This is a genomic window from Enterobacter sp. H2G27 (assembly GCF_054403075.1).
Window position 1 is genome coordinate 2,757,723 of sequence record NZ_JBSVSI010000001.1, and the last position, 57,671, is coordinate 2,815,393.

Annotated in this window: 50 protein-coding genes and 1 pseudogene (2 of these 51 cut by a window edge); 23 read left to right on the forward strand and 28 right to left on the reverse strand. The window is 55.9% G+C overall.

Features of this window, described 5'->3' with window-relative positions; all coding sequences use genetic code 11:
• The 3 genes from ACW9E7_RS13065 to bglX all read right to left on the reverse strand — a co-directional run.
• Nucleotides 1–148: the beginning of an ABC transporter permease gene (locus ACW9E7_RS13065; RefSeq protein ID WP_458727890.1), read on the reverse strand. Its footprint begins 1,010 nt before the window's first position; only the first 148 of its 1,158 coding nucleotides appear in the window; its start codon is at nucleotides 146–148; its stop codon lies off the left edge, out of view.
• 12 nt (nucleotides 149–160) lie between these two features.
• Complete coding sequence (gene osmF / locus ACW9E7_RS13070; RefSeq protein WP_115875831.1) at nucleotides 161–1,078, reverse strand: glycine betaine ABC transporter substrate-binding protein OsmF; 918 nt, start codon at nucleotides 1,076–1,078, stop codon at nucleotides 161–163.
• A gap of 147 nt (nucleotides 1,079–1,225) precedes the next feature.
• Nucleotides 1,226–3,523 carry a beta-glucosidase BglX gene (gene bglX, locus ACW9E7_RS13075; RefSeq protein ID WP_248174698.1) on the reverse strand — a complete coding sequence of 766 codons (2,298 nt, stop codon included), beginning with the start codon at nucleotides 3,521–3,523 and terminating at the stop codon, nucleotides 1,226–1,228.
• A gap of 189 nt (nucleotides 3,524–3,712) precedes the next feature.
• Here bglX and dld point away from each other — a divergent pair, with 189 nt between their 5' ends.
• A complete protein-coding gene (dld, locus tag ACW9E7_RS13080) occupies nucleotides 3,713–5,461 on the forward strand; it encodes a D-lactate dehydrogenase (RefSeq protein ID WP_458727891.1) in 1,749 nt (582 codons plus the stop codon).
• A gap of 112 nt (nucleotides 5,462–5,573) precedes the next feature.
• Nucleotides 5,574–6,128 (forward strand): GNAT family N-acetyltransferase, encoded by a 555-nt coding sequence (locus ACW9E7_RS13085; protein ID WP_115875833.1) that lies wholly within the window; start codon nucleotides 5,574–5,576, stop codon nucleotides 6,126–6,128.
• A gap of 96 nt (nucleotides 6,129–6,224) precedes the next feature.
• On the opposite strand, the gene pbpG is transcribed toward ACW9E7_RS13085, so the two are convergent.
• Together pbpG and ACW9E7_RS13095 are read right to left on the reverse strand one after the other, a co-directional pair.
• Entirely contained in the window at nucleotides 6,225–7,148 is a 924-nt protein-coding gene (gene pbpG / locus ACW9E7_RS13090) for a D-alanyl-D-alanine endopeptidase (protein ID WP_111965977.1), read from the reverse strand.
• Between the two features lie 167 nt (nucleotides 7,149–7,315).
• Nucleotides 7,316–7,903 carry a Yip1 family protein gene (locus ACW9E7_RS13095; RefSeq protein ID WP_458727892.1) on the reverse strand — a complete coding sequence of 196 codons (588 nt, stop codon included), beginning with the start codon at nucleotides 7,901–7,903 and terminating at the stop codon, nucleotides 7,316–7,318.
• A 157-nt stretch (nucleotides 7,904–8,060) separates the two neighbouring features.
• Here ACW9E7_RS13095 and ACW9E7_RS13100 point away from each other — a divergent pair, with 157 nt between their 5' ends.
• The gene (locus ACW9E7_RS13100) at nucleotides 8,061–8,633 is read left to right on the forward strand and encodes a DedA family protein (RefSeq protein WP_458727893.1); all 573 of its coding nucleotides are present in this window, start codon (nucleotides 8,061–8,063) and stop codon (nucleotides 8,631–8,633) included.
• 87 nt (nucleotides 8,634–8,720) lie between these two features.
• Here ACW9E7_RS13100 and ACW9E7_RS13105 read toward each other — a convergent pair whose 3' ends face one another.
• A complete protein-coding gene (locus ACW9E7_RS13105) occupies nucleotides 8,721–9,485 on the reverse strand; it encodes an SDR family oxidoreductase (protein ID WP_455508448.1) in 765 nt (254 codons plus the stop codon).
• 49 nt (nucleotides 9,486–9,534) lie between these two features.
• The gene (mdtQ, locus tag ACW9E7_RS13110) at nucleotides 9,535–10,953 is read right to left on the reverse strand and encodes a multidrug resistance outer membrane protein MdtQ (RefSeq protein WP_149366484.1); all 1,419 of its coding nucleotides are present in this window, start codon (nucleotides 10,951–10,953) and stop codon (nucleotides 9,535–9,537) included.
• Between the two features lie 203 nt (nucleotides 10,954–11,156).
• On the opposite strand from mdtQ, the gene yohP reads away from it, so the two are divergent.
• Nucleotides 11,157–11,240, forward strand: coding sequence for a small membrane protein YohP (gene yohP / locus ACW9E7_RS13115; RefSeq protein WP_015572324.1), 84 nt, complete (start codon nucleotides 11,157–11,159; stop codon nucleotides 11,238–11,240).
• Between the two features lie 39 nt (nucleotides 11,241–11,279).
• Here yohP and ACW9E7_RS13120 read toward each other — a convergent pair whose 3' ends face one another.
• From ACW9E7_RS13120 to ACW9E7_RS13145, 6 genes and pseudogenes are all read right to left on the reverse strand, one after another.
• Complete coding sequence (locus ACW9E7_RS13120) at nucleotides 11,280–12,674, reverse strand: glycoside hydrolase family 1 protein (protein WP_458727894.1); 1,395 nt, start codon at nucleotides 12,672–12,674, stop codon at nucleotides 11,280–11,282.
• A gap of 12 nt (nucleotides 12,675–12,686) precedes the next feature.
• Nucleotides 12,687–14,652 (reverse strand): annotated as a pseudogene (gene bglF / locus ACW9E7_RS13125) (PTS beta-glucoside transporter subunit IIABC).
• A 24-nt stretch (nucleotides 14,653–14,676) separates the two neighbouring features.
• Nucleotides 14,677–15,510: a BglG family transcription antiterminator LicT gene (gene licT / locus ACW9E7_RS13130; protein ID WP_115875840.1), complete on the reverse strand. Its 834-nt coding sequence runs from the start codon at nucleotides 15,508–15,510 to the stop codon at nucleotides 14,677–14,679.
• A gap of 166 nt (nucleotides 15,511–15,676) precedes the next feature.
• On the reverse strand, nucleotides 15,677–16,966 hold the full coding sequence (locus ACW9E7_RS13135; RefSeq protein WP_252093315.1) for a carbohydrate porin: 1,290 nt from the start codon (nucleotides 16,964–16,966) through the stop codon (nucleotides 15,677–15,679).
• A 358-nt stretch (nucleotides 16,967–17,324) separates the two neighbouring features.
• Entirely contained in the window at nucleotides 17,325–18,257 is a 933-nt protein-coding gene (gene dusC, locus ACW9E7_RS13140; RefSeq protein WP_133294811.1) for a tRNA dihydrouridine(16) synthase DusC, read from the reverse strand.
• Between the two features lie 41 nt (nucleotides 18,258–18,298).
• Nucleotides 18,299–19,096 (reverse strand): AraC family transcriptional regulator, encoded by a 798-nt coding sequence (locus ACW9E7_RS13145; protein WP_133294812.1) that lies wholly within the window; start codon nucleotides 19,094–19,096, stop codon nucleotides 18,299–18,301.
• A 59-nt stretch (nucleotides 19,097–19,155) separates the two neighbouring features.
• Between ACW9E7_RS13145 and ACW9E7_RS13150 the strand changes: the two genes are divergently transcribed.
• From ACW9E7_RS13150 to ACW9E7_RS13175, 6 genes are all read left to right on the forward strand, one after another.
• Nucleotides 19,156–19,860, forward strand: a complete 705-nt coding sequence (locus tag ACW9E7_RS13150; RefSeq protein WP_133294813.1) for a type 1 glutamine amidotransferase — start codon at nucleotides 19,156–19,158, stop codon at nucleotides 19,858–19,860.
• 190 nt (nucleotides 19,861–20,050) lie between these two features.
• Nucleotides 20,051–20,446 carry a CidA/LrgA family protein gene (locus tag ACW9E7_RS13155; RefSeq protein ID WP_111965323.1) on the forward strand — a complete coding sequence of 132 codons (396 nt, stop codon included), beginning with the start codon at nucleotides 20,051–20,053 and terminating at the stop codon, nucleotides 20,444–20,446.
• Nucleotides 20,443–21,138, forward strand: a complete 696-nt coding sequence (locus ACW9E7_RS13160; RefSeq protein WP_111965322.1) for a CidB/LrgB family autolysis modulator — start codon at nucleotides 20,443–20,445, stop codon at nucleotides 21,136–21,138. Before ACW9E7_RS13155 ends, ACW9E7_RS13160 begins: the two co-directional genes overlap by 4 nt.
• Nucleotides 21,139–21,267: 129 nt before the next feature.
• Nucleotides 21,268–22,152, forward strand: coding sequence for a cytidine deaminase (cdd, locus tag ACW9E7_RS13165; protein ID WP_348942956.1), 885 nt, complete (start codon nucleotides 21,268–21,270; stop codon nucleotides 22,150–22,152).
• Nucleotides 22,153–22,279: 127 nt separating this feature from the next.
• Nucleotides 22,280–22,996 (forward strand): outer membrane permeability protein SanA, encoded by a 717-nt coding sequence (gene sanA, locus ACW9E7_RS13170; protein WP_008500918.1) that lies wholly within the window; start codon nucleotides 22,280–22,282, stop codon nucleotides 22,994–22,996.
• A gap of 124 nt (nucleotides 22,997–23,120) precedes the next feature.
• Nucleotides 23,121–24,509, forward strand: coding sequence for a glutamine synthetase family protein (locus tag ACW9E7_RS13175; protein WP_271368678.1), 1,389 nt, complete (start codon nucleotides 23,121–23,123; stop codon nucleotides 24,507–24,509).
• A 50-nt stretch (nucleotides 24,510–24,559) separates the two neighbouring features.
• On the opposite strand, the gene mglC is transcribed toward ACW9E7_RS13175, so the two are convergent.
• From mglC to ACW9E7_RS13210, 7 genes are all read right to left on the reverse strand, one after another.
• Nucleotides 24,560–25,570, reverse strand: coding sequence for a galactose/methyl galactoside ABC transporter permease MglC (gene mglC, locus ACW9E7_RS13180; protein ID WP_008500921.1), 1,011 nt, complete (start codon nucleotides 25,568–25,570; stop codon nucleotides 24,560–24,562).
• A gap of 15 nt (nucleotides 25,571–25,585) precedes the next feature.
• A complete protein-coding gene (gene mglA, locus ACW9E7_RS13185) occupies nucleotides 25,586–27,106 on the reverse strand; it encodes a galactose/methyl galactoside ABC transporter ATP-binding protein MglA (protein WP_047174129.1) in 1,521 nt (506 codons plus the stop codon).
• A gap of 79 nt (nucleotides 27,107–27,185) precedes the next feature.
• Nucleotides 27,186–28,184: a galactose/glucose ABC transporter substrate-binding protein MglB gene (gene mglB / locus ACW9E7_RS13190; protein ID WP_008500923.1), complete on the reverse strand. Its 999-nt coding sequence runs from the start codon at nucleotides 28,182–28,184 to the stop codon at nucleotides 27,186–27,188.
• Between the two features lie 294 nt (nucleotides 28,185–28,478).
• Nucleotides 28,479–29,501: an HTH-type transcriptional regulator GalS gene (gene galS / locus ACW9E7_RS13195; protein WP_458727895.1), complete on the reverse strand. Its 1,023-nt coding sequence runs from the start codon at nucleotides 29,499–29,501 to the stop codon at nucleotides 28,479–28,481.
• 155 nt (nucleotides 29,502–29,656) lie between these two features.
• Entirely contained in the window at nucleotides 29,657–30,814 is a 1,158-nt protein-coding gene (yeiB, locus tag ACW9E7_RS13200) for a DUF418 domain-containing protein YeiB (RefSeq protein ID WP_458727896.1), read from the reverse strand.
• 19 nt (nucleotides 30,815–30,833) lie between these two features.
• A complete protein-coding gene (folE, locus tag ACW9E7_RS13205) occupies nucleotides 30,834–31,502 on the reverse strand; it encodes a GTP cyclohydrolase I FolE (RefSeq protein WP_023312471.1) in 669 nt (222 codons plus the stop codon).
• Nucleotides 31,503–31,604: 102 nt separating this feature from the next.
• Nucleotides 31,605–32,753, reverse strand: coding sequence for a YbfB/YjiJ family MFS transporter (locus tag ACW9E7_RS13210; RefSeq protein WP_458727897.1), 1,149 nt, complete (start codon nucleotides 32,751–32,753; stop codon nucleotides 31,605–31,607).
• 138 nt (nucleotides 32,754–32,891) lie between these two features.
• Here ACW9E7_RS13210 and fghA point away from each other — a divergent pair, with 138 nt between their 5' ends.
• Entirely contained in the window at nucleotides 32,892–33,719 is an 828-nt protein-coding gene (fghA, locus tag ACW9E7_RS13215) for an S-formylglutathione hydrolase (protein ID WP_111965316.1), read from the forward strand.
• Between the two features lie 99 nt (nucleotides 33,720–33,818).
• Here fghA and cirA read toward each other — a convergent pair whose 3' ends face one another.
• The 3 genes from cirA to yieE all read right to left on the reverse strand — a co-directional run bounded on the left by cirA (nucleotide 33,819) and on the right by yieE (nucleotide 38,507).
• Complete coding sequence (gene cirA, locus ACW9E7_RS13220) at nucleotides 33,819–35,789, reverse strand: catecholate siderophore receptor CirA (protein ID WP_115875854.1); 1,971 nt, start codon at nucleotides 35,787–35,789, stop codon at nucleotides 33,819–33,821.
• A 224-nt stretch (nucleotides 35,790–36,013) separates the two neighbouring features.
• Entirely contained in the window at nucleotides 36,014–37,483 is a 1,470-nt protein-coding gene (locus ACW9E7_RS13225) for an amino acid permease (protein WP_133294820.1), read from the reverse strand.
• Nucleotides 37,484–37,640: 157 nt separating this feature from the next.
• A complete protein-coding gene (yieE, locus tag ACW9E7_RS13230) occupies nucleotides 37,641–38,507 on the reverse strand; it encodes a DNA-binding transcriptional regulator YeiE (protein WP_047346566.1) in 867 nt (288 codons plus the stop codon).
• A 97-nt stretch (nucleotides 38,508–38,604) separates the two neighbouring features.
• On the opposite strand from yieE, the gene ACW9E7_RS13235 reads away from it, so the two are divergent.
• Nucleotides 38,605–39,651, forward strand: a complete 1,047-nt coding sequence (locus ACW9E7_RS13235; RefSeq protein WP_458727898.1) for a YeiH family protein — start codon at nucleotides 38,605–38,607, stop codon at nucleotides 39,649–39,651.
• Nucleotides 39,652–39,715: 64 nt separating this feature from the next.
• Nucleotides 39,716–40,573 carry a deoxyribonuclease IV gene (nfo, locus tag ACW9E7_RS13240; RefSeq protein WP_104950504.1) on the forward strand — a complete coding sequence of 286 codons (858 nt, stop codon included), beginning with the start codon at nucleotides 39,716–39,718 and terminating at the stop codon, nucleotides 40,571–40,573.
• Between the two features lie 47 nt (nucleotides 40,574–40,620).
• Here nfo and fruA read toward each other — a convergent pair whose 3' ends face one another.
• From fruA to fruB, 3 genes are read right to left on the reverse strand one after another with little or no spacing between them, the layout of a single operon-like run.
• Entirely contained in the window at nucleotides 40,621–42,306 is a 1,686-nt protein-coding gene (gene fruA, locus ACW9E7_RS13245) for a PTS fructose transporter subunit IIBC (RefSeq protein ID WP_127731692.1), read from the reverse strand.
• Between the two features lie 16 nt (nucleotides 42,307–42,322).
• Nucleotides 42,323–43,261: a 1-phosphofructokinase gene (fruK, locus tag ACW9E7_RS13250; protein ID WP_008500936.1), complete on the reverse strand. Its 939-nt coding sequence runs from the start codon at nucleotides 43,259–43,261 to the stop codon at nucleotides 42,323–42,325.
• Nucleotides 43,261–44,391, reverse strand: coding sequence for a fused PTS fructose transporter subunit IIA/HPr protein (gene fruB / locus ACW9E7_RS13255; RefSeq protein WP_271368643.1), 1,131 nt, complete (start codon nucleotides 44,389–44,391; stop codon nucleotides 43,261–43,263). Before fruB ends, fruK begins: the two co-directional genes overlap by 1 nt.
• Nucleotides 44,392–44,752: 361 nt before the next feature.
• Here fruB and setB point away from each other — a divergent pair, with 361 nt between their 5' ends.
• The gene (setB, locus tag ACW9E7_RS13260) at nucleotides 44,753–45,934 is read left to right on the forward strand and encodes a sugar efflux transporter SetB (RefSeq protein ID WP_458727899.1); all 1,182 of its coding nucleotides are present in this window, start codon (nucleotides 44,753–44,755) and stop codon (nucleotides 45,932–45,934) included.
• Here setB and ACW9E7_RS13265 read toward each other — a convergent pair.
• Nucleotides 45,931–46,185, reverse strand: coding sequence for a YkgJ family cysteine cluster protein (locus tag ACW9E7_RS13265; RefSeq protein WP_136195582.1), 255 nt, complete (start codon nucleotides 46,183–46,185; stop codon nucleotides 45,931–45,933). The two genes, setB and ACW9E7_RS13265, sit on opposite strands and share 4 nt — an antisense overlap.
• Before the next feature lie 164 nt (nucleotides 46,186–46,349).
• On the opposite strand from ACW9E7_RS13265, the gene yeiP reads away from it, so the two are divergent.
• Nucleotides 46,350–46,922, forward strand: a complete 573-nt coding sequence (yeiP, locus tag ACW9E7_RS13270; RefSeq protein WP_008500940.1) for an elongation factor P-like protein YeiP — start codon at nucleotides 46,350–46,352, stop codon at nucleotides 46,920–46,922.
• A 116-nt stretch (nucleotides 46,923–47,038) separates the two neighbouring features.
• On the opposite strand, the gene uxuA is transcribed toward yeiP, so the two are convergent.
• Entirely contained in the window at nucleotides 47,039–48,229 is a 1,191-nt protein-coding gene (uxuA, locus tag ACW9E7_RS13275) for a mannonate dehydratase (protein WP_458727900.1), read from the reverse strand.
• Between the two features lie 205 nt (nucleotides 48,230–48,434).
• Between uxuA and ACW9E7_RS13280 the strand changes: the two genes are divergently transcribed.
• From ACW9E7_RS13280 to ACW9E7_RS13315, 8 genes are all read left to right on the forward strand, one after another.
• A complete protein-coding gene (locus ACW9E7_RS13280) occupies nucleotides 48,435–49,901 on the forward strand; it encodes a mannitol dehydrogenase family protein (RefSeq protein ID WP_458727901.1) in 1,467 nt (488 codons plus the stop codon).
• Nucleotides 49,902–50,025: 124 nt separating this feature from the next.
• A complete protein-coding gene (locus ACW9E7_RS13285; protein ID WP_458727902.1) occupies nucleotides 50,026–51,012 on the forward strand; it encodes a CobW family GTP-binding protein in 987 nt (328 codons plus the stop codon).
• 33 nt (nucleotides 51,013–51,045) lie between these two features.
• Nucleotides 51,046–51,759: a phosphatase PAP2 family protein gene (locus ACW9E7_RS13290; RefSeq protein ID WP_458727903.1), complete on the forward strand. Its 714-nt coding sequence runs from the start codon at nucleotides 51,046–51,048 to the stop codon at nucleotides 51,757–51,759.
• Nucleotides 51,760–52,174: 415 nt separating this feature from the next.
• Nucleotides 52,175–52,744 carry a bifunctional murein DD-endopeptidase/murein LD-carboxypeptidase gene (gene mepS, locus ACW9E7_RS13295; protein ID WP_008500946.1) on the forward strand — a complete coding sequence of 190 codons (570 nt, stop codon included), beginning with the start codon at nucleotides 52,175–52,177 and terminating at the stop codon, nucleotides 52,742–52,744.
• A gap of 127 nt (nucleotides 52,745–52,871) precedes the next feature.
• Nucleotides 52,872–54,428: a cyclic di-GMP phosphodiesterase gene (locus ACW9E7_RS13300; protein ID WP_111965304.1), complete on the forward strand. Its 1,557-nt coding sequence runs from the start codon at nucleotides 52,872–52,874 to the stop codon at nucleotides 54,426–54,428.
• Nucleotides 54,429–54,501: 73 nt separating this feature from the next.
• Entirely contained in the window at nucleotides 54,502–56,307 is a 1,806-nt protein-coding gene (locus ACW9E7_RS13305; RefSeq protein WP_136195441.1) for an extracellular solute-binding protein, read from the forward strand.
• A gap of 9 nt (nucleotides 56,308–56,316) precedes the next feature.
• Nucleotides 56,317–57,414: a microcin C ABC transporter permease YejB gene (locus ACW9E7_RS13310; RefSeq protein ID WP_143345334.1), complete on the forward strand. Its 1,098-nt coding sequence runs from the start codon at nucleotides 56,317–56,319 to the stop codon at nucleotides 57,412–57,414.
• On the forward strand, nucleotides 57,414–57,671 hold the beginning of the coding sequence (locus ACW9E7_RS13315) for an ABC transporter permease (protein WP_133294830.1). It continues 768 nt past the right edge of the window; only the first 258 of its 1,026 coding nucleotides appear in the window; the start codon lies at nucleotides 57,414–57,416; the stop codon falls past the right edge of the window. Before ACW9E7_RS13310 ends, ACW9E7_RS13315 begins: the two co-directional genes overlap by 1 nt.

Sequence of the window (57,671 nt, forward strand, 5' to 3'; positions counted from 1 at the left end):
CCGGCGTAAACGACCAGACCTGCCAGAGCGCTTTGCCCTCCCCCGACATCAGGCGGTTTGGGGCAACGTTGACAAACGGTAACGCGACCGCCGCGATAGCCACGCAGGCCAGCAGCAGCAGGACGCGGTTATGACATTTTATTGGCACAGCCCTTTCCCGTTACTTCACAAGCCCTTGTTGTTTCAGGAAGTCGGCGGCCACTTTTTTGGCATCCAGCCCCTCGACGGCAATGCTGGCATTCAGCTGCTGCAGCGTTTTTTCATCCAGCTTTTCGAAAACCGGTTTGAGCCATTCGGCAATCTCCGGATAGGCTTTCAGCACCGCCTCACGCACCACCGGGGTCGGAGCGTAAATCGGCTGTACGCCTTTAGGATCGGTCAGGGTTTGCAGGCCGAGCGCCGCCACCGGGCCGTCGGTGCCGTAGGCCATTGCCGCGTTAACGCCGGAGGTTTGCTGCGCCGCCGCTTTGATGGTTACCGCCGTGTCCCCGCCCGCCAGCGAGAGCAGCTGAGCCTGGTCGAGCTTGAAGTCGTAGGCTTTTTCGAACGCAGGAAGCGCGTCGGGACGCTCGATAAACTCCGCGGACGCAGCCAGCTTAAAGTCGCCCTTCTCTTTCAGGTAGCGGCTGAGATCCGCCAGAGAAGTCAGCTTCCCTTTCTCCGCCACGTCCTTGCGCACGGCGATAGTCCAGGTGTTGTTGGCCGGTGCCGGGGTCAGCCAGACCAGCTTGTTCTGTTCCGCGTCGAGTTTTTTGACTTTCTCATACCCGGCCTTGGCGTTTTTCCAGGCAGGATCGTTTTCATCTTTGAAGAAGAATGCGCCGTTGCCGGTGTATTCCGGGTAGATATCCAGCTCGCCGGATGTAATCGCGCCGCGCACGACGGGCGTGGTGCCGAGCTGGACTTTATTGACCGTTTTCACGCCGTGACTTTCCAGCACCTGCAAAATAATATTGCCGAGCAGCGCGCCTTCGGTATCGATCTTTGAGCCCACTTTTACCGGCTCCGCCGCCTGTAACGGCAGGCTCAGCGCCGCCAGTAACACCGCAGATCCCAACATCCCCTTTGCAATCGTCATTCCGCTATCCTCATTTTTTTGCTGCCTTTTTCAGAGGCTTGAGAGAAAAGCGTAGCTTAAAACGGCGGAATTAACCGTCAAAATGCCTTTTTAGCATAAGGTAAGACGCCTCCCCCGCAGGACGGGGGGAGGCAAAGGAGGGAAAGGTTACAGCAGCTCGAACTCGCCTTTATTCACGCGGGCGGAGTCCACGCCGATAAAGACGTTAAATTTGCCCGGTTCCGCATCATATTTCATCTGCTGGTTCCAGAACTTCAGCGCATCCACGTCGATCGGGAAGCTGATGGTTTTGGTTTCCCCTGGCTTGAGGTTGACCTTCTCGAAGCCGCGCAGCTGCTTCACCGGACGGCTCATCGACGCGGTAACATCCTGCACGTACATCTGAATCACCGTAGCCCCTTCGCGCTTGCCGGTGTTGGTTACCTCGACGCTGGCGGTAACGTTGCCGTCACGCTTCAGGGTCGGCGCCGACATTTTCACGTCAGAGACCTTGAAGGTGGTGTAGCTCAGGCCGTAACCAAACGGATACAGCGGGCCGTTAGCTTCGTCGAAGTAACGAGACGTGTACTTGTTCGGCTTGTCGGCATTGTACGGACGACCGGTGTTCAGGTGGCTGTAGTAAACCGGGATCTGCCCGACGGAGCGCGGGAAGGACATCGGCAGCTTGCCCGACGGGTTGTAATCCCCAAACAGCACGTCGGCGATGGCGTTACCGCCTTCGGTACCGGCGAACCACGTTTCCAGAATGGCGTCAGCCTGCTGGTCTTCTTTCACCAGCGCCAGCGGGCGACCGTTCATCAGCACCAGCACCAGCGGCTTGCCGGTCGCTTTCAGAGCAGCGATCAGATCGCGCTGGCTCTGTGGAATCGTGATATCGGTACGGCTGGAGGCTTCGTGCGCCATACCCTGCGCTTCCCCCACGACCGCGACCACGACGTCAGACTGCTTCGCGGCGTTCACCGCCTCGTCAATCATCTCCTTCGGCGTGCGCGGATCGACCTTCACCGCTTCCTCGTACTGGTTGAGGAAGGTCACGATGTCTTTATCGTTGGTGACGTTCGCCCCTTTGGCATAGACCACTTTGGCGTTTTCACCGACGGCACTCTTGATACCGGTCAGCACGGTCACGGACTGGTCAGCCACGCCCGCGGCAGACCAGCTGCCCATCACGTCGCGCTTGCTGTCGGCCAGCGGGCCCACCACGGCAATGGTGCCGGATTTTTTCAGCGGCAGCGTGTCGAGGCGGTTTTTCAGCAGCACCAGGCTTTCGCGCGCCACGTCACGCGCTTCTTTGCGGTGCAGGCGGCTTTCAGCGTTGGTATCTGCCGGGTCAGAGTCTTTCGGGCCCAGGTGGCTGTACGGATCGTTAAACAGCCCCATGTCGTATTTCACGTTCAGCACGTGGCGCGCTGCATCGTCCAGCTCCGCCATCGTTACCTTGCCGCTCTTCACCAGCCCCGGCAGGTATTTGCTGTAGTACTCGTCGCTCATGCTCATGTTGATGCCGGACTTGAGCGCGACTCGCACCGCGTCTTCCGGATCGGAGGCGGTGCCGTGTTTGATCAGCTCTTTAATCGCGCCGTGGTCGGATACGGTGATGCCCTTAAAGCCCCACTGGTCGCGCAGCACGTCTTTCAGCAGCCAGGAATCGGACGTCGCAGGCGTGCCGTTCAGCGAGTTCAACGCTACCATCACCGCGCCGCTGCCCGCATCAAGCCCTGCCTTGTACGGCGGCATGTAGTCGTTGAACAGGCGCTGCGGGCTCATGTCGACGGTGTTGTACTCTTTCCCACCTTCAACCGCGCCATAGGCCGCAAAGTGTTTGACACTGGTCATCACCGAGTAGCGGTCCGCCGGGCTTTTACCCTGCATCGCTTCCACCATGGTTTTACCCATCGTGGAGGTTAAGTACGTATCTTCACCAAAGCCTTCCGAGCCGCGGCCCCAGCGCGGATCGCGCGAGACGTCCACCATGGGCGCCCAGGTCATGTTCAGGCCGTCGTCCGCCGCTTCATAAGCAGACACGCGCCCGACGGTTTTCACCGCATCGAGGTTAAAGGAAGACGCTAAGCCGAGGCTAATCGGGAAGACGGTACGCTGGCCGTGCACCACGTCATAGGCGAAGAACAGCGGAATCTTCAGGCGGCTGAGATCCATCACCTGATCCTGCATCTTGCGGATATCCTGGCGGGTGACGGTATTAAAGATGGCCCCTACCTGCCCGTCTTTGATCATCTCGCGGATGGCCTCTTTCGGGTTATCCGGGCCGACGCTGATCAGACGCAGCTGGCCGATTTTCTCATCGACCGTCATTTTCTTGAGCAATTCCGTGACAAACGCATCCCGCGCTTCAGGCGTGAGCGGGTGATTGCCAAACAAATCCTCTGCCAGCGCAGGTTGCAGCGCCAGGCTGACGGCGACACCTACAGAACATAGCCATTTCATGTCGTTTTACTCTCTCATCAATAACCGCCGGACGATCTCGGCCATACCGTGCGAAAAGCGCAGTGTGCCACAAACCCTCTGAACGTTGCAGGGTTATTCTCTGATTTTTCTCGTGAATACTCGACCGCTTAACAGTTAATCGCGCTATGCTTTACAGCGAGAAATTTGCCCCACCACAAGGAGTGGAAGATGTCTTCTGTTCGAACTGACGATAACAAAGCATTTATTAACGAACTGTCGCGCCTGGTTGGCTCCTCTCACCTGCTTACCGACCCGGCTAAAACCGCCCGCTACCGCAAGGGCTTCCGCTCCGGTCAGGGCGAGGCGCTGGCGGTGGTTTTCCCCGGCACGCTGCTGGAACTGTGGCGCGTGCTGAGCGCCTGCGTCGCGGCCGACAAGATTATTTTAATGCAGGCGGCCAACACCGGCCTGACCGAAGGCTCCACGCCGAACGGCAACGATTACGATCGTGACATCGTGATTATCAGTACCCTGCGTCTCGACAAGCTGCACCTGCTGGACAAGGGCGAGCAGGTGCTCGCGTTTCCCGGCACCACGCTTTACTCCCTCGAAAAAGCGCTTAAGCCGCTGGGCCGCGAACCGCACTCGGTGATTGGCTCCTCCTGCATTGGCGCCTCGGTGGTCGGCGGGATCTGCAATAACTCCGGCGGCTCGCTGGTGCAGCGCGGCCCGGCGTATACCGAGATGTCGCTGTTTGCCCGTATTGACGAAAACGGCAAGCTGACGCTGGTGAACCATCTGGGAATCGATCTCGGCGTGACGCCAGAACAGATCCTCAGCAAGCTTGACGACGATCGCGTGAAGGACGAAGACGTGCAGCACGACGGCCGTCATGCGCACGATCACGACTACGTTACCCGCGTCCGGGATATCGACGCCGATACGCCGGCGCGCTACAACGCCGACCCGGACCGCCTGTTTGAATCCTCCGGCTGCGCCGGGAAGCTTGCCGTTTTTGCTGTGCGTCTGGATACCTTCCCGGCAGAGAAAAAGCAGCAGGTATTTTACATCGGTACCAATCAGCCTGAGGTTCTGACGGAAATCCGCCGTCATATTCTGGGCGAATTCAGCAATCTTCCGGTGGCGGGCGAGTACATGCACCGGGACATTTACGACATCGCCGAACGTTACGGCAAAGATACCTTCCTGATGATCGACAAGCTCGGCACCGACAAAATGCCGTTCTTCTTCACCATGAAGGGCCGCACCGATGCGATGCTGGAAAAAGTGTCGCTGTTTAAACCCCACTTCACCGACCGCTTTATGCAGAAGCTGGGCAACGTTTTCCCGGCGCATTTACCGGAGAGAATGAAAACCTGGCGCGACAAGTATGAACATCACCTGCTGCTGAAAATGGCCGGGGACGGGATTGCCGAAGCGCAGTCCTGGCTGACCGAATACTTCAAAACCGCCGAAGGGGATTTCTTTGCCTGTACGCCTGAAGAGGGCAGCAAAGCCTTCCTGCACCGTTTTGCCGCCGCAGGCGCAGCCATCCGTTACCAGGCGGTGCATTCCGAAGAAGTGGAAGATATTCTGGCGCTGGATATCGCCCTGCGACGTAACGACAGCGACTGGTTCGAGCATCTCCCGCCGGAAATCGACAGCAAGCTGGTGCACAAGCTCTATTACGGCCACTTTATGTGTTATGTCTTCCATCAGGATTACATTGTCAAAAAAGGGGTCGACGCACACGAACTGAAGGAGCAGATGCTCGCCCTTCTGCGTGAACGCGGCGCACAATATCCTGCGGAACATAACGTCGGACATCTTTATGAAGCCCCTGACGCACTTAAGCAGTTTTATCGCGAGAATGACCCTACAAACAGCATGAATCCCGGCATTGGTAAAACAACGCGGAAGAAATACTGGAAAGAGAGCGCAGACGCGGAGCAGCGCATAACGCAAACGCCTGATTAATTCCTACAGCCAAATTTGAGAGATTGTTAAGCGCTCCTTAATCGTAATAGAGTAACTGCTTATCGCCGGAGAAACGTTTCTCCGGCTTTCTATAACGAGGAGCAGGCACATCATGTCGGCTGTTGATGTTTTATCCGAGACCGAACTGGAAGTGCGCGACGCCCTTCCCGATGATGTGCATGCTATTGCCGCCATCTATGCCTGGCATGTGCTTCACGGGCGCGCGTCGTTTGAAGAAGTCCCCCCCACCATCGACGAAATGCGACATCGTATGAAAAGCGTGGCTGAGCACGGTTTACCGTGGCTTATCGCGCTGTATCGCGGCATCGTGGTGGGCTACTGCTACGCCACGCCTTACCGTCCACGGCACGCCTACCGTTATACCCTGGAAGAGTCGATATACGTTGATGCCAGCATTACCGGGCGCGGTTTTGGCTCGGCACTGATGGATGCGTTGATTGAACGCTGCGAGCAAGGGCCGTGGCGGCAGATGATTGCCGTGGTGGGAGATGGCAATAATAATGCCGGCTCGTTGCGGCTGCATAAAAAGCACGGCTTCGAGATTGTCGGTCAGCTGCGCAGCGTGGGGTATAAGAAAGGCGACTGGCGGGATACGGTGATTATGCAGCGCCCGCTCAACGATGGTGACTGGACGCTGCCGGAATAAACGCAGTGCGGTCTGGTGCCCTCACCCCGGCCCTCTCCCACAGGGAGAGGGAGAAAACATAAAAAACGGTAACATGCGTTACCGTTTTTCTTTTACCTAATCGTTCTGCGCCGTCGCCATCTGCTCGGCTTTCTGCTTTTTATACGTCAATGCCGCGGCCGGTACAGGCTGCACTTTTCCGGTTTCAATCCAGGTACGCAGGCGGCTCGCGTCCGCGAAGTGGGTATATTTGCCGAAGGCATCCATCACCACCAGCGCCACCGGCTTACCGTTAAACACGGTGCGCATCACCAGACAGTGTCCTGCCGCGTTGGTAAAGCCGGTTTTCGTTAGCTGAATATTCCAGTTATCGCGGTAAACCAGATGGTTAGTGTTGCGGAACGGCAGCGTATAGGCCGGGTTCGCAAAGGTCGCCATCTCTTCACGGGTGGTACTGAGCTGACCAATCAGCGGATACTGTTTACTGGCAATCAGCAGTTTCGTCAGATCGCGCGCCGTGGAGACGTTGTTGATCGACAGCCCCGTCGGTTCAACGTAGTGCGTATTGTTCATCCCCAGCGCTTTGGCTTTTGCGTTCATCGCGCGGATAAAGGCGTCGTAGCCGCCCGGATAGTGGTGCGCCAGGCTCGCCGCCGCGCGGTTTTCAGACGACATTAGCGCCAGCAGCAGCATATTTTTACGGCTGATTTCACTGTTCAGCCGCACGCGAGAGTAGATCCCTTTCATCTCCGGCGTGTGGCTGATATCTACTTTTAGCTTTTCGTCCAGCGGCAGATGTGCATCAAGCACCACCATCGCGGTCATTAATTTGGTAATTGAGGCGATCGGGCGCACCAGGTCCGGATGGCTGGCGTAAATCACCTTATTGGTGTTGAGATCGACAATCATCGCGCTGCCGGACGCAATTTGCGGTTGAGCAGCGGCGGCGCTCACCGCGGGCGTTTTGGCGACGGCCGGCACGGCAGCGGACGCGCCCAGCAGCAGCGCCAGGCTAAGTAAAGAGACTCGGAATTTCTGCATGGTGAGACTTCTGATAATTATTCACGCACGTCATGACGTACACCGCCTGTATCAACGGATAAACACAGGCTGGCTTCGGCATCATAGCGGTCACCGGGCGTTGTCGCCAGCGGATAATCGTGAACAGATGCTGCATTGCTGGCATTTACGCCAGCAATGCAGTGAACTCAGAAGAGACGGTATCCGTAACCCCAAAGAATAACCGTCAGCGCCAGTAGCGCCTCCAGCACCAGCACCCCAATGGCGAGTGTTGAACTGGAAAAACTCAGGCCTTCTTCTTTATTGATATTCAGGAAGGTTGGAACCCCCAGATACAGCAGATACCCGGTGTAAAAGAGGGCAATGGTACCGATCAGCGCGCACAGCCAGACCAGTGGATAGAGCGCAACAATACCGCTTAAGAACAGCGGGGTCGCGACATATCCGGCAAAGACCATACAGTGCGCCAGCGATGGACGCTGCGGATAGTTACGCGCCATCCAGTGTATGACGTGCCCCATAACCGCCACACCCGCCAGCATCAGGCCATAAAAAACGATGGCCAGATAAAGCCCGGTAAACCAGGAAAGCTGAACTACGGTGCCGTCACCGAAGTTCCAGCCGATTTGTGTTGTTCCGATAAAAGCGCATATTACCGGTACCGCAGCCATCAGCAGCACATGGTGCGTGTAATGATGCGAGACCGTTTCGTTCTCACTTTTAATGACATGCATTTCACGATCGGGATGGGAGAAAAGTCCCCAGACATGGTTCATAGCGCCCCCTTGTTGTCGGCCCGTCAGCGATACCTTAAGTATAATGCAGGCTCTAGATTATTTTATGTACAGTGGGAAATTTCCGTTGATTTCCCCGCTGTTGATTCATGGGGTATATGATTAAACGAGGTACGCTGAGGGAGATAACATTTACGTAATGGATATTAACGCACTCATTGAGCAATATGGCTATGCCGCGCTGATCATCGGTAGCGTGGCAGAAGGTGAAACCATCACGCTGTTAGGGGGCGTCGCCGCACATCAGGGATTACTGAAGTTCCCGCTGGTCGTTGCCGCGGTCGCGCTGGGTGGAATGATTGGCGATCAGCTGCTCTACTTTCTCGGGCTGCGCTTTGGGCCAACGCTGCTTAAACGCTTCGCAAAGCATCAAAAGAAAATCCGCCGCGCTCAGCGGCTCATTCAACGTCATCCCTATCTGTTCGTCATTGGCACGCGCTTTATGTATGGCTTTCGCATTATCGGGCCGATACTGATTGGTGCCAGTCATCTGCCGCCAAAAATTTTCCTGCCGCTCAATGTTCTTGGTGCGATTGCCTGGGCGATGATCTTTACGACGCTCGGCTACGTAGGGGGCGAAGTGATTGGCCCGTGGCTGCATAATCTCGACCAGCATCTGAAGCACTGGGCGTGGCTGATTCTGGTAGTGGTGGCGGTGATTGGGGTCAGGCTGTGGTTGAAGCATCGGGAAAAGACGCGGGATGAGGAGTAGCCGGGTGCGGCCTGATGCCCTCACCCTAACCCTCTCCCACAGGGAGAGGGAACTAAAAACACCCTCTCTCACAGGGAGAGGGGAAAACTACCCCTCCGGCTTAAACTGCGGGTTCGCCAGCATAAAGCCCCCGTCGACGATAAACGATTGCCCTGTGGTATAGCTGGCGTCGCTGTCGCAAAGCCATGCCACCAGGCTGGCGATCTCTTTAGTGTGGCCCGGCCTTGCCAGCGGTATTTCCGGCATTGAGCCTTCCTTCACTTCGCTGTCGTTCATGTCATTCATCGGCGTGGCAATGGCACCCGGCGCGACGGCATTTACCAGAATATTGTGCTTAACCAGTTCCATCGCCATGGATTTGGTTAACCCGCCGAGCGCATGTTTTGCCGCCGTGTAGGCGCTCGCCTCCGGCAGCGGCGTGTGCTCATGCACCGAGGTAATGTTCACAATTCGCCCCCCTTCCCCCTGCTTCACCATCTGCCGGGCGGCAATTTGTGAACAGAGAAACGCGCCGTCCACGTCGACGGTGAAAATATTCCGCCAGTCGTCAAACGGCATTTCAAGGAACGGCGCTTTGGTCATCGCACCCGCATTATTGACCAGCACGTCCAGCCGGCCAAAACGCGCAATCAGCGTTTCAATAGCCTCTGCGCCTTCTGGCAGTGTGCTTAAGTCAAGATGGATAGCCTCTGCGCGCTGCCCCTGCGCTTCAACTTCGCGGCAGGTTTCCAGCGCCCCTTTTTCATCCGAATGCCAGGTGACGCCAATATCAAACCCGCGCTCTGCAAGCATCAGCGCCGTGGTTTTACCGATCCCGGAATCCGATGCGGTCACAATCGCTACTCTGGTCATACTCACCTCCTGAAAAACTGCAAAGAGGTAAGTATAGATAATGACCTTTTTAGCCATGATGATAGCCACCGCCCAGCGCCGAGGTCAGCTGCAGCGTGGCGTCGACATACTGCCCCTTTAACAGTAATCCTTCGAGATGTTCTTTGAGGGCAGGTATTCTGGCTTCACTGACCCGAGAGCCCGCAACGATCCCCGCGCTGAAACGCGCCTGGGCAAGCGCCACAACGCGTGCCGCATCTTTTTCAACCTGCTGCTGGTGGCTGTTCTTCGCCGTCAGCGTTTCGACTTCACTGGCCGTACGTGCCACCTGATTGACGGCTTCGACCACCGCTTTGTTGTAGTTCGCCACCGAGAGATTATTCTGCGCCTGTGCGATATCCAGGCTGGCGTTCAGCCTGCCGCTGTCGAAAATCGGCAGCGTCAGCCCGGCGGTCATGCCCATCTGCTGCGCGGAAGAGCGGAACAGATCGCTCAGGTGCAGGGCATCCTGCTGTAAGAATGCCATCAGGTTCACGTCAGGGTAGAAAGCCGCTCGGGCAGCCTCCACTTCGCTCATAGAGGCTTCGATATACCAGTGCGCCTCCTGAAGATCCGGACGACGTGCCAGCAGTTCATAACCGAGCGTCGACGGTAACGAGGCTTCCACCGTCGGCAAGGCGTGCCGCGTCAGCGTCACGGAAGAGGCGTTCGTCAGCGCGACCAGGCGCGCCTCAACGGCTTTCATCTTCCCGTTGACTTCTGCCAGCTGCGCTTCGGTTTTGTTGGCGTTGATATCCGTTTCGACGCCCTCCACGGAGGAGGTGATGCCGTGTTGATACAGCTCGCGATCGGCACCGATAATATTGTCCTGCTCATGTTTGATCTGGGCGAGAACCTCCCCCACGGCGGCCTGCGTTTGCCACTCCCAGTAGAGCCGCGCCACGCTGCTGGCCAGCAGCTGACGCGTCTGCTCCAGCTCCGCTTTTTGCGCATTCACTTTGCCAATCCGGGCCTCGACCCGGGCGCGATTTTTTCCCCACAGATCGAGATCCCAGCCTGCGGTCAGGCCAAAGGTGCCGTTGGTGTACCACGGCCCGGTGGTGCCTGCAGCCGGGTCGGTAAAGGCAAACGGTCCCATCAGCCCTTCGGCGGACATTTTCTGACGTTCCGCATCGGCGGAAAAATTAATCTGCGGACCGTCGGCTGCCATTACGGCTTTGGCCTGGGCTTCGGCAAGCGTAATGCGCTGACGGGCAATCTGCATATCAGGCGCATCGCTCAATGCTTTAGCAATAAGGCCGTTAAGTTCGGGATTGTTATACTCTTTCCACCACTCATTTTTCGGCCAGTCGGTATGACGAAGCTGCGTATTCACCGACGCCGCAGCGGTTTGCGTTTTAATGGGAGATACCGTGGCATGTTCAGGCGCACAGGCTGCCAGAATAAAAACGAAGGGAGCACTCAGAGAAAAAATAAGAGAACGTTTCATGACGCCATAAACTCAAAAAATAAAGGCGCACGTTACGCTCAGTGTCGTTCATTTTTTTAGTAATGCGTGGCAATCCGCAAATTGTCATACATCTTAATACACGGAAATTTATTCCTAAAAATAATGATTAAATTTAATACATTCATGCCAACCATAAATACGCTGCTACACTTATTCAGGACATACATGAGCGGGAGAAGGGAATGAAAATATTACTGTGGGTTATTTTGATTATATTTCTGATAGGTCTCTTAGTGGTTACCGGTGTATTCAAGATGATTTTCTGATTCCTTTGCCCGGCGCATCGCCGGGCAACGTCCTCGATATCAGGCTTTCAGCGAAGCCCCTTTCGTAGCAATAACCTCTTTATACCAGTAGAAACTCTTTTTGCGGCTGCGCGCCAGCGTGCCTTTTCCGCTGTCATCGCGATCGACGTAAATAAAGCCGTAGCGCTTAGAGAGTTCAGCTTTAGACGCGCTCACCAGATCGATTGGCCCCCAGCTGGTATATCCCATCACCTCAACGCCGTCATCAATTGCCTCACGCACCTGTACCAGATGGTCGTTAAGGTAGCTGATGCGATAGTCATCCTGCACCACGCCGTCCGCATCCGGTTTATCCTTCGCCCCGAGGCCATTTTCCACGATAAACAACGGCTTCTGATAGCGATCCCAGAGCACGTTTAACAGGGTACGCAGGCCGATGGGGTCAATCTGCCAGCCCCATTCGGAACTTGCCAGATGCGGGTTTGGCACCATGCTCAGGATGTTGCCGCGCGCCTGCTGGTTGAGAGCTTCATCCGCGGTAACGCAGCCCGTCATGTAGTAGCTGAAGGAGATAAAATCGACGGTCGATTTCAGCGCCTCGCGGTCGGGGTCCGTGACCTCAAGCTGAATACCGCTGTCGCGGAAGAAGCGCTGCATATACCCCGGGTAGGCGCCGCGGCACTGCACGTCGCCAAAGAACTGCCAGGTGCGGTTTTCCTGCAGCGTCTTCAGAACATCTTCCGGCTTGCAGGTCAGCGGATACATCAGGCCGCCCAGCAGCATGTTGCCAATTCTGGCATCAGGAACGATCTCGTGGCAGGCCTTCACCGCCAGCGCGCTGGCCACCAGCTGGTGGTGGATTGCCTGATACACTTCACCTTTGCTGCTGGTTTCCGGGAGGCCCACGCCGGTCATCGGCGCGTGCAGAGACATATTGATCTCGTTAAAGGTAAGCCAGAGCTTCACCTTCACTTTGTAGCGCGCGAACACGGTACGGGCATAGCGTTCAAAGAAGTCGATAGTCTGGCGGCTGCCCCACCCGCCGTACTGCTTCACCAGCCCCCACGGCATTTCGTAATGCGACAGCGTCACCAGCGGGGTAATGTTGTGCACAGCAAGCTCGTCAAACAGCCGGTCGTAAAACGCCAGCCCCGCCTCGTTAGGCTGCTGCTCATCGCCGTTCGGAAAAATGCGGGTCCAGGCAATGGAGACGCGCAGGCAGCTAAAGCCCATCTCAGCGAACAGTTTGATGTCTTCGGGATAGCGATGATAGAAGTCGATGGCAACATCCTTGATGCCGCTGTCACCCGCCACGCGCTCAACCACCGGGCCAAAGACACCGCGCGGCTGAACGTCTGAGGTGGACAGCCCTTTTCCCTCTTCCAGATACGCGCCCTCTACCTGATTCGCGGCAACCGCGCCGCCCCATAAAAAATCGTCCGGGAAAGTTTTCATCACGTTCTCCTGTTATTGATGGCTTACGCTGAGTAACGGCGCACCGGCACTGACGGACGTTGCCGCCACGGTCACCACGTCGCGATACTCATCGCTGTTACTGATAATAATCGGGGTCGCCAGGTCGAATCCGGCATCGATAATCGCCTGTCGGTCAAACTCCAGCAGCAGATCGCCGGGCTGTACCTTGTCGCCCACCTTCACGTGGGCGGTAAACGGCCTGCCGTCGAGCTTCACGGTGTCGATACCCACGTGGATTAACACTTCAATCCCGCTGTCGCTAAGCAGGCCGATGGCGTGTTTGGTCTGGAAAAGAGAGGCCACCACGCCGGCAAACGGGGCAACCACTTTGTTATCGGAGGGAATAATCGCGGCACCGCTGCCCAGCAGGCCGCTGGCAAAGGTGGTATCCGGCACCTGGTCGAGCGCCAGAACGGTGCCGGTCATCGGTGCCAGCACATCGTTTTCACCCATGGAGACCGCCCCTTCTGTCGCGGTGTTTCCTGGCATACCGGCGACCAGCGTCAGGCCGCAGCTCAGTACCAGCGCCACCACCGTACCGATAATGCCGCCCCACAGCGTGGCGTCCACGCCGCCCGGCGGGATCATCTGGGCAACAGTAAAGATATTGGCGAAGCCGAAAGAGTAAACGTGGGTGTCACTAAAGCCGACAATCGCCCCGCCGATAGCCCCCGTCACGCAGCCGAAAATAAACGGACGGCGCAGCGGCAGGTTTACGCCATACACTGCGGGTTCGGTGATACCGAAAATACCTGCCGTCACGGATGAACCGGCCAGCATTTTCTGACGCGCATCGCGGGTGCGCAGGAAAATGCCCAGCGCCGCCCCCACCTGACCAAACACCGCGGGCAAGAGCATGGGCAGCATGGAGTCATGCCCCAGCACCGCCAGGTTGTTAATCATCAGCGGCACCAGCCCCCAGTGCAGGCCAAAAATAACGCAGACCTGCCATAGCGCGCCCATCGCCGCACCCGCCAGCCACGGCGCCAGAACGTAAATACTCTGATAGCCGTTCGCCAGCAGCTGGCTCAGCCAGGTCGCCAGCGGCCCGATAACGAGGAAAGTCAGCGGCACGGTTACGCCCAGACAGATCAGCGGCGCGAAGAAGTTTTTCATCGAGGAAGGCAGCAGCCTGGTGCTCTGTTTTTCAAGCCAGCAGCTCACCCACGCGGCGAGAATAATCGGGATCACCGACGAGCTATAGTTGAACCAGGTGACAGGGATGCCCAAAAAGGCGTCCGACACCGCGCCCGGCTGCTGGCTGGCGTTAAACGCCGCAATCATTACCGGATGGGTGAGCGCCCCACCGATCACCATGGTAATAAACGGGTTGCCGCCGAACTTTTTCCCGGCGGTATAGCCCAGCACCATCGGGAAGAAGAAGAACAGCGCGTCGCTGGCGGCAAACCAGATTTTATACGTGCCGCTCCCGGTCGTGAGCCAGCCGCATACCACGGCCAGCGCCAGCAGCCCTTTCAGAATACCGGACGCGGCCAGAATGCCGATAAACGGGGTGAAGATCCCGGAGACGATGTCGATCAGGCGGCCCAGCAGGTTCCCCTTTTCACCCTTCTCTTCCACAACAGGGGCGTCATCCGTAAGGCCTGCTTCATTACGGACAGCCTGCCAGACGTCGTGAACGTGGTTGCCAATCACCACCTGAAACTGGCCGCCGCTTTCGACCACCATGATTACGCCCGGATTTTTCTTGAGCCCTTCCGCATCCGCCCGTTGATTCTCTTTCAGTTTGAAGCGAAGCCGGGTCGCGCAGTGCACAAGACTGACGATGTTCTCTTTTCCGCCAACGTGGCCGAGAATATCCTTCGCTAAAGCCTGGTATTCCATCTCGATTTCCTTACATCCGATGCCCGCAGGCACCTGTTGACTGAGTACAAAAATAAAAAAACCCGAGAACGGCCTTCTGACGAAGGCCGCGCTCAGGTTTTGCCTGCGTGATGCAGTAACAATCCTGTTTTGAGGCTTAACGCCCCTCTTTTCTCACCCGCTCGATATGAATGGCGAGGAACATAATTTCTTCTGTTGTCAGCTCACGCTGATAGCTTTTGTTCAGGTGCTGGGCGATTTTCTCGGCGCATTTCCACGCTTTCGCGTAGTTGTCTTTTACTGCAGTATGCAGCGAGACATCGTCATCTTCCACCACGGTGCGGGTGAGCATCCGCTGGGCAAAAAACTTCAGGTGGGTGACAAAACGCTGATAGCTGAGCGACTCTTCGTCATACTCAAGCTGCAGCTGATACTTCACCAGCTGGAGGATCTCCTGCATCACCCGCGTCACGTGCATCACCTCCGGCATTTCGCTGTTCAGCTGCGCGGTGACCAGATGCAGCGCGATAAAACCGGCCTCATCCTCCTCCAGTTCGACGTTCAGGCGTCTGGCGATAATGGCCCGCGCCTCCTGCCCTAACTCGAACTCCTTCGGATACAGCCGTTTGATATCCCACAGCAGCACGTTTTTGATGGCCAGCCCGTTCTTCTGCCGCTCAATAGCAAAGTAGCAGTGATCGGTGAGGGTGATATACAAGCTCTCCTGAAGCTTGCCCAGCCGCTGCGTCGCCAGCCCGATGATGCGATCGCAGGTGGTCATCACCTCCAGCGGAATTTGACTCAGCAGCTCCCCAAGCCGACGCACCAGTTCATCGCTTTGTAATGCAAACACCTTTTCAACCAACGCGGTATCCAGCGCTTCACCGACGCGCTTCTGAAAGGCCAGCCCACGGCCCATCACCACCTGTTCGCGCCCGCGCTCATCCTGAACAACCACCACGTTATTATTGAGTATCTTGGCGATTTTCATCGGAACCCCAGAAACAAAAAAACCTGACCTCCGGCAGATGCCAGAAAATCAGGTTTTGCCTGCATAAGCAGTAACAATCCAGTTCTGGCACTCTATCAGTTTCATTCGTAGCCTCAATGCGTCACGCGTCAGAAACGTGACGCGGATCGAACTTGCTACGGTGATATCAGAAGGTCACCACCGTTTTCAGCTCGGTGACCCAGGCATCCTGGGTGCGGCTGACCCCGCCGGGATGATGCCAGTACTGAATGCCCGGCTGCAGCTCGAGCCATGACGCCGGACGAAAACGGTAGTAAAACTCACCGTTCAGGGAATGGCCCGGCACCGGGTGATACGCCGGATTGTCATAATCGCTTACGCCGCTCAGGCTGTTCAGGTAACGCTGGTTGCGGGCGTACTGGCTGCTCATATCAATCCAGGTTAAGCCAAAGCCAATCCAGTCTTCCGGTCGCGCATCAAACAGCCCGCGGTAGCGCAGCGAGGCGGCGTAAACCTGGTGCATGTAGTTACTGCTCTGATCCGCAAGGCTCATGCTGAACGAGGTACTCAACCCACGATTCGGATCGTCCTGATGCTGCGTTAGCTGCTGGTTCAGTCCGGCGTACATAAACCAGGTCCGGCTGTGCGTATCGAATCCGTCCGGGTCCGTCGCCCCCGCCCCACCCGATTTGCCGCGATAGAGATCGGTTTGCGGCGCGTTGGTAAACACCACGCCCAGGTTGTACGCGCCCGGCAGGCCGTTAATCAGCGGACGCGCTTCGATTTCAACCGGCAGTAAGATCCCTTTGCTGCCCTTCGTCGACCAGCTCCACGCATGGCTGCGGCTGGCGGCCTGCGGATTCTGCTCCATCACGCCGCCTTTTAAGGTCAGCGTCGGCGTGAGTTTATAGGCAAGCGTGGTGCCCCAGGTGTGCACGTTCCAGTTGTTCCAGGTCAGCGAGTTGGCGGACTTTCCGCCGCACTGGGACAGCAGCTGGAAATCACAGGGGATAATTTGATCGAAGGTTTGCACCTTGTTCATCATCCCTATGCGCCAGGTCAGACGCCGGTTGTCAAAGCTGCGGGCAAAGGTCAGCCAGCCCAGACGGGTAATCGACTGCCCGCCCCAGCTCTCCTGGGTCAGATCGTTGAAGTTGACGCGCGGGTCCTGCACGCGTTTGGTGGTGAGATCGTCATTGTGGTTGCGGTTAACGATGTTTCCCTCGATACGCGCGTCCGGGATACCGGTCCAGCGCTCCAGGTCCTGGTTGAAGGTCAGCGCGAACTGGTCAATATAGGCCACGTGGGAGTCGTGGTTATAGCCACCGCCGCCGTTCCAGCCGATCTCATTCAAATAGCCGAGATTGTACGTAAAGCCGTTATCATTGAGAATTTTACGCACACCGAGCATATTGCCGAGAAGCGGCGCCGGTGGAGCCTCAAAACCTAGTACCGTACCGTTCCAGTCTTGCGCCATCGACAGCGGGGATATCGCCAATAAGGCGAGCGCATAGAGTTTATTTTTATATGCCATGATAACAACCTGTGATTGAGTATTGAGTGCGTAACCGGCCGCAGGAAATTTTTCTATTTCCTGTCGATAATTCATTTTTTAAAATCATTAAAAAGCGCTAAGCCAAATGTCTCTCCTGCGTAAACGACAGGCAAAAAAAAACCTAAGCGCTCCACAGCGAAAATGCTGTGAAACGCTTAGGTTTTGCCTGTTAACCAGTAACAATCCTGCGTTGAAAACAGTGGCACCTTAACACCGTCGCGCCACGTTGAAAACCTGAACTGTTTTCTGTTTTAAAAAAGTGTGAGCAATTTAACGCTTATTATTTCGACTGAATTACCCGGGCAATATCAGCCGACGTCTGTAATGTCCGAATCTCCTGAAATAACCCCAGCGCTTCATCGTACTCTTTGCGTAAATAACTCAGCCACTGCTTAATTCGCGCGACGTGATACAAACCGGTATCGCCCTGCTTTTCCAGACGGCTGTATTTTTGCAGCAGCGTGACGACGTCTGCCCACGGCATTCGCGGTTCGTTATATTTCACCACCCGGCTGAGGTTAGGGACGTTCAGGGCGCCGCGACCGATCATTACCGCATCGCAGCCGGTGGCCTGCAGACAGGCCTGCGCGCTCTCGTAGTCCCAGATTTCGCCGTTAGCGATCACCGGAATAGAGAGGCGTTTGCGGATCTCGCCGATCGCATGCCAGTTTATGCGCTCGGCTTTGTAGCCGTCTTCTTTGGTGCGGCCATGCACCACCAGCTCGGTGGCTCCGGCCTGCTGCACCGCATCGGCGATTTCAAACTGCCGCGCGTCGCTGTCCCATCCCAGGCGCACCTTAACCGTCACCGGCAAATGCGCGGGCACGGCCTCGCGCATGGCTTTCGCGCCGCGATAAATCAGCTCAGGATCTTTCAGCAAGGTCGCTCCGCCGCCGCTGCCGTTCACCAGCTTCGACGGACAGCCGCAGTTGAGATCCACCCCGTAAGAGCCCAGCTCAACCGCGCGGGCGGCGTTTTCCGCCAGCCATTCGGGATACTGGCCGAGCAGCTGAATACGCACCAGCGTGCCGGAAGAGGTCCGGCTCTGGTTGTGCAGCTCGGGGCACAGACGGTAGAAGGATTTTACCGGCAACAGCATATCGACTACGCGCAGAAATTCCGTCACGCAGAGATCGTAGTCGTTCACCTCGGTCAGAAGCTCGCGCACGAGGGAGTCGAGCACGCCTTCCATTGGGGCCAGTAAAACACGCATAGCAGTACCTGTGAAAAAAGACGCGCTATAGTAGCCGCTCTCTATATCGCTGGGAAGCGCTTCTGTTCAGGGAGAAAGTCAGCCGGCGTTGCCCCGACAACGGCGCGAAACGCCGCCGCAAATGCCGCCTGCCCTGAAAACCCCAGCATCCAGGCCACCTGCTTAACCGGGTATCCGTTGGCGAGCAGGTCCAGCGAGGCACAAATCCTTGCGCGCTGTCGCCAGGCCCGGAAGCTAAAGCCAGTATCTTTGATAAACGCGCGTGAAAATGTGCGCTCAGACATCGCGGCCCGTTCCGCCAGCCTTTCCAGAGAAAGATCCCAGAGATTGTTGGCAATGATGTCACAGGCAACGCGATGTAAGCGCTCATCCACGGGCATCGGTAATTCGGCCGAGATTTGCTGAGCTTCACTGAGAATATCGAGCAGCAAAACGGCCATGCTGCGCTGAGTGGCTGGCCGGTATTCCGCACTGAACAGCCCGGCAATCAGCTCTTTGAACAACGCTGTCGCCATAATGACGTAAACCTCTTCTTTCCGTTTAAAAGATCCGCATTGCGATATCAGCGCAGGGCTAAACCAGACCGCGCGGAGCTCCGTTGCGGATAACACGCTGTAGGTATGCTCCTGAAAGGGAGGGATCCACAGCGCGCGCTGCGGCGGTATGACCCAACGCTTATTGCCGGTTTCGACCAGCATCACCCCTTTGATGGCAAACAAAAGCTGTCCCTGTGAATGCTGGTGAGGCGGATCCACTTCGCCGCGCGTATAGCTAATAGCCCCTCTGGACCATCCGATGTCATCGTCATGAATTGGCGTTTTATCGATAACGGTTGGCATTTCACATTCCTCCCTTCCACTTATGATGCTGCTTGTACATGTAACCGAAGAGAGACGCAATGCACATTCAATTTATCATTCATGAACATTTCGAAGCGCCGGGCGCCTATGAAATCTGGGGGAAAAGCCGCGGCCATACTCTGAGCTACACCAGAGTTTATCAGGGCGATCCTTTACCCGAGGAGCTGGGGACCACGGACCTGCTTATCATCATGGGAGGCCCGCAGTCCCCCGCTACCACGCCTGAGGAATGTCCCTGGTTCGATGCACAGGCGGAAAAGACACTCATCAGCCGCGCGATAGAGGCAGGTAAAACGGTGATAGGCGTTTGTCTTGGCTCGCAGCTTATCGGCGAAGCGCTGGGGGCAGCGTTTTGCCATAGCCCGGAAAAAGAGATCGGCAAATTTCCCGTCAGGCTCACCGATGCAGGCAAGGCGAACCCGCTGTTTGCGGATTTTGGCCACGAATTGAACGTCGGTCACTGGCATAACGACATGCCAGGGTTGACGCCGCAGGCTAAAGTGCTGGCTTACAGCGAGGGCTGCCCCCGTCAGATCGTGGAATATGGCGAACGGGTTTACGGTTTTCAGTGCCATATGGAGCTGACGCCGGAGGTTGTAGAGTTGCTGATTGAGCATTCGCAGAATGACCTCCGCCGCGCGGGTGAATTCCGTTTTGTCGAAACGGCGGAAAAACTCCGCTCGCATGATTATCGCGAAATGAACCAGGTGCTGTTTTCTTTTCTCGATAAACTGACCGCCTGACGCTGATGCCTTCTCTGGCGCGTTACTTCGCCAGTGCAATTCCTTTCCTCTAAACTATTGCCTGCACCAGTAAGATGATACCGGACGTTCCATTCCGGAATGTCTGGTATGCTCAAAATTCATGATGTGATCCGTGGCACATTTTTAGGTTTAATTGTATGATGAATGCGTTTCAGCAAGGACTATAACCATGAGCAAAACATTGAACATTATCTGGCAATATCTGCGCGCATTCGTCCTGATTTACGCCTGCCTGTATGCCGGGATTTTCATCGCGTCACTGCTGCCCATCACCATTCCCGGCAGCATTATCGGCATGCTGATCCTCTTCGTGTTGCTGGCGCTGCAAATCCTGCCTGCAAAGTGGGTCAATCCCGGCTGCTTCGTCCTCATTCGCTATATGGCGCTGCTTTTCGTGCCTATCGGCGTCGGGGTCATGCAGTATTTTGATTTGCTCAAGGCCCAGTTCGGCCCGATTGTTGTCTCCTGCGCGGTGAGTACGCTGGTGGTTTTCCTGGTCGTGAGCTGGAGTTCGCATCTGGTGCATGGCGAACGTAACGTGATTGGGGAGAAAACAAAAAAATGATGGCCAATATCTGGTGGTCGCTGCCGCTCACCCTCGCAGTATTCTTCGCCGCACGTAAGCTTGCCGCGCGTTTCAAAATGCCGTTGCTGAACCCGCTGCTGGTGGCAATGGTGGTGATTATTCCGTTCCTGCTGCTCACCGGCATTCCTTACGAACGCTACTTTGCCGGCAGCAAAATTTTAAACGACCTGCTGCAGCCCGCCGTTGTGGCGCTCGCCTTTCCTTTATATGAGCAGCTACACCAGATCCGCGCCCGCTGGAAATCCATCATTACCATCTGCTTTGTCGGCAGCCTGGTGGCGATGATCACCGGTACGTCGGTGGCGCTGTTGATGGGGGCCTCGCCGCAGATTGCCGCCTCTATTCTGCCTAAATCTGTGACCACGCCTATCGCGATGGCGGTTGGCGGTAGCCTCGGCGGTATTCCGGCAATTAGCGCGATGTGCGTTATTTTCGTCGGTATTCTCGGCGCGGTGTTTGGCCACAGCCTGCTGAACGGTATGCGCATTCATACTAAAGCGGCACGAGGTCTGTCGATGGGGACAGCTTCCCACGCCCTGGGCACTGCCCGCTGCGCGGAGCTGGATTATCAGGAAGGGGCGTTTAGCTCGCTGGCGCTGGTGATCTGCGGAATTATCACCTCCCTGCTGGCCCCGTTCATTTTCCCGCTGATTCTGGCGGTGATGGGCTAAAATTTGCGATGCGTCGCGCAAATTTCATTTTGCTTTCATAAGTTGCATGCATAATGAGAAGTGGATCACATATAAAGCCCTGGCGGCTCCGTAAACTACCGATCCATTAACCTTTATGAGGCAAACGCCATGCACCCACGTTTTCAAGCTGCTTTCGCCCAGCTTGCAGAGAATTTGCAGTCAGCCCTGGCTCCCGTTCTGGCAGATGCACACTTCCCCGCCCTGCTGACCGCGGAGCAGGTCACGATGCTGAAACAGGCAACGGGACTGGACGAAGACGCGCTGGCTTTCGCACTGCTACCCCTGGCTGCCGCCTGCGCGCGGGCCGATCTCTCCCACTTCAACGTCGGGGCCATTGCGCGCGGCGTCAGCGGAACCTGGTACTTCGGTGGCAATATGGAGTTCCTGGGCGCGACCATGCAGCAAACGGTTCACGCCGAGCAGAGCGCCATCAGCCACGCCTGGCTGCGCGGTGAAAAAGCCCTGAGCGCGATTACCGTTAACTACACTCCGTGCGGCCACTGCCGTCAGTTTATGAACGAGCTGAACAGCGGGCTGCAGCTGCGCATCAACCTGCCGGGTCGCGCGCCGCACACGCTGGGCGATTATCTGCCTGACGCATTTGGTCCGAAAGATCTGGAGATCAAAACGCTGCTGATGGACGATCAGGACCACGGTTTCGCCCTGTCCGGCGATGACCTGAGCCAGGCGGCGATTACCGCCGCCAACAAGAGCCACACGCCGTACAGCAAGTCCCCGAGCGGCGTGGCGCTGCAGTGCCGTGATGGCCGAATCTTCACCGGCAGCTATGCGGAAAACGCCGCGTTTAACCCAACGCTGCCGCCGCTGCAGGGCGCACTCAACCTGCTGAGCCTGAACGGCTATGATTATCCGGACATTCAGCGCGCCATTCTGGCTGAAATTGCCGATGCGCCGCTGATCCAGTGGGATGCCACCGCCGCAACGCTAAAAGCGCTGGGCTGTACGACGATTGACCGCGTACTGCTGGCGTAATCCTTCCGGCGGGCAAAAATGCCCGCCCGTTTGCTGAAAAACCCCTCAGTTGAGTCGCTGTTTCTTGCGCTAACCAGGCGGGTAAAGTAGCCTGAGTTAAATTTCACCTTCGGTACGAGCCATCTGCATGTTAAAGCGCGTTTTTTACAGCCTGTCTGTCCTGGTCGGCATACTGCTGTTGATCGTGCTGGGTCTCGACCGCTGGATGAGCTGGAAAACCGCCCCTTACATCTTTGATGACCTGCAGGACCTGCCGTATCGTCAGGTTGGCGTGGTGCTTGGCACCGCCAAGTATTACCGCACCGGCGTAATCAATCAGTATTACCGTTACCGCATTCAGGGCGCGCTGAACGCCTACAACAGCGGCAAGGTGAACTACCTGCTGCTGAGCGGCGATAACGCCCTGCAAAGCTACAATGAACCGGTGACGATGCGTAAGGACCTGATTGCTGCGGGCGTGGATCCGGCCGATATCGTGCTCGACTACGCCGGGTTCCGCACCCTGGACTCCATCGTGCGCACGCGCAAAGTCTTCGACACCAACGACTTCATCATCATCACCCAGCGCTTCCACTGCGAGCGCGCGCTGTTTATCGCCCTGCATATGGGCATTCAGGCGCAGTGCTACGCGGTGCCGTCGCCAAAAGATATGCTGAGCGTGCGCGTGCGCGAGTTCGGCGCCCGCTTTGGTGCCCTGGCCGATCTGTATATCTTTAAGCGCGAACCGCGCTTTTTAGGCCCGCTGGTGCCGATTCCGGCGATGCACGAAGTGCCGGAAGACGCGCAGGGTTACCCGGCCGTCACGCCCGAGCAGCTGCTGGATATGCAGAAAAAAGAGAAATAGCGGGACCGCCTTTATACTTTCTTTACGGCCGGCCTGACGCTTTTTATCTCCCCTTTACGTCTGCTCTTTTAAGCTGAGTTCACTGCCGCTACGGCTTCATTGAAGAATGACTATGAACTCGATAATGAATGCGTTTTTCCTCAAAAGTCTCCGCCCCTACTTTAACTTTCCCGGTTTATCACTCCCTGGCGCACTTAATTCTGGTCTCTGGCTGGATGAAAAAATTGACGCCCTGCAGCACAACGTTGCCGTGGAAGTGGCCGATTACCTGGAACGTTACCCGCAAACGAAACATGTTGACGTTTACCTGAACGATATCAACGGCACGATGCGCGGCAAGCGCCTCTCGGTAGAGAGCATGCTGAATCTGGAAAAAGGCTGTTATTTTCCGCTTTCCGTCTACTCAATGGACCAGAAGGGAAAAATCGCCGCCTCGCTTTATGATGAACCCGACCGGCTGTGCGTCCCGGTCGCCGGCTCTTTGCGCCCCTGTCCGCAGGATCCAGAGCACACGGCGCAGATCCTGCTGACGATGAAAGACAGCGACGGTAACCCCTGCCCGCTTGAGCCGCGCGCGATACTGCAGAACGTCGTGGCCCGCTTCCACCAGCACGGCCTTTTCCCGGTCATTGCCCCGGAAATCGAGTTCTATCTGACGGGACAGGGCGAACGCGATCCGCAAAATCAGGGCTGTTTTCACATGGATACCTCGTCGGCGCATGCGGCGCTGTTTGACGAGCTGGAACAGCTGGCCCACCTGCAGCGCATCCCGCTGTCAGGGGTCGTGGCGGAAGCCGAGTCCGGACAGTACGAATTAAACCTGAAGCACAGCCATCGCGTCGTTGAGGTCTGCGATAACGTGCTGGCGCTTCGTCGCCTGACCCGTTACGTTGCTGAAAAGCACGGTCTGCAGGCCAACTTTATGGCTAAGCCTTTCAGCCAGCTTGCCGGCAGCGGCCTGCACTTCCATTTCAGCCTGAACAATCGTCACGGCGAAAACGTCTTTGCTTCCCCGGTGAACGCGCTTAACAGCATGATACGTTTGTGCGTCGCGGGCCAGCTGGCGCTGATGCCCGCCTCCGTCGCCATTCTTGCGCCAGGCGTCAACGCGTTTCGTCGCCTGCGTAAAAGCCTGACGGAACCCGTCTTTAACTCCTGGGGCTATAACACCCGCTCCGCCGCCCTGCGTATTCCCTGCTCGGATGAGAGCAACCGTCGTATCGAATACCGGCTGGCCGGGGCCGATGCGAATCCGTATCTGGTGGCGGCCACTATCCTGACCGGCATGCTGTACGGGCTGGAACATATCGACGAGGGGGATCTCCCTGAACCGCAGCACGACCAACCGGAACTGCCGCTGTTCCAGCAGGAGGCGATTGAGGCCTTTGCCCGCTGTCAGTATCTCACCGACAGCCTGGGCGATGCCTTTTCCGAACAGTGGGTCGCCTGCAAGCTCTCTGAACTCGACTGGTTTGAGCGCATTGTGACCCGAGAGGAGTCCCATCTGGCATAGAGCATAAAAAAAGCCCGCTCGGTGAGCGGGCCGGGTATGGAGAGAGACGATTACTTCTTACGGGCGTACTTCAGTGAATCCAGCGCAACCGCGAAGATAATGATGGCGCCCTTGATGATGTACTGCCAGTACGGGTTCACGCCGATATAGGTCAACCCGTAGTTGATGACGGTGAAAATGATCACACCGGTCACCACGCCCAGTACCGTACCCACACCGCCGCTGAAGGAGACGCCGCCCACCACGCAGGCTGCGATCGCATCCAGCTCATACATGAAGCCGAGGTTGTTGGTTGCAGAGCCGATACGGCCCGCTTCCAGCATCCCACCGAAGGCGTAGAACACGCCGGACAGGGCATAGATGATGAGCAGGTTCAGAGCTACGTTAACGCCGGAGACTTTCGCCGCTTCCGGGTTACCGCCGATGGCGAAGATGTTTTTGCCGAAGCGCGTTTTGTTCCACAGGATCCAGACGAAGGCCACCGCAATCAGCGCATAGAAGGTGATGTACGACAGGCGGAAGCTGCCAAGCGCAATAAACCCTTGCGTAAAGGTCGAGAAGCCGCTGTCAAAGCCCGAGATTGGCGAAGCGCCGACGAAGTCGTAGTACAGGGAGTTGATACCGTAAACGATGATCATCGTACCCAGGGTGGTGATAAACGGCGTCACGTTCAGGTAGGCGATGATAATTCCGTTGATCAGACCAATCACCGCACCGATGGCGCAGACAATCAGGATCACCACGAAAATCGGCATGGTGGCCATTTCCGGGAAGACCTTGTTAGCGTTTTCCATCGACTGCAGCAGAGTTGCCGCGATAACCGCCGCCAGACCCACCTGGCGACCGGCAGAAAGGTCCGTCCCCTGGGTCACGATCAGGCCCGCCACGCCCAGCGCAATGATAATACGCACGGAGGACTGGGTCAGAATGTTACTCAGGTTCAGCAGGCTTAAGAACGTAGGGTCCTGGAAAATGATGATTGCCAGCAAGACTAAAAGAACAACGTAAATACCGCCTTCTTTCAGGTAAGTGAGAAAACTTTTTTTATTTAACGCACTCATGAGGAGCCCCTGATCTTAAAGGTGCAAAGACGCAAGACGCAAAATTTCGTTTTGCGTTGTCGTTTTGGTGTCAACAATACCGGCGACGAGACCATTGCTCATAACCAGAATACGGTCCGTGATCCCTAACAATTCCGGCATTTCGGAAGAAATAATAATGATCCCTTTATTCTTTTTCGCCAGCTCGGCAATCAGCTGATAAATTTCAAACTTCGCGCCGACGTCAATACCGCGGGTAGGTTCATCCAGCATCAGAATTTCTGGCTGGGTTAATAACCAACGGCCGATAATCACTTTCTGCTGGTTACCGCCTGACAGCGAACCAATTTGGGTGCGATGGCCTGGCGTTTTCACGCGCATGGAGTCAATCACCCATTGGGTATCGCTCTTCATGCGGGAATTATCCAGCAGTCCAACTTTGTTTTTATAGTTGCGAATGTTAGAAATTAACGAGTTAAAGTTAATATCCAGATAAGCATAAATACCGGTCGAACGACGCTCTTCCGTCACCAGCGCGAAACCATTATTAATAGCTTCGTTGGCGTTGTGGTTGTTAATTTTCTTACCGTGCAGCGTAATGGTGCCTTGAGCTTTCTCACGGATACCAAACAGGGTTTCGACGATATCGGTACGTTTTGCCCCGACCAGGCCGGCAATCCCCAGGATTTCACCTTTATGCAGGTCGAAGGAGACATCGCGTATAGACGGCTGACGTAACGAGGTCAGGTTGCGCACTTCCAGAATCACTTCACCCGGCTTGTTTTCTTTGTCAGGGAAGCGCTGGTTCAGGGAACGGCCGACCATCATGGCGATGATCTTGTCCATGTCCAGCCCTTCCAGCGGCTGCGTGGCAATCCACTGACCGTCGCGCAGGATGGTGATCTCATCGCACAGCTGGAAGATCTCTTCCATTTTGTGGGAGATGTACACAATGCCGCAGCCGCGATCTTTTAGCTTACGAATAATGGTAAAAAGGTGGTTAACCTCTTTTTCCGTTAATGACGATGTTGGTTCGTCCATGATGACGATTTTCGCATCATAGGAGAACGCTTTGGCGATTTCGATCATCTGCATCTGGGAGACGGATAATGTTCCCACGCGGGCGCGCGGATCGATATCAATATCCAGCTCGTCGAAAATCGCTTTGGTGTCGCGATACATTTTGTCCTGATCGACAAAGACACCTTTGGTTGGATAACGTCCCAACCACATGTTATCCATAACTGAACGCTGCAGCACCAGGTTTAATTCCTGGTGAACCATCGAGATACCGTTTTCCAGTGCTTCTTTCGCTGAATGGAAATCGATCTCTTTCCCCTGAAAAAGAATGCTGCCAGAATCTTTTTGATAGATCCCAAAAAGACATTTTAATAATGTTGATTTACCCGCACCGTTCTCCCCCATTAAGGCATGAATAGAGTGAGGACGAACTTTTAAATTAACATTATCGAGTGCCTTAACGCCGGGAAATGACTTGTTGATACCGCTCATTTCCAACAGGTATTCACCGGATGACTGAGTTGTTGTGCTGACCATAATTATACCTTGTTGGCCTCGCATATCGCGTTATAAAAGGGCGCAACGAATTGCGCCCAGTGGAGACAGTACCGCTAACTTATTTACCGATAAACTCAGCCAGGTTGGACTGGTCTACGCCCACGTAAGGTACGCGAACGATTTTGTTGTCAATTTTCCAGTTGGTGCCATCTGCCGCGCCTTTGCCGTCGGCGAGGTTTTTCGCCAGATCGAAGGTGGCTTTCGCCTGGTTGTTGGCATCGTTCAGCACGGTACCGGCCATCGCACCGGATTTAACCAGCGCCAGCGCTTCTGGCAGTGCATCCACGCCGAATACCGGGATTGAGGATTTGTTGTGTGCTTTCAGCGCTTCTACCGCACCCATTGCCATCGCATCGTTGTTGGCGATAACGACTTCGATTTTGTTGGCATTAGGGCCGGACAGCCATGCGTCCATCTTATCTTTCGCCTGAGCGGTATCCCACATCGCGGTATCTAACGCCAGCTGCTGGGTTTTCAGGCCCTTGTCGTTCAGCTCTTTGATAACGTAGGTAGTACGCGCTTCAGCATCCGGGTGGCCTGGCTCGCCTTTCAGCAGCACGAACTGAATCTGACCGTCTTTATTCAGGTCCCAGTTCGGGTTCGCCGCCCAGTGTTTCGCGATCAAATCGCCCTGAATAATACCGGACTCTTTAGAGTCAGTACCGACGTAATACGCTTTGTCGTAGCTATCCAGCGCCTTACGGGAAGGTTCTTTGTTGAAGAAGACGATCGGCACGTTCTGACCGCGCGCTTTTTCAATGACCGTGCCTGCTGCAGCCGGGTCAACCAGGTTGATGGCCAGGGCTTTCACGCCTTTCGCCAGCAGAACGTCGATCTGGTCGTTCTGTTTGGACTGGTCATTCTGGGAGTCGTTCATCAGCAGCTGAACGTCTGGCGCTGCTTTCGCATCTTTCTCAATCGCTTTACGCACAACAGACATGAAGTTGTCGTCGTATTTATAGATGGTCACACCAATACGGGTATCCGCAGCGTGCGCTGCTGCACCAAAAAGCATGCTTGCCATTACAGCAGACAGGGTCAACACCTTCTTATTCATGGTATCTCCGGTTTTTTTATGCAGGGTAGTTCTTGTGAATAACGATCGGCGGGCAGGTGTTAATAAAACGTTACTGACAGCCGAAGTTCACTTATAAAATTTCTCTCTTCCGTGTTCGGTAACGCTCCAGAAATGCGTTTTATTCGTTGTTTGCGGCACATTGGCTATAGTGAAAGTGAATAATCACTGTTACATAGCGTTTCAGCCCCTAAAACGCTGACATCATAGTCAGCGCCTTGTTAAGATACTGTGAATTTACTCACAGATTGAAAACGGTTACATCACCTGATCTAATCAGTTAGTGATCGGAACCACAATTTGCCGGGACGCGACGGAGTGGCGACGTACTAAAGTCGGCATGAAACAGTGCGTTGCGCCCGGATCCAGCAGCCCTGCCGCTCCCTGTAATGCCAGCTCAGTCGCCAGTTTCGCCATAGAGGCAATGGGGTAGCGCACCGTTGTGAGCTGCGGGTCGGTGTAACGGGCAATCGGGATATCATCAAAACCAATGAGTGATAAATGCTGTGGCACCGCAATGCCGTTATCCTTCAGTGCCGTCAGGGCGCCAGCCGCCATGCTGTCGTTATAGGCAAACACCGCAGAAAGCTGCAGATTGCGACCCAGCAGCTCCACCATTGCCGCCTCACCGCCCTGCATGTCCGGCGTGCCGGTCCCCACCCAGCTTTCGGATGGCGTAATGCCGTGCTCTTTCAGGGCATTTTGCCACCCCTCGCGCCGCAGTTCGTCATCTTCAATCTGATGGCTGGAGGCCAGATAACCGATCCGCTGATGCCCGTTGTTGATGAGCATTTTCGTGGCCATCATGGCGCCGCTGACGTTATCCAGCCCGACGCAGCGGTGGGCATAGCCGGGGACAATGCGGTTGATCAGCACCATGCCCGGGATCTGCTCCATCAATCCGGTTAGCTCTTCATCGCTCAAGGCTTTTGAATGGACAATCAGGGCGTTACAGCGCTGGCGGATCAGCACTTCAATGGCATGGCGCTCTTTTTCCGCCTCATGATAGCTGTTGCCGATCAGGACATATTTCTGATGCTGCTGTGCCACCATGTCGACCGCTTTCACCAGCGCGCCGAAAAAGGCATCCGAGACATCCATCACCACCACGCCGATGGTGTCGCTGACCTGCGTCGCAAGCGCCTGGGCATTGGCATTTGGCCGGTACCCGAGCTGGGTCACGGCTTTCATTACGGTTTCTCGGGTTTCAGGGCTGACCAGCGCGCTATTGTTCAGCACGCGTGAGACGGTAGCCACAGAAACGCCCGCCTGACGGGCGACGTCACGAATGGTGATCATATTCACCATCCTTCAAAGGATTGCAGCAACTCACAGACACCCCCTGTGTTTAGCAAGGTGGCTATTTTGGCAGCGAGAGAAAGGGGACTACGTGAAGAAGCTCACAGTCATGAAAACGCTTACATCCGTTTTGTTAATGATTGTGATCCAGATCGTTATCTGGATGTGTTTTTCAATGATACCCCTGAAGCATATGCGGTTAACTGACGCCACACCCACTCCAGCGGTCCCTGGCGGAAATAGCGTAGCCAGAAAACAGAAAACGCCAGGTTTACCACCCAGACCGGAATAACAAACGCCAGCAGCGTAAGGCGGTCGAATTTCATAAACAGGCCAAAACGATAGAAAAGCGTGGTACATATGAGCGTTTGCAGGAGGTAATTGCTCAACGCCATTCGGCCCACGCAGGCGATAGCGCTGACAATCCACAGGCGGGAAAGCGAGGGCCAGAAGCCATAGATCAGCGCCGCGTAGCCAATGGTCTGGAACGGCGCGCTCAGTTCACGCGGCACCTGGAGCAGGAACGCGCACCAGCGGTAATCCCAGTGGATATGCCACTGCACAATCACCGCCGGGAGGTTAATCAGCACGCCAAGCAGCACCAGACCGGTGCCTGTGCGACGATAGTGACGCAGGCTGAATTCCCCTTTCAGCCAGCCGGTGCGCATCAGTGACGCGCCCATCAGCATCATGCCCGCCAGCTGCCAGCCGTATTGCGCGCCCAGCGCGAGGAGGTTATCCCCCAGCATATCCGCGCGGTTGCTTATCGCTTCCGTACCGCCTTTCAGCTTCCAGAACTGTTCGTACTGCAGGTTAGCGGCATCCGGGATCCAGGCACGATTTGTCGTCTCCCCGGAGATCATCCCCAGCAATAGCAGGACGCCAAGCCCCATGACATAGAGCATCACGCCGGTGTTGAACAGGCTTTTAACGCTGTGCGCATCGCGGATCAGCCGCCAGCAGATGAGCCCGACTAACCCATACGCGAGAAGAATATCACCGTCCCAGAAGAACAGGCCGTGGATAAAGCCGAGGATAACCAGCAGCGTCAGGCGCGACTGGATCCAGCGCGTGCCGCGTTTGAGGAGAAGCTGCAGGCCTGCGCCAAACAGCAGGGCGAAGAGCGTGAGGAATTTGACCTGCGCAAAGAGATCGAGGATTGCCCAGGTCCAGGCATCACTGCGGGTGATGTCGCCATACCACGCGGGATTGAGATACGCCGCCTTCGGCAAACCGAAGGCGGTAATATTAAGCAGCAGGATACCGAGAATGGCGACGCCGCGAACAAAATCGAGCGTGACGTTTCGCTCCATGGTCCCTGCCCTGTAAGACTTAGTTGTGATGACGTACGGCGCGCAGGAACTCCTGGCGGGTATTCTGGCTTGACTTAAACAGGCCGCCCAGCGAGGTGGTGGTCGTTGCACTGGTCGCATCACGCACGCCGCGCGCCTTCACGCAGTAGTGAACCGCGTCGATAGAGACGGCCACGTTATTGGTGCCCAGCAGCGTTTGCAGCGCGGTCAGGATCTGCTGCGTCAGACGCTCCTGCACCTGCGGACGCTGGGCAAAGAACTGCACGATGCGGTTGATCTTCGACAGGCCAATCACCGTATCTTTGGGGATATACGCCACGGTCGCTTTACCGTCGATGGTCACGAAATGGTGTTCGCAGGTGCTGGTCAGCGTGATATCGCGCACCGTCACCATCTCATCCACTTTCATCTTGTTTTCAATGACGGTGATTTTCGGGAAGTTGGCGTAATCCAGGCCGGAGAAAATTTCGTCGACGTACATTTTCGCGATGCGGTGCGGCGTCTCCATCAGACTGTCGTCACTCAGATCGAGATTCAGCAGCTCCATGATTTCGGTCATATGACCGGCAATCAGACGCTTGCGGGTTTCATTGTCCAAATCCTGTACGGGCGGACGCAGTGGCGTTTCAAGACCGCGCGCAACCAGGGCTTCGTGGACCAGGGCAGCTTCTTTACTGAGTGATGACATTTTATTCTCCTGCAGGTGTGGCGTCTTTTGCCCTCGTTGTGGCAAAAGTATGCGCTCATTGTGCGTGAGGCGACGCACATAATCCAGTATTCACGACGATAATTATTGCAATTGCTGTTGCCTTTCAGCGTGACGATTCCAGACCAGCGCTCCTCCAACGAACAGCGCCATACCCGCCAGGCCAAGCGCGGGCTCCAGGCGGTGGGTAAACCAGGTTGATAACGCCGAGGTGACGGGGCCAATCAACTGCCCAATCGCATACCCGGTGGTGAGCAGGCCTGCCATATAACGCGTGTGGTCTGGCGCCAGCTCGCGGCCGTATAAAAGAGAGAGCTGCACGGCACACAAAAAGCCGCCGCCCACCAGCAGCCCGCCCGTCAGCAACCCGCCAATCCCCGGCAGCAGCCAGGCCGCCAGCACGCCTGCGCCCTGTAACCACAGTACGATCGCCAGCCTGCGGTTAGCCGTTGAGGTATGGCGTAACAGAATACTGAGCCCAATGCCCACTACGGCGGCGAGACCAAAAATCGGCCAGACGAACTGCGCAAACAGGCTGCCGGGAAAACGCACCGCCGCCATTTGCGAGAGGAAGGTCGCCGGGAGGATATATCCAAAGCCAGCCAGACTGTAGCTCCAGACCAGGCGTTTTAAATCCGCCGTCAGCACCAGCGGCTCTGGTGCGGTGCCCGGTCGATGGAGCTGCCCGGATCGCGGCAGGTAGCGCGCCACCAGCGCAATCAGCACCAGCGCCAGCACGCCGTAGATTTGCCATGCCGCCCCGGCCGAAAGGGATTTCGCCTGGATGTAGACGGCGAGCAGCCCGCTCAGGGCAATGCCCGCCCCCGGTCCGGCAAATACGGCAGCGCTCAGGCCCGGTTTACCCAACTGCCCAAGCCGTTCGTTAGTCCAGGCGGCAATCAGTACCATCGACCAGCCGCTCATGCAGCCAATCACAAAACGCAGCAGGCCGTGTACGACGGCGTTATCCGCCGCCGCGGAGAGCAGCGTCAGCGCCACCGCGCCGGTGATGCCAAGCCAGAGGCGCGTTTCCACAAAGCGGTGCGCGCGCATGGCATCCCATGCGCCCACCAGATAGCCCAGATAGTTCATCGCCGCGACCAGACCCGCGCTGGTCAACGTAAGCTGCCCGGCAGCAATCATCAGCGGCACCTGAGGCGTAAAGGCAAAGCGTCCTATCCCCATCGCCACCACCAGAACGACAAACCCACTGAGCGCAATACGCAGCGCCATGACCGCTCCAATTGTTAAAGAAAAGTAAATTTATGATGCAGCATCTGGCCGTCAGGCGAAAGTGAAAGTTGCTCACAGGTCAATGAAAAGGCTGTATTATGGTTTTTATGAATACGCATTCTCATTAAGGAGCCCTGCATGGAACTGCTCGAAGAGCACCGTTGTTTTGAAGGTCGACAGCAGCGCTGGCGGCATGACTCCACCGTCCTGAACTGTGCGATGACGTTCAGCATTTTCCTGCCGCCGACGGAAAATCCGCCGGTTCTGTTCTGGCTTTCAGGCTTGACCTGCAATGACGAAAACTTCACCACCAAAGCGGGGGCGCAGCGTATTGCTGCCGAGCTGGGTATTGCGCTGGTGATGCCTGACACCAGCCCGCGCGGCGATGATGTGGCCGACGATGCGGGATACGATCTGGGCAAAGGCGCCGGGTTTTATGTCAATGCGACCGAGCAGCCCTGGGCGCGCCATTACCGCATGTATGATTACATTCGCGATGAACTTCCTGCGCTGGTGCAGTCGCAGTTTGCGGTTGGCGAGCGCTGCGCGATCAGCGGCCACTCGATGGGCGGACACGGGGCGCTTATCATGGCGCTGAAAAATCCGGGGAAATACGTCAGCGCGTCGGCCTTTGCGCCGATTGTGAACCCAACGCAGGTGCCGTGGGGGCAGAAAGCCTTCACGAACTATCTGGGTGAAGATGAAGCGAAATGGCTGGAATGGGATAGCAGTGCGCTGATGCTGGCCAGCAGCTCAGCAAATGCGATCCCGATGCTTATCGATCAGGGTGATGCGGATCAGTTCCTCGCCGGACAGCTGCAGCCTGCGGTGCTGGCAGAAGCGGCACGCCAGAAAGACTGGCCGCTGACGCTGCGCATTCAGCCGGGATACGATCACAGCTATTACTTCATCGCGTCCTTTATTGAGGATCATCTTCGCTTCCATGCGGAGCATTTGTTTGGCTAAGTGCAGCCGATTGCCGGGTGGCGGCTTCGCCTTACCCGGCCTACATTCGTGGGTTTTGTAGGCCCGGCAAGCGAAGCGCCACCGGGCATCCAGGCTACATCAGAACTTATAATCCACGCCGACAAAGTAGCGACGGCCATCTTCCGTGTAGCTGTAATCGTCACGGCTCAGATCTTTGTCCAGCAGGTTCTGCACGCCCGCGCGTAGCTTAACGGCTTTCGTTACCTGCCACGCGGCGCCGGTATTCCAGATGACATAGCCACCCGGCGTTGGAGCACTGCTGGTCAGCGCGCGTTTCTCACCGGTGTAGTTACCCTGAACATAGAACGACCAGTCCTGCGTTGCCTTCCAGTCAACGGTTCCGTTGGCGGTGTGGAACGGCAGATCGGACAGCGGCTTGTTGCCGCCGTTGCTGATATCACGACCGTCGTTGTAGGTGTAGTTCAGCGTCACCTTCCAGTCTTCAGCAACCGGGAACTTTACCTCTGTTTCCACCCCGCGGATGCGCGCCTTGTTTACGTTGTAATACCGGAAAATCGGTTCACCGTCAGCATTCAGTCCAACATAGTTAGTGTAGCCCTGGGCCTGTTTCGCATTGGCCGTACGGCTGATGCTGATACGGTCATCCACATTATTCTGGAAGGTGGTGACGCTGGCCTGCACGCCCTCTAACCAGCCCTCTTCCCCACTGTAGTACAGACCGAATTCAAAGCTCTCGCTGGTTTCCGGCTTCAGGTCCGGGTTACCAACAATCTCACAGGCACCGCGGCACGAGCCGGTGACCCAGTCCGGGCTCAGCTGCAGCAGAGACGGCGCTTTAAACGCGGTAGCCCAGCCCCCTTTCACCGTTACGGTATCGGTCGCGTTGTAGACCAGATAGGCGCGCGGGCTCCAGTGGTCGCCGTAGGTATCATGGTCATCCATACGGATGCCGGTGGTCAGCGCCAGAGGTTCAAAGATACGCCACTCATCTTCAAGGAACAGGGCATACTGGCTTGTCGACGTACTGCTGCTGGAACCGCCCGTCAGGTTGACAGGATCCTTCAGCTTATCGTGACGCCATTCGCCGCCGAAGGTCAGCAGCTGGTTGATTTCGCCCAGCGGCAGCACGTATTTCCCGTCCACCGCGTTGCTCTCGGAGGTGATCGGATTGCTGTTGCCCGGGTTCTTGTTATCTACCTTTTCGCCGTAAACCTTCAGCTCGCTGTTGCCGACGCCCCAGCGGCCGTTGTGGCTGAGCGAGTAGTTCTGCCGCTCAAGGCGGTTTTTGTCGAGGGAATCCGAGTCACGATCCTGACGGTCGAAGCCGTAGCCCGCCGTAAAGTCGTGGTTTTCAGACGGTGTCCAGGCGAACTCCACATTCGCATCGCGGCTGGTGAAGCCCTCAATGCGCGGCGTTTCACCGCTCGCCGTGGTAGAGGACTTCTGCTGACCGTCTTTCTCACGCTTCGCGAGGCTACCGTAGGCTTTCAGCCCCAGCAGACCGTCCACCAGCGGACCGCTGGTATAGAACTGACCGTTATACGTGTCGCCACGGTCGCGATGTTCCTGAATTGTGGAATCGGCGCTCAGGGTGCCCGTCCATTTCTGGCCGATTTTTTTGGTGATAATGTTCACCACGCCGCCCAGCGCATCGGAACCGTACAGAGAAGACATCGGTCCGCGCACCACTTCGATTCGTTCGATGGCGTCAACCGGCACCCAGTTGAGGTCGAAATCATTATGGCGGAACACCGCGTTACGGGAATTGACGCGCTTGCCGTCGATCAGGATCAGCGTGTAGCTGCTGTCCAGTCCACGGATACTTACCCCTTTACGGTTGTCCCCTTCGCTCGTGAGCTGAACGCCCGGCACATCCCGTAACACATCTTTCAGGTTCTGAACGGGTTTGCGCTGCAAATCTTCCTGGGTAATCACGCTGATGCTTGCCGGTGCGTCTTTCAGGTTTTGCTCGGTCGCGGAGGCCGTGACAACCATTGTGTCGCCGGATTCCGCTGCGATAACAGGCAGGGCCAGGGACATTGCGGACGCACAAAGTCCTCCCCTGACGAAGGGATTCAACCTAAACATTCCATATCTCCATGAGGTAAATACAACTAAATCAAATCATCATTGCTCACAGCGTCTTCCCTGCCGCCCACATCTGCGGTGGGTCGGTGACACGCTTATTTGTGATAACGATAAAGCAAACGATAATTATTATCAATTAAATTGTTAAGAAATATATCTTTGTTTCAGGATACGGGAATAAAAAAACCCGCTCGAATGAGCGGGTTAAAAGAGAGGAAGTGCGGTTATTGTTTAAATCGTTCCGGGAATTCCATTTCACTGTAGCGAACGAATTTTGTTCCTTTCGTCAGCTTGTAGCCAAACCAGATAACGAGGAACAGCGGAATACCAATGTAGGTCGCCGTGACGGCGCCCCAGTCAATGGTGTCCGCCAGGAACGCTTCATAGTTCTGTCCCAGCGTAATGATCAGGCACAGAATGAAGGCGAAAATGGGACCCAGCGGGAAGAACCCTGAGCGATACGGCAGCTGGTTAACGTCATAACCCTGTTTGACGTAGCCACGGCGGAAACGATAGTGGCTAATGGCAATCCCCAGCCAGGCAATAAAGCCCGTCATCCCGGAGGTGTTAAGCAGCCACAGGTACACCGTCTGGTTGCCAAACATAGAGGTCAGGAAGCACAGACCGGCGATCACCGTAGTGGCGTACAGCGCGTTACGCGGTACGCCGCCACGGGACAGCTTCGCGAAAATACGCGGCGCTTTACCGTCGCATGCCAGCGTGTAGAGCATACGGGTGGACGCGTACATCCCGGAGTTACCGGCTGAAAGCACAGCGGTCAGGATAACGGCGTTCATCACTGCCGCGGCAGAAAGCAGACCGGCGTGCTGGAAGACCAGCGTGAACGGGCTAACGCTAATGTCTTTAACGTCATTACGCAGCAGGCTTGGATCGGTGTACGGGATGATGAGGCTGATAATCAGGATCGCGAACACATAGAACAGCAGGATACGCCAGAAGACCTGACGAACCGCGCGCGGAATATTCTTCTCCGGGTTCTCTGACTCACCGGCAGCGATACCAATCAGCTCGGTCCCCTGGAAGGAGAAGCCGACAATCATCGCCACGCCAATCATTGCCGACAGTCCACCGGCAAACGGCGCATCGCCTGTTGTCCAGTTACTCCAGCCCGCAGGTTCTGCGCCTTTGAAAATACCAACGATCATCGCCACACCGACGACGATAAAGATGATGACGGTTGCCACTTTGATCAAAGAGAACCAGTATTCCGCTTCGCCGAAACCGCGCACGGAGATGTAGTTCAGCAGGAAAATAACGGCCAGGAACAGGGCGCTCCAGATCCAGCCCGGCGTATCCGGGAACCACCAGTTCATCACCAGCTGTGCGGCAACGAGGTCAACGGCGATAGTGACCGCCCAGTTGTACCAGTAGTTCCAGCCCAGCGCGAAGCCAAAGCCTTCTTCAACGTATTTTTGACCGTAGGTCGAGAACGAACCGGATACCGGCATGTACGCGGCCAGTTCGCCAAGACTGGTCATCAGGAAGTACACCATCAGGCCAATCAGGATATAAGAGAAAAGTGCCCCACCCGGGCCTGCTGCCGAAATCGTTGCGCCAGAGGCAACGAAAAGACCTGTACCGATGGAGCCGCCAATGGCGATCATCGTCAGGTGACGCGCCTTGAGTTCACGACGTAGCGTGGGCGCTTCTGTGGTTTTAATTTCTGAAACCATATGAAAATGCTGTCCATTTAATAAATGAGGCGCGATTGTAGCAGACGATCCGCGTTCCTTCCGGCAGAAATACTCAGTTATAAGAGAGCTTCATGACTCGGCCAGGATTATAAGTAAAGCATAATTTTTCCCTCTCCCCTTTAGGGTGAGGGGAAGATTACATCTCGCAATACCGCAGAAAACGCTGCAAAGAACTGGAAAGGTGTTTCTGACGATGATGAATGCACCACAGCGTGCGCACCAGTTTCGGGAGCGGGATGGGGATTTCAACCAGCGATCCGGTCTCCAGCTGTTCGGCAATAACGCGCCGGGAAAGACAGCTGATGCCGAGCCCGTGGCGCACCGCGTGCTTGATGGCCTCAGAGTTCCCAAGCTCCATCCCTAACTGGAAATGCGGCAGATGAGAAAGCAGCAGATAATCGACAATTTCACGCGTGCCGGAGCCCTGCTCGCGCAGGATCCACTGCGCCTGCGCCAGGCGCTCCAGCGTCACCTCGCCCTGCAATAACGACGAGGCCGGGGAGGCAAACACCACCAGCTCATCTTCCAGCCAGGGCTCGGCAATAATATCGACGTTATGGCAGGGTCCTTCGATGAGGCCGATATCCACGCGGAAGTCGATCACCGCGTTGATGACGTCCTGGCTGTTCCCCACGCTCATCTCCAGCGGCAGGGTCGGGAAATCCCGGCGGTAGCGGGCAATCACTTCCGGCAGGATGTAGTTCCCGATGGTGCTGCTGGCGTAGACGCGGATCGCGCCATTGTCTTCGCGGAACAGCTGCTCGATTTCGATAGCCTGCTCCAGCAGCGCCAGCGCGCGTGGATAAAGAAGACGACCGTGCTCATTGACCACCAGACGCTTCCCTACCCTGTCAAAAAGCTGAACGCCCAGCTGTCCTTCAAGATCGGTCAACGCCGCGCTGACCGCAGACTGCGAGAGCGCCAGCATTTGTGACGCCTGGGTCGTCGAGCCGCTTTTCAGCACCTCGGCAAACACTTCCAGCTGACGCAGAGTAATGTGCATGGTTGTTTACCACTTATATAGATTGATTATAAGTATATAATCAATTTTATTTTTAAGCCAGAGCGCCGTAACCTTTAGCCAGACAAAGGAGAAGGTTATGTCAGAAATCACCTTACAACATCATCGTACAGTGTGGCACTTCGTGCCGGGTCTTGCGCTCAGCGCCGCAGTGACCGCCGTCGCGCTATGGGGCGGCAGCATCCCGGCCATCGCAGGCGCAGGTTTCAGCGCGCTGACGCTGGCCATTTTGCTGGGCATGGTCGTGGGTAACACCGTTTATCCACATATCTGGAAATCCTGCGACGGCGGCGTGATCTTTGCCAAGCAGCATCTGCTGCGTCTTGGGATCATTCTTTACGGCTTCCGTCTCACTTTTTCGCAGATTGCGGATGTGGGCGTGAGCGGGATCGCCATCGACGTCCTGACCCTGACCAGCACCTTTTTGCTGGCCTGTTTTATCGGCCAGAAAGTGTTTGGCCTGGACAGGCAAACCAGCTGGCTGATCGGTGCCGGGAGCAGTATCTGTGGGGCCGCGGCGGTGCTGGCAACGGAACCCGTTGTTAAAGCCGAAGCCAGTAAGGTGACGGTGGCGGTAGCGACGGTGGTGATCTTCGGTACGCTGGCGATTTTCCTCTACCCGGCCATGTATCCGCTGGTTGCCCACTGGTTTAGCCCGGAAACCTACGGCATCTATATCGGTTCGACCATGCACGAAGTGGCCCAGGTGGTGGCGGCAGGACATGCTATTAACCCTGAAGCCGAAAACGCGGCGGTGATTGCCAAAATGCTGCGCGTGATGATGCTGGCGCCGTTCCTGATTTTCCTTGCTGCACGGGTTAAACAGCTGGCACCGGCGGACAGTAATCAGAAAAGTAAAATCACCATTCCATGGTTTGCGATCCTGTTTATCGTGGTCGCTATCTTTAACTCCTTCCACCTGCTGCCCGAATCGGTAGTGGATATGCTGGTGACGCTGGATACCGTACTGCTGGCGATGGCCATGGCGGCCCTGGGAGTGACTACACACGTCAGCGCGCTGAAAAAAGCCGGTGCGAAACCGCTGCTGATGGCGCTGGTACTCTTCATCTGGCTGATTGTCGGCGGCGGCGCGATTAACCTCGCGGTCCATAGCCTGATGGCATAAACCACTACATCCTTCTCCTGTTAACCCGCTATCATAGGCATTTCGGGTTAACAGGAGTCCCTTTATGAAATATGTTGGAGCGCACGTCAGCGCTGCAGGTGGCCTTGCGAATGCCGCCATTCGTGCCGCCGAAATTGAGGCGACCGCTTTCGCCCTGTTCACCAAAAATCAGCGCCAGTGGCGCGCCGCACCGCTCACCGCCGAGGTGATTGACGATTTCAAAGCTGCCTGTGAGAAGTACCACTACGGGCCAGGCCAGATCCTTCCCCACGACAGCTATCTCATTAACCTCGGGCACCCGGTTGAAGAGGCGCTGGAAAAATCCCGCGAGGCGTTTCTTGATGAAGTTCAGCGCTGTGAGCAGCTTGGGCTGACGCTGCTGAACTTCCATCCTGGCAGCCATCTTATGCAGATCGATGAAGATGCCTGCCTGGCGCGCATTGCCGAATCCATCAACATCACCCTGGACAAGACCAAAGGCGTCACCGCGGTGATTGAGAATACCGCCGGCCAGGGCAGCAACCTCGGCTTTAAGTTCGAACATCTGGCGGCGATTATCGACGGCGTGGAGGATAAATCCCGCGTTGGCGTGTGCATTGATACCTGCCACGCGTTTGCCGCCGGCTATGACCTGCGCACCACCGAGGCAACGAAAAACACGTTTGATGAGTTCGAGCGCATTGTTGGCTTTAAGTACCTGCGCGGAATGCACCTCAACGATGCGAAAAGCGCATTTGGCAGCCGCGTTGACCGCCACCACAGCCTGGGCGAAGGCAACATTGGCCACGATGCGTTTCGCTTTATCATGCAGGACGCCCGCTTCGACGGTATTCCGATGGTGCTTGAAACCATTAATCCGGATATCTGGGCAGAAGAGATTGCCTGGCTGAAGGCTCAGCAAACTGCTGAACAGGCGGCATAAAAAAAGCCGGGTGCGTAATGCGACCCGGCTTTTTTATTATTTATCGCTTACGCTGCTTTTGCCACGACTTCCGCTTCCGGACGTTTCAGCACCGCGTAAGAGAGACCCGCCACCAGCGTACCGGCGACGATGGCCAGCAGGTAGCCCAGTACCGGCGTGATGGCGCCAGGGATCAGCAGAACAAACAGACCGCCGTGTGGTGCCATCAGCTTCGCGCCAATCGCCATGGAGATCGCCCCGGTCACTGCACCACCCGCGATACAGCACGGCAGTACACGCATTGGGTCACGGGCCGCGAACGGAATCGCGCCTTCGGTGATGAAGCACAGACCCAGCACCAGCGCAGCTTTACCGCCTTCCTGCTGCGCTTTATCGAACTTACGACGGGCAATAATCGTCGCCAGGCCGAGCGCCAGAGGTGGCACCATACCTGCCGCCATGATCGCTGCCATTGGCGCGTAGGTCTGGGTACTCAGCAGGCCAACACCAAAGGCGTACGCCGCTTTGTTTACCGGACCACCCATGTCGGTACACATCATGCCGCCGAGAATTGCCCCCAGCAGAACCGCGTTCGCGGTACCCATGGTTTGCAGCCAGTGGGTCAGACCCGCCAGGATGCCTGCAACCGGCTTACCAATCAGGTAAATCATCGCCAGACCGACCACCAGGCTGGAAATCAGCGGGATGATCAGAATCGGCTTCAGCGCTTCCATACTCTGCGGCAGCTTGAGCTTCGAGCTGATGAGCTTCGCGACGTAACCGGCCAGGAAGCCCGCGATAATACCGCCGATAAAGCCGGAGCCGGTGCTTACGGCCAGCATACCGCCGATAAGACCCGGCGTGAGGCCAGGACGATCAGCGATGGAGAAAGCAATAAAGCCTGCCAGGACGGGTACCATCAGTGCGAAGGCGGAACCGCCACCAATCTGCATTAACGCAGCGGCCAGCGTGCCTTGCTCTTTAAACGCGGTAATACCAAATGCGAACGAGAGCGCGATACACAGACCACCCGCAACCACCATCGGCAGCATGTAAGACACGCCGGTCAGCAGGTGACGATAGGCGCCTGCGGACTCTTTCTTACCTTCCGTCGCGGTCTGGCGCGCGCCGGTTGCCTGATACGGCTTCGCTTCCACCAGCGCTTTATCAAACTCCTGCGCAGTCTTTTTCAGCGCCAGGCCGGTAGACGTGCGGTACATTGGCTTACCGGCAAATTTCGCCAGGTCCACTTCGATATCCGCCGCCACAATCACCAGATCGGCTTCAGCCACTTCTTCAGGGGTGATAGCGTTGCCAGCACCGACGGAGCCGCGCGTTTCAACTTTAACCCACCAGCCGCGTTTTTTCGCTTCGGTTTCAATGGCTTCAGCCGCCATAAAGGTGTGAGCCACGCCCGTCGGACAGGCCGTCACCGCAACAATGCGTTTCGGGCCCGTGGCCGCAGCCGGTGCCGTCGCGACGGGCGCGCTGTAAACAGACGCGTGACCTTTCGCTTCGCTCAGGAACAGTTCCGGATGAGCCACCGCGCGATTAATATCGCCCAGCCACACTTTTTTGCCGTTCAGCGCACTGTCAGCCGGGATTTTGTCGCCCAGTACAATGGCCAGTTCGGCATCGCCAGGGTTATCAGTCATCTCGAGATGTGCTTTGTTCGCCGCCGCTCCCAGCAAGGTCTTTGCCATATAGGCGCGAGCCTGTCCGAGACCGGAGTCAATGATCAGCAGCGTTTTCATTATTCCTCTCCTGCTGTTAGTTAAAAGGTTTTAAGTCAACGCGCGCCATCATCGCGGCTAACTGGGTACGATCGGTAATACCGACATTGCTCTGGCTTACGGCCAGGGCAGCAACGGCAGTGGCAAGACGTAAAGTATGTTCACTGGATTCACGCATCAGCAGGCCGTAAATCAGGCCGCCAACCATTGAATCCCCTGCGCCAACGGTACTCACAACTTCCATTGACGGCGGTTTGGCGATCCATTCGCCAGACGCGTTAACCCACAACGCGCCTTCTGCACCAAGCGAGATAACCACGTGAGCGATACCCTGCTCGCGCAGCGCATGGGCAGCGTCAATCACATCTTTTAATTCTGGCAGCTTACGGCCCGCCCAGATTTCCAGCTCGCGGCGATTCGGCTTCACCAGCCACGGCGAGGCTTTCAGACCGGCGACCAGCGCGTCGCGGCTGCTGTCAAAAATAATGCACGGGCACTGGCTGCGAAGGCGCGTCATCCAGTCGGTAAACGCTTCCGGGCTCACGCCGGACGGCAGGCTGCCGCTGACGCACACCATGTCAAACTGACCCAGCCAGGTCAGAGAATCGTTAACAAAACGCTCCCAGTCTGACGGCGTCACTTCGAAGCCAGAAAAGTTCAGATCGGTCACTTCACCGTCTTTCTCAGTCAGCTTAACGTTGATACGGGTACGGCCCTGAACAACCTGAAAACGGTTGGCAATGCCCAGCTCGCTGAACAGCTGCTGGAAACCATCCTGGTTATCTTTACCGAGGAATCCCCCCACGGTGACGTCGATACCGAGATCCTTGAGCACTTTCGCGACGTTAATCCCTTTGCCCGCAGCATGCAGGCCAGTGGTACGCACGAGGTTGACTTCGCCGCGCTCAATTTCCGGGCAAAATCCTACCAGGTCATAAGCCGGGTTCAGCGTAATAGTCGCAACACGTCTGCTCATTATGCGCCCTCCCCCAGACCCGCCGCGATGGCGTCGCCAATCGCTTTCAGCGCCTGTTCAGCATCAGCACCCTGCGCGGTGAAACGCAGACGGTGACCTTTCTTCACGCCCAGCGCGACAACTTTCATCAGACTACGGCCGTTGGCCGGTTTGCCCGTGCCGTCAAGATTCGCCACGGTGATCTCACTCTCGAATTGTTTAATGGTATTCACCAGCATGGTACCCGGACGGGCATGCAGGCCGTGTTCGTTACGCACCACGAACTCCGCAGTTTGCACGTCATCCGTCAGCACATCATCACTGGTCAGCAGTGCCAGCACGGTGGAGGCATCAGCGTTCAGCAGTTTTTCAGCTTTGTTGTTCAGCAACAGGTCGCCCAGACGCTTCAGCACGGAAACCGGCTGTTCATCAGCCATCGCTACGGTCACCAGCATGGCCGCGCGTTCGCCTTCTACGTCAAATGCATTGGCCGCGCGGCTCACGGCGATAGCGCTGCGCAGGTTGCCTTCAGCACTGTCGTTCAGCCAGATACCCTGACCCAGATTCAACGGCTTATCGTTAATCACGCGGGTCACAAAGGTGGCATCCGCCGCGCCGGCTTCTTTCAGACGACCGGCGTTTAGCGCCTGCAGCGTCACCAGATCGGAAGCAACCACGTCCAGCGTCAGCGTTTCATTATCCAGTTTCAGCGCTTCGCTCTGTTTTTCGCCCATCAGCAAGGCGCGCAGCTCTTCCGCTGTGGTGGCGGACTTAAGCTGTTCAGCCACCGCGTCATCACTCAGGACATGCGTCAGCTGACGCAGCAGACCTAAGTGTTCATCGCTGCTGGCCGCGATACCGATAGCCACATAGGCCACCTGACCGTCGCCCCAAAGCACGCCCTGCGGGAACTGATAAACCTTAACGCCGGTTTTCAACACCTGATCGCGGGTGTCGGTTGTGCCGTGCGGAATGGCAATGCCATTGCCGAGGAAGGTTGAGGTCTGCTGCTCGCGGGCCAGCATGCCGTTGACATAGCCGTCCGCGACGTTACCCGCCTGCACAAGCGCAGCGGCAACCTTGCGAATAGCCTCTTCTTTATCCCCGGCCTGAGCGCCCGGGTGGATATCCTGAACAGATAACTGGAACATGGTTCTCCACTCCTGCTGAAATTGAATCGTTTCAGCTTTAATGAGAAAAAATGCGCTAGCCTGCTCCGTTTGTTTAAACAAGATAGCGCTGAAACGTTTCAAAAAGTCTTGCGCTTTCTGCAATACCTTGCAAGTAAACTCGTCTTTCTGATGTCAGAATTTAGAGATACAGCACATTTCTTCTTCGTTCAGCTGAATTTTGCTGAAGTTCAGCAAGTCAGTTTCAGCTAAGGTCAGCCGATGTGGTTGTAAGATGAAATGCCATTTTGATTTTTCGTGGCATCATTGACCGCACCCACTGTTTATTTTTTTGCTGACGGCGTACACTCCGCCCCTCTCTGCTACTCGCTAATTATAAAACATGCATAACACCCCTGCGGCTGCCTCGCCGAAGCCCTTTGATTTAACCTCAGCGGCCTTCCTGATTGTTGCCTTCTTCACGGGCATTGCCGGTGCGTTACAGACGCCGACGCTGAGCCTATTTCTGACAAATGAGGTTCATGTTCGTCCGGCGCTGGTTGGCTTCTTTTTTACCGGAAGCGCCATCATCGGCATCCTGGTCAGCCAGTTTCTGGCGCGACGCTCCGACAGAAAAGGCGATCGTAAAAGCCTGATCGTTTTCTGCTGCCTGCTGGGGGTCATGGCCTGCGTTCTGTTTGCCTGGAACCGCAACTACTTCATTCTGCTCTTCATCGGGGTATTCCTGAGCAGCTTTGGCTCAACGGCGAACCCCCAGCTGTTCGCCCTTGCTCGCGAACACGCGGACCATACCGGACGTGAAGCGGTGATGTTCAGCTCTGTCCTGCGTGCTCAGGTGTCGCTGGCATGGGTGATTGGCCCGCCGTTGGCCTACGCGCTGGCGATGGGTTTTGGCTTTACGGTAATGTACCTGAGTGCCGCTGTCGCGTTTGTGGTATGCGGCGCGCTGGTGTGGTTCTTCCTGCCGTCCATGCGCAAAGAGCCCAAAGTGGCAACGGGCGTGCTGGAAGCGCCGCGCCGTAACCGCCGCGATGCCCTGCTCCTGTTTGTTGTCTGCACGCTGATGTGGGGCACCAATAGCCTGTATATCATCAATATGCCGCTGTTTATTATTGATGAACTGCACCTGTCGGAAAAGCTGGCGGGAATCATGATGGGCACCGCGGCCGGGCTTGAGATCCCGACCATGCTCATTGCGGGCTATTACGCAAAGCGCTTCGGAAAGCGTTTTTTAATGCGCATTGCCGCCTTCGCCGGTCTGCTGTTCTATGTCGGTATGCTGACGGTACATACGCCGGGGCTATTGCTGGCGTTACAGCTGCTGAACGCCGTCTATATTGGCATTCTCGCGGGGATAGGCATGCTCTATTTCCAGGATTTGATGCCGGGCCAGGCAGGCTCTGCCACCACCCTTTATACTAATACCACCCGCGTGGGGTGGATTATCGCCGGCTCAATGGCCGGTGTCGTGGCAGAAATCTGGAACTATCACACGGTATTCTGGATTGCGCTGGTGATGTGTACGCTGACGATTGGCTGTCTGGCGAGGATTAAAGACGTTTAAGGTGCGGTGAGCGCTTCAAGCTCAAGAAGGTACGTCATCGCCTGCTCGCGCGTGCTGCCACACATTTCGGCCGTGGGCTGAAGCCCGGAGCAGACCTTCGGACGCAGCGGTGAGCCAAAGATCATGCACAGGTTGGTTTCAGAGAGCTGAACGCAGCGAGTATTGGCAGGCTTGCCCTCGGGCATTCCAGGAATGGGGCTTGAAATGGACGGTGCAGTACAGCACGCGCCACAATCGGGACGGCAATCCATAAATGCTCTCTTTCGCTGACGATGGCCCGCGTAGTCGGGCATCGCGCGCACAGTAACACCTTTTGCGTATTGATAGCAAAAGCCACGAATTCCACTTGCCTGAAAGGCCGCGCGCGAGTAATTTGGCGCGATATTTTTTACCTCCCGTAAACAGGATTACTGCAATGCCAAGAGCGAACGAAATTAAGAAAGGTATGGTGCTGAATTACAACGGCAAACTGCTGATTGTGAAAGATATCGACATTCAGGCACCAAGCGCCCGTGGTGCAGCAACGCTGTATAAAATGCGTTTCGCCGATGTGCGTACCGGCCTCAAAGTGGAAGAACGCTTCAAAGGTGACGATATTGTCGATACCGTGACCCTGACCCGTCGCTATGTTGATTTCTCCTACATCGACGGCAACGAATACGTGTTCATGGACAAAGAAGATTACACCCCGTACATCTTCACTAAAGATCAGATTGAAGAAGAGCTGCTGTTCATTCCTGAAGGCGGTATGCCTGACATGCAGGTTCTGACCTGGGATGGCGTGCTGCTGGCGCTGGAACTGCCTCAGACCGTCGATCTGGAAATCGTTGAAACGGCACCCGGCATCAAAGGCGCATCCGCCAGTGCCCGCAACAAACCGGCTACCCTGACGACCGGCCTGGTGGTGCAGGTGCCGGAATACCTCTCCGCTGGCGAGAAGATCCGCATCCATATCGAAGAAAAACGCTATATGGGTCGCGCTGACTGATTGCGGCGTTTGTCGGATGGCGGCTTCGCCTTACCCGACCTACAAAACAAAAAAACCGGCTCTCAGGCCGGTTTTTTTGTAGGCCCGGTAAGCGTAGCTCCACCGGGCAACAGAGCTTACAGAAGCTCCGGATACTTCGTCATCTTCAACGCCAGCTCAACGCCGCGCACTTCCGCCATACCTTTAAGACGGCCAATCGCAGAATAGCCTGGGTTGGTTTTCTTACGCAGATCGTCCAGCATCTGGTGGCCGTGGTCAGGACGGAACGGAATAGGACGCACATCGCCAATCTGCTTGCGACGCGCCTCTTCGGCCAGAATGGCGTCTACCACCGCCACCATATTCACATCGCCGCCCAGGTGAGCCGCCTCGTGGAAGGTTTTTGGGTTCTCTTCACGGCAGGTCGCGCGCAGATGCGTAAAATGAATGCGGTCGCCGAAGGTTTTAATCATCCGCACCAGATCGTTATCTGCCCGCACGCCGTAGGAGCCGGTACACATGGTGAAGCCGTTATAGATGCTGTCGACCGTCTCTTTCAGCCACTGCATATCTTCAATTGTGGAAACAATGCGCGGCAGGCCGAGAATGGGACGCGGTGGATCGTCCGGGTGCACGGCCAGGCGAACCCCTACCTCTTCCGCAACCGGCACGATAGCGCGCAGGAAATACGCCATGTTTTCACGCAGCTGGTGCTTATCAATATTGCCGTATTCCGCCAGGCGGGCGCGGAACTGATCCAGCGTATACCCCTCTTCGGCACCCGGCAGGCCCGCAATAATATTACGGGTCAGCTTTTCGATGTCCGCGTCGCTGGCTGCATTGAACCATTCGAGTGCCTGCTGCTGCTCTTCCGCGGTGTAATCCGCTTCAGCGCCAGGCCGTTTCAGGATGTGCAACTCGAACGCTGCAAAGGCAATCTGATCGAAACGCAGCGCTTTTGAGCCGTCCGGCATCTGATATTCGAGGTCGGTTCGCGTCCAGTCGAGGATGGGCATGAAGTTATAGCAAACCGTATCAATACCGCAGGCCGCGAGGTTACGAATGCTCTGCTGATAGTTAGCAATCCAGGTCTGATACTCCCCGGAATGGGTTTTGATATCTTCATGAACAGGAATGCTTTCCACCACAGACCAGGTTAATCCCTTCTCCGCCAGCAGCGCCTGACGCGTCTGTATTTCCTCTACCGGCCAGACCTGACCGTTAGGAATATGATGCAGCGCCGTGACGACACCCGTTGCGCCAGCCTGACGCACATCATCAAGAGAAACCGGATCGTTCGGCCCGTACCAACGCCAGGTTTGTTCCATTGCCTCACCCTCTTAAGTTGTTATACCAATATGCATTACCGCAATGACGACTACCATACATGTTTACCGTGAAGGGTCAATACACCGCCACACATTGATTGATCAAACTCACATAACGGGGATATTTACGGCTCACCAATTTTATTTGCTGTCATATAACTTTACACTGGCATTGTTAATTAATGGTTAATCAGGTGTGTATCTCATGAAGACAATTGCCTCTACCGTCCTTCCTGCCGGGGTTCAGCAACCTCGCTACGATCGCCAGTCATTACGCTCCCGCATCGTTCACTTTGGCTTTGGCGCGTTTCACCGTGCGCACCAGGCCTTGTTAACAAATAGGGTGCTGAATGAAAAAGGCGGCGACTGGGGGATTTGTGAGATTAGCCTGTTCAGCGGCGACGTGCTGATGAGCCAGCTGCGCGCGCAGGAGCATCTGTTCACCGTGCTGGAGAAAGGGGCTGATGGAAATGAGGCGATTATCGTCGGCGCCGTCCATGAGTGCCTGAACGCAAAGCTGGACTCCCTGCCCGCCATTATTGAGAAATTTTGCGAGCCTCAGGTCGCGATTGTATCGCTCACCATCACGGAAAAAGGCTATTGCATCGATCCCGCGACCGGAAAACTCGATCTGAATAACCCCCGGATCGTCCACGACCTTGAAAACCCCTCAGAGCCACATTCTGCCCCAGGGATCCTGGTCGAAGCGCTCCACCGCCGCCGCGAGCGCGGTTTGCCTGCGTTTACCGTGCTCTCCTGCGACAACATCCCGGATAACGGGCACGTGGTCAAAAACGCGGTGCTGGGCATGGCGCAAAAGCGTTCCGCGGCGCTGTCTGAATGGATTGATAGCCACGTGAGCTTCCCGGGAACGATGGTTGACAGAATTGTTCCCGCCGCGACGGAAGCATCGCTGGCGGAAATCACCGACGCGCTCGGCGTTGAAGATCCGTGCGCCATCAGCTGCGAACCGTTTATTCAGTGGGTGGTGGAAGATAATTTTGTCGCAGGCCGTCCCGAGTGGGAAGTGGCGGGTGTCCAGATGGTGCAGGATGTTCTGCCGTGGGAGCAGATGAAATTACGCATGCTCAACGGCAGCCACTCTTTCCTGGCGTATCTGGGGTACCTCGCGGGCTACGCGCATATTAATGAATGCATGGAGGACGCGGCGTTCCGTGAAGCCGCCCGTCGGCTGATGCTGAACGAGCAGGCCCCCACGTTACGGATTAAGGATGTCGATTTCACCGCCTACGCCGATAGCCTAATTGAACGCTTTGCCAACCCGGCCCTCCAGCATCGGACCTGGCAAATCGCGATGGACGGTAGCCAGAAGCTGCCCCAGAGAATGCTTGACGGGATCCGCGTTCATCTTGAGCGAAATACGCCGTGGCCGCTGCTGGCTCTGGGCGTGGCCGGCTGGATACGCTACGTCAGCGGTATCGACGACCGTGGCAATGCGATTGACGTTCGCGATCCCCTCAGCGATAAAATCCGCGCCATCGTCAACGCCAGCAGCGACGCCGACCGCGTTAACGCGCTGCTGGGGCTGAGTGAGGTCTTTGGTCACGATCTCGCACAAAACAGCGTCTTTGTGGAGACTGTCCGCCAGGCATACCAGCGCATTATCCGCAACGGCGCACGTCAGGCTGTTATCGAAACGTTAAATATTTAACGATTATTGCGCTTAACGCGAACGGATGAGGCCTCCGTTCGCCCTTCCCCTTCTCACAGGTCACGTTTTTCGCCAGGATAGAGAGAATAGTGTTATAGCATCACAATTCTCATCTGGAGCGCACGTGACCAAAACCAACCTCATCACCGGTTTTCTCGGCAGCGGTAAAACCACCTCAATTCTCCACCTGCTGGCGAATAAAGATCCGGCCGAGAAGTGGGCCGTACTGGTCAATGAATTTGGCGAGGTGGGCATTGACGGCGCGTTGCTGTCATCCAGCGGCGCGATGATTAAAGAGATCCCCGGCGGGTGCATGTGCTGCGTCAATGGCCTACCTATGCAGGTCGGCCTAAATACCCTGCTGCGTCAGGGCAAACCTGACCGCCTGCTGATTGAACCTACCGGGCTGGGTCACCCTAAGCAAATCCTCGATTTACTGACCGCCCCGGTTTACGAGCCGTGGATCGATTTGCGCGCCACCCTGTGCCTGCTCGATCCGCGTCAGCTTCTGGATGACAAGGCGGTGGCAAATGAGAACTTCCGCGATCAGCTCGCCTCCGCTGACGTTATTGTCGCGAATAAAGCAGATCGCGCCACGGCTGAAAGCCAGGCCGCGCTGGATGCGTGGTGGCAACATTTTGGCGGCAATCGCACGCGGGTGCAGACCACCCAGGGGAATATTGATAGCGCCCTGCTTAACCAGCCTCGTCTGAACCGCACCGAGCTGCCCGCCAGCGCGGAGCATTCGCACAGTCATCCGGTTAAACAGGGTCTGGCAGCCCTGAGTCTGCCGGAACACCAGCGCTGGCGTCGTAATCTGAATAGCGGCCAGGGATATCAGGCCTGCGGATGGATTTTTGATGCTGAAACCGTTTTTGACACCATCGGGATCCTGGAGTGGGCCCGTCTTGCGCCCGTCGATCGCGTGAAAGGGATCATGCGCACCCCGGACGGACTGGTGCGGATCAACCGCCAGGGCGACGATTTCTTTATTGAAACGCAAAACGTGGCGCCGCCTGACAGCCGTATAGAGTTAATTAGTGCGGTTAACGCCGACTGGAATGCCCTCCAGTCCAGTCTGTTGAGGATTCGTTTAAGTTCGGGCGGCTAACGTTGCCCCAGTTTTAACTCTATGCAGAACGTTATGACAACTCGATTTCCCCTGATATTACTGCTTAATGTCGCCGGTCTGGCGCTTTTCTTCTCCTGGTATATCCCGGCAGATCATGGTTTCTGGTTCCCACTGGATTCTGCCATTTTTCACTTCTTCAATCAGGAGCTGGTGAAGAGCAACGCGTTCCTGTGGCTGGTGGCAATTACCAACAACCGCGCCTTTGACGGCTTCTCGCTGCTGGCGATGGGCTGCCTGATGCTCTCTTTCTGGCTGAAAGAGGACAAAGCCGGGCGTCGGCGTATTCTGATTATCGGTCTGGTGATGCTGCTGTTTGCTGTCGTCATTAACCAGCTGGCCACCGCGATTATTCCGGTTAAGCGTTCCAGCCCAACGCTCTTTTTCACCGATATCTATCGCGTCAGTGAGCTGCTGCATATTCCAACAAAAGATGCGTCGAAGGACAGTTTCCCTGGCGATCACGGCATGATGCTGCTTATTTTTTCCGCAATTATGCTTCGCTATTTCGGCAGAAAAGCGTTTGCCATAGCCCTGATTATTTTTGTGGTTTTTGCCTCCCCGCGCGTAATGATTGGCGCTCACTGGTTCACCGATATTGCCGTCGGTTCGCTTTCCGTGGCGCTGATTGCGCTGCCGTGGTGTTTGATGACCCCACTGAGCGACAGGATAATAGCGCTGTTCGATCGCTATCTTCCCGGCAGAGCGCAACAACAATTAAACAAATAACTAACCTAAATTAACGTGAGCTATCAGGGATCGACATGATCCCCGATAGCCTTTCCGCCACGATCTTTTCCCAGCGTCATATTCTTGTCATCACATTCATGATAAAAATGAAGCAATTGCGCGATAAAGCCTCGGTTCTGACCGCATTTTAAGCAATTACGAATTTTTACTTTCTGTATCACATTTTCTTATAAAAAAAAGGCTTTTTTTTCTCGCAATACCCCAGGCAATCGGTTAATCTCGAACTCGTTTTGCCCCATAGAGATAATTATTTCGCTGGCGAATAATTTTGTGCGCTGTACCACAAATGTGACCAGAAAGAATTGTCTCAATGTGAACAGATAATTAGTCTCGTCACGTTTGGCATTTTTATAACGATATTTGTCGTTAAGGACTTCAAGGGAAAATAAACAAAATGGTCAAATCTCAACCGTTTCTGAGATATATCTTACGGGGGATCCCGGCGATAGCAGTCGCGGTACTGTTGTCTGCATGTAGTACATCGAACACCGCAAAGAATATGCATCCTGAGACGCGTGTTGTGGGAATGGAAGATTCCTCGTCACTGCAAGCCTCTCAGGATGAATTTGAAAATATGGTACGTAATCTGGACGTGAAGTCCCGCATTATGGACCAGTATGCTGACTGGAAAGGCGTGCGTTATCGTCTTGGCGGCAGCACAAAAACAGGTATTGATTGTTCCGGTTTTGTACAGCGTACATTCCGCGAGCAATTTGGGTTAGATCTTCCGCGTTCAACCTATGAACAGCAGGAGATGGGCAAGTCGATTTCACGTACCAAACTGCGCACCGGTGATCTAGTCCTGTTCCGTGCCGGTTCTACAGGTCGACATGTTGGCATCTACATTGGTAATGACCAGTTCGTACATGCCTCCACCAGCAGCGGTGTCACCATTTCCAGCATGAATGAACCGTACTGGAAGAAGCGCTACAACGAAGCACGCCGCGTACTGACCCGCAGTTAATATGACTATCGTATCGTTGGTTATCCCTTGGCTGGCGATATGATGAAAAAAAGCACTGCTTCGGCAGTGTTTTTTTTTGCCCGTTACACTGAATACATCCAGCGGCATTTCAGGAATTACGACGTCTATGTTCACCCGCTATTTCTCCAGCAATCGCAAGATACTGATCCTCAGCATCATCACAGGCCTGATCGCCGCCCTGCTCCTGGGTTCGTTGCAATTTTTCTGGAGCTACCACAAGCGGGAAGTCAAATTCGACACCCTGATCCACGATGTGAGCATCTATATGGAGAGCTATTTCGATGAGTTAAAAAATTCTATCGATGTGCTCCAGCCGCTCACGTTAAACAATTGCCACGACGTAAATCAGGAACTCACTTCGCGCGCTGCCTTTAGCGTTAACGTTCGCGCATTCCTGCTGGTCAGAGACAAAATGGCGTTCTGCTCTTCTGCTACGGGTCCGATGAATTCCCCAATGGAGGAGCTGATACCTGAGCTGCACATCGACAAACAGATTGATATGGCGTTGCTTCCCGGCACTCCGATGTTGCCCAACAAGCCCGCCATTGCCATCTGGTACCGTAACCCGCTAGTGAAGGACGGCGGCGTATTTACCTCAGTGAATCTCAACCTGACGCCTTACCTGCTCTACACGGCTCGCCAGGACGAATTTGCCGGCATCGCCATCATCATTGGCGATCATGCGCTGTCAACGCGGTCCAGCATGCTGGTCAACGCGCACGATCTTCATGAAACGCCGGCCCGTACCGCAACGCTGAAAGACGTTCCCCTGACCATAAATCTGTATGCGGACGCCTGGACCAGCGATGAAATTCTTTACGCCCTGTTCTTCGGGCTGGTATGCGGCATTTGTGCCGGCTCGCTCAACTACTATATCCTCAGCATTCGCCTCAACCCGGGTAAAGAGATTTTAAGCGCGATTAAGCGCGGCCAGTTTTATGTAGTCTATCAGCCCGTCGTCGATGCTAAATCGCTCCAGATGACCGGGCTGGAAGTACTGATGCGCTGGAAACACCCGACAATGGGGGAAATTCCGCCCGACGCGTTTATCAATTTTGCCGAAGCGCAGAAGCTCATTGTCCCGCTGACGCTGCATCTTTTTGACCTTATCATTCACGATGCTCCCGTGTTACAAACGCTGTTACCTCCGGGCGCAAAGGTGGGCATCAACATCGCGCCGGGGCATCTGCATGCGGAAAGCTTCAAGGACGATATGCGCACCTTCAAAGCGTTACTGCCGCCAGATTACTTCCAGATCGTGCTGGAAATTACCGAGCGCGATATGCTTAACCATCGGGAAGCCAACAGCCTCTTCGAATGGCTGCATAACGAAGGGTTTGAAATCGCCATTGATGATTTTGGTACCGGCCACAGCGCGCTGATTTACCTTGAGCATTTCACCATGGACTACCTCAAGATAGACCGCGGATTTGTTAATGCGATAGGGACTGAGACGGTAACGTCGCCGGTGCTGGATGCCGTTCTGACGCTGGCAAGACGACTGAATATGTCGACCGTCGCCGAAGGGGTAGAGACACCGGAACAGGCCGCCTGGCTGCGCGAACACGGCGTTAATTTCCTGCAGGGATACTGGATTAGCCGCCCGATGCCGCTGGCGCAGTTCCGCGAATGGCGGCCTGATATTTCGGCCGAGGGTGATTAATTTCACATTGCCCGTGACGTCACTTATTATTCAGCTTAACCGAGCCGGTCTGTAAAGAGGGAGCTGCCGCGAGATGCTTATGCGCTTTATGTTGCTGATGTTGGCATTCACGAGCCTGTCCAGCCAGGCGCAAGCCATCAAAGAAAATATCGCCTTCGCGGTGATTGGCGAGCCGAAATACGCGGTCAATTTTACGCACTTCGATTACGTCAACCCTGCCGCGCCGAAGGGCGGAAAGGTCACGCTTTCCGCCACGGGAACCTTCGACAACTTCAACCGCTTCGCCCTGCGCGGCGTGGCGGCCGCGCGGACGGAATCGCTTTACGATACGCTCTTTGTCACCTCCGATGACGAGCCCGGCAGCTACTATCCGCTTATTGCCGAGAACGTGCGTTACGCCGATAACTTCGCCTGGGCGGAGATCTCCCTTAACCCTCGAGCTCGTTTTCATGACGGTACGCCGGTTAAGGCCAGCGACGTTGCGTTCACCTTTCATAAATTTATGACCGAAGGCGTTCCCCAGTTCCGCATCGTGTATAAAGGCGCGTCGGTCAGAGCCATTGCGCCGCTTACCGTGCGCATCGAGCTGAGCGAACCAAATAAAGAGAACATGCTCAGCCTGTTCTCGCTGCCGGTGATGCCGGAATCGTTCTGGAAAAACCACAAGCTGAGCGACCCGCTTTCCACGCCTCCTCTGGCTGGCGGCCCCTACCGCATCACCGACTGGCGCATGGGGCAATATGTCGTCTATTCCCGCGTCAAAGACTACTGGGCAGCCAATCTGCCGGTAAACCGCGGACGCTGGAACTTCGACACCCTTCGCTATGATTACTACCTTGACGATAACGTGGCGTTTGAAGCGTTCAAAGCGGGGGCCTTCGATTTACGGGTCGAGAGCAGCGCCAAAAACTGGGCGACCCGCTATATCGGCAAAAATTTCGCCAAAGGCTATATCGTCAAAGACGAGCATAAAAATGAGTCTGCGCAAGACACGCGATGGCTGGCGTTTAATATTCAGCGTCCGGTATTTAATGACCGCCGGGTGCGGGAAGCCATCTCCCTGGCCTTTGATTTTGAGTGGATGAACAAAGCGCTGTTTTACGGGGCTTACAGCCGCGCCAACAGCTATTTCCAGAACACGGAATATGCCGCGCGCGATTACCCGAAAGCCGACGAGCTGATTCTGCTGGCCCCCCTTAAAGCAGAGGTACCGCCAGAGGTGTTTACAACGGTGTTTCAGCCGCCGGCTTCAAACGGTGACGGTTACGACCGCGACAACCTGCTCAAAGCCAGCAAGCTGCTGGATGACGCGGGCTGGCATCTGAAGAATCAAAAACGTGTTGATGCCAAAACGGGCAAGCCACTCAGCTTTGAGCTGCTGCTCTCGTCCGGGGGCAACGACCAGTGGGTGCTGCCGTTTAAGCACAATCTTGAGCGGCTGGGCGTGACCATGAACATTCGCCAGGTGGATAACGCGCAGATCACCAGCCGCATGCGCAGCCGTGATTACGACATGATGCAGCGCCTGTGGCCCGCCCAACCATGGCCCAGCTCGGACCTGCAAATCTCCTGGGCCTCCAGCTACATCGACTCCTCGTACAATGCGCCGGGGGTAAAAAGCCCGGCGATTGACGCGCTGATTGCGAAAATCGTGGCGGCGCAGGGGGATAAAGAAAAGCTCCTGCCGCTCGGGCGCGCCCTCGACAGGGTCTTAACCTGGAACTACTACATGCTGCCGATGTGGTATATGGGTGAAGATCGCCTTGCGCGCTGGGATAAGTTCTCCGTGCCTGCCGTGCGCCCTGTCTACTCCCTGGGCTTTGATACCTGGTGGTATGACGTTAACAAAGCCGCCAGACTTCCCGCTGAGCGGCGATAAGGAATCATCATGGGTGCCTATCTTATCCGTCGTCTTCTGCTGGTCATCCCCACCCTGTGGGCCATCATCACGATTAACTTTTTTATCGTGCAAATTGCTCCCGGCGGCCCGGTCGATCAGGCGATTGCCGCCATTGAATTTGGCAACAGCGGCGGCATGCCCGGCGGCGGCGGCGGTGAAGGCATGGGCGCAAGCCATGCGCGAACCGGCGTAGGGAATATCAGTGAAAGCCATTATCGCGGCGGACGCGGGCTGGATCCGGAAGTGATCGCCGAGATCACCCACCGCTACGGCTTTGACAAACCGATTCACGAGCGCTATTTCAAAATGCTCTGGGATTACATCCGCTTTGATTTTGGCGATAGCCTGTTTCGCAGTGCGTCAGTGTTAACGCTGATCAAGCAAAGCCTGCCGGTTTCGATCACGCTGGGGCTGTGGGGAACGCTGATTATCTATCTGGTCTCTATACCGCTTGGGATCCGCAAAGCGGTGTATAACGGTAGCCGCTTCGATATCTGGAGCAGCACGTTCATTATCATCGGCTATGCCATCCCGGCGTTTCTGTTTGCCGTCCTGCTGATCGTCTTTTTTGCCGGGGGAAGTTATTTTGACCTCTTCCCGCTGCGGGGGCTGGTCTCCGCCGATTTCAGTTCCCTGCCGTGGTATCAGAAAATCACCGACTACCTCTGGCATATCACGCTGCCGGTTCTGGCCACGGTCATCGGCGGGTTTGCGGCCCTGACCATGTTGACCAAAAACGCCTTTCTCGATGAAATTCGTAAGCAGTACGTTGTTACTGCCCGCGCCAAGGGCGTGAGCGAGAAGCAGATCATGTGGAAACACGTGTTCCGCAACGCCATGCTGCTGGTAATCGCCGGGTTTCCGGCCACGTTCATCGGCATGTTTTTTACCGGCTCGCTGTTGATAGAGGTCATGTTCTCGCTCAACGGACTGGGGCTGCTGGGCTATGAGGCTACCGTATCGCGCGATTATCCGGTGATGTTTGGCACACTCTATATTTTCACCCTGATTGGCCTGCTGCTGAATATCATCAGTGATATCAGCTATACGCTGGTCGATCCCCGAATCGATTTTGAGGGCCGCTGATGCCGCGTTTAAGCCCCGTCAATCAGGCCCGCTGGGCCCGTTTTCGCCACAACCGCCGCGGCTACTGGTCGCTGTGGATTTTTGCCGTGCTGTTTGCCTTAAGCATGTGTTCGGAGCTGATCGCCAACGACAAGCCGCTGCTGGTGCATTTTAACGATCGCTGGTACGTGCCGGTCATCGCCAGCTACAGCGAAAGCGACTTTGGCGGCCCGTTCGCGACACGGGCGGAATATCAGGATCCGTGGCTTCGCCAGCAG

Coding starts and splice junctions, on each gene's coding strand:
- osmF (WP_115875831.1), bottom strand. CDS start 1,078: ATGACGATTGCAAAGGGGATGTTGGGATCTGCGGTGTTACTGGCGGCG.
- bglX (WP_248174698.1), bottom strand. CDS start 3,523: ATGAAATGGCTATGTTCTGTAGGTGTCGCCGTCAGCCTGGCGCTGCAA.
- dld (WP_458727891.1), top strand. CDS start 3,713: ATGTCTTCTGTTCGAACTGACGATAACAAAGCATTTATTAACGAACTG.
- ACW9E7_RS13085 (WP_115875833.1), top strand. CDS start 5,574: ATGTCGGCTGTTGATGTTTTATCCGAGACCGAACTGGAAGTGCGCGAC.
- pbpG (WP_111965977.1), bottom strand. CDS start 7,148: ATGCAGAAATTCCGAGTCTCTTTACTTAGCCTGGCGCTGCTGCTGGGC.
- ACW9E7_RS13095 (WP_458727892.1), bottom strand. CDS start 7,903: ATGAACCATGTCTGGGGACTTTTCTCCCATCCCGATCGTGAAATGCAT.
- ACW9E7_RS13100 (WP_458727893.1), top strand. CDS start 8,061: ATGGATATTAACGCACTCATTGAGCAATATGGCTATGCCGCGCTGATC.
- ACW9E7_RS13105 (WP_455508448.1), bottom strand. CDS start 9,485: ATGACCAGAGTAGCGATTGTGACCGCATCGGATTCCGGGATCGGTAAA.
- mdtQ (WP_149366484.1), bottom strand. CDS start 10,953: ATGAAACGTTCTCTTATTTTTTCTCTGAGTGCTCCCTTCGTTTTTATT.
- yohP (WP_015572324.1), top strand. CDS start 11,157: ATGAAAATATTACTGTGGGTTATTTTGATTATATTTCTGATAGGTCTC.
- ACW9E7_RS13120 (WP_458727894.1), bottom strand. CDS start 12,674: ATGAAAACTTTCCCGGACGATTTTTTATGGGGCGGCGCGGTTGCCGCG.
- licT (WP_115875840.1), bottom strand. CDS start 15,510: ATGAAAATCGCCAAGATACTCAATAATAACGTGGTGGTTGTTCAGGAT.
- ACW9E7_RS13135 (WP_252093315.1), bottom strand. CDS start 16,966: ATGGCGCAAGACTGGAACGGTACGGTACTAGGTTTTGAGGCTCCACCG.
- dusC (WP_133294811.1), bottom strand. CDS start 18,257: ATGCGTGTTTTACTGGCCCCAATGGAAGGCGTGCTCGACTCCCTCGTG.
- ACW9E7_RS13145 (WP_133294812.1), bottom strand. CDS start 19,096: ATGCCAACCGTTATCGATAAAACGCCAATTCATGACGATGACATCGGA.
- ACW9E7_RS13150 (WP_133294813.1), top strand. CDS start 19,156: ATGCACATTCAATTTATCATTCATGAACATTTCGAAGCGCCGGGCGCC.
- ACW9E7_RS13155 (WP_111965323.1), top strand. CDS start 20,051: ATGAGCAAAACATTGAACATTATCTGGCAATATCTGCGCGCATTCGTC.
- ACW9E7_RS13160 (WP_111965322.1), top strand. CDS start 20,443: ATGATGGCCAATATCTGGTGGTCGCTGCCGCTCACCCTCGCAGTATTC.
- cdd (WP_348942956.1), top strand. CDS start 21,268: ATGCACCCACGTTTTCAAGCTGCTTTCGCCCAGCTTGCAGAGAATTTG.
- sanA (WP_008500918.1), top strand. CDS start 22,280: ATGTTAAAGCGCGTTTTTTACAGCCTGTCTGTCCTGGTCGGCATACTG.
- ACW9E7_RS13175 (WP_271368678.1), top strand. CDS start 23,121: ATGAATGCGTTTTTCCTCAAAAGTCTCCGCCCCTACTTTAACTTTCCC.
- mglC (WP_008500921.1), bottom strand. CDS start 25,570: ATGAGTGCGTTAAATAAAAAAAGTTTTCTCACTTACCTGAAAGAAGGC.
- mglA (WP_047174129.1), bottom strand. CDS start 27,106: ATGGTCAGCACAACAACTCAGTCATCCGGTGAATACCTGTTGGAAATG.
- mglB (WP_008500923.1), bottom strand. CDS start 28,184: ATGAATAAGAAGGTGTTGACCCTGTCTGCTGTAATGGCAAGCATGCTT.
- galS (WP_458727895.1), bottom strand. CDS start 29,501: ATGATCACCATTCGTGACGTCGCCCGTCAGGCGGGCGTTTCTGTGGCT.
- yeiB (WP_458727896.1), bottom strand. CDS start 30,814: ATGGAGCGAAACGTCACGCTCGATTTTGTTCGCGGCGTCGCCATTCTC.
- folE (WP_023312471.1), bottom strand. CDS start 31,502: ATGTCATCACTCAGTAAAGAAGCTGCCCTGGTCCACGAAGCCCTGGTT.
- ACW9E7_RS13210 (WP_458727897.1), bottom strand. CDS start 32,753: ATGGCGCTGCGTATTGCGCTCAGTGGGTTTGTCGTTCTGGTGGTGGCG.
- fghA (WP_111965316.1), top strand. CDS start 32,892: ATGGAACTGCTCGAAGAGCACCGTTGTTTTGAAGGTCGACAGCAGCGC.
- cirA (WP_115875854.1), bottom strand. CDS start 35,789: ATGTTTAGGTTGAATCCCTTCGTCAGGGGAGGACTTTGTGCGTCCGCA.
- ACW9E7_RS13225 (WP_133294820.1), bottom strand. CDS start 37,483: ATGGTTTCAGAAATTAAAACCACAGAAGCGCCCACGCTACGTCGTGAA.
- yieE (WP_047346566.1), bottom strand. CDS start 38,507: ATGCACATTACTCTGCGTCAGCTGGAAGTGTTTGCCGAGGTGCTGAAA.
- ACW9E7_RS13235 (WP_458727898.1), top strand. CDS start 38,605: ATGTCAGAAATCACCTTACAACATCATCGTACAGTGTGGCACTTCGTG.
- nfo (WP_104950504.1), top strand. CDS start 39,716: ATGAAATATGTTGGAGCGCACGTCAGCGCTGCAGGTGGCCTTGCGAAT.
- fruA (WP_127731692.1), bottom strand. CDS start 42,306: ATGAAAACGCTGCTGATCATTGACTCCGGTCTCGGACAGGCTCGCGCC.
- fruK (WP_008500936.1), bottom strand. CDS start 43,261: ATGAGCAGACGTGTTGCGACTATTACGCTGAACCCGGCTTATGACCTG.
- fruB (WP_271368643.1), bottom strand. CDS start 44,391: ATGTTCCAGTTATCTGTTCAGGATATCCACCCGGGCGCTCAGGCCGGG.
- setB (WP_458727899.1), top strand. CDS start 44,753: ATGCATAACACCCCTGCGGCTGCCTCGCCGAAGCCCTTTGATTTAACC.
- ACW9E7_RS13265 (WP_136195582.1), bottom strand. CDS start 46,185: ATGGATTGCCGTCCCGATTGTGGCGCGTGCTGTACTGCACCGTCCATT.
- yeiP (WP_008500940.1), top strand. CDS start 46,350: ATGCCAAGAGCGAACGAAATTAAGAAAGGTATGGTGCTGAATTACAAC.
- uxuA (WP_458727900.1), bottom strand. CDS start 48,229: ATGGAACAAACCTGGCGTTGGTACGGGCCGAACGATCCGGTTTCTCTT.
- ACW9E7_RS13280 (WP_458727901.1), top strand. CDS start 48,435: ATGAAGACAATTGCCTCTACCGTCCTTCCTGCCGGGGTTCAGCAACCT.
- ACW9E7_RS13290 (WP_458727903.1), top strand. CDS start 51,046: ATGACAACTCGATTTCCCCTGATATTACTGCTTAATGTCGCCGGTCTG.
- mepS (WP_008500946.1), top strand. CDS start 52,175: ATGGTCAAATCTCAACCGTTTCTGAGATATATCTTACGGGGGATCCCG.
- ACW9E7_RS13300 (WP_111965304.1), top strand. CDS start 52,872: ATGTTCACCCGCTATTTCTCCAGCAATCGCAAGATACTGATCCTCAGC.
- ACW9E7_RS13305 (WP_136195441.1), top strand. CDS start 54,502: ATGCTTATGCGCTTTATGTTGCTGATGTTGGCATTCACGAGCCTGTCC.
- ACW9E7_RS13310 (WP_143345334.1), top strand. CDS start 56,317: ATGGGTGCCTATCTTATCCGTCGTCTTCTGCTGGTCATCCCCACCCTG.